At 66.4% G+C, this 56,115-nt stretch carries 55 protein-coding genes and 1 tRNA gene (1 of these 56 only partly in view); 31 read left to right on the top strand and 25 right to left on the bottom strand.

The window, feature by feature from the left end; translation table 11 throughout:
- From MBTS_RS10465 to MBTS_RS10445, 5 genes are all read left to right on the top strand, one after another.
- On the top strand, positions 1–991 hold the 3' portion of the coding sequence (locus MBTS_RS10465) for an SDR family oxidoreductase (protein ID WP_192215602.1). It extends 68 nt beyond the left edge of the window; only the last 991 of its 1,059 coding nucleotides appear in the window; its start codon lies beyond the left edge, outside the window; the stop codon is at positions 989–991.
- A 29-nt stretch (positions 992–1,020) separates the two neighbouring features.
- A complete protein-coding gene (locus MBTS_RS10460) occupies positions 1,021–1,581 on the top strand; it encodes an ankyrin repeat domain-containing protein (protein WP_192215603.1) in 561 nt (186 codons plus the stop codon).
- A gap of 35 nt (positions 1,582–1,616) precedes the next feature.
- On the top strand, positions 1,617–3,395 hold the full coding sequence (locus MBTS_RS10455; protein WP_238253857.1) for a pyrroloquinoline quinone-dependent dehydrogenase: 1,779 nt from the start codon (positions 1,617–1,619) through the stop codon (positions 3,393–3,395).
- A 236-nt stretch (positions 3,396–3,631) separates the two neighbouring features.
- A complete protein-coding gene (locus tag MBTS_RS10450) occupies positions 3,632–4,156 on the top strand; it encodes a hypothetical protein (protein WP_147829007.1) in 525 nt (174 codons plus the stop codon).
- A 130-nt stretch (positions 4,157–4,286) separates the two neighbouring features.
- A complete protein-coding gene (locus MBTS_RS10445; RefSeq protein WP_192215572.1) occupies positions 4,287–4,712 on the top strand; it encodes an acyl-CoA thioesterase in 426 nt (141 codons plus the stop codon).
- A gap of 33 nt (positions 4,713–4,745) precedes the next feature.
- On the opposite strand, the gene MBTS_RS10440 is transcribed toward MBTS_RS10445, so the two are convergent.
- Together MBTS_RS10440 and MBTS_RS10435 are read right to left on the bottom strand one after the other, a co-directional pair.
- Positions 4,746–5,966 (bottom strand): phosphopentomutase, encoded by a 1,221-nt coding sequence (locus MBTS_RS10440; RefSeq protein ID WP_192215571.1) that lies wholly within the window; start codon positions 5,964–5,966, stop codon positions 4,746–4,748.
- A 14-nt stretch (positions 5,967–5,980) separates the two neighbouring features.
- Positions 5,981–7,609 (bottom strand): ABC transporter ATP-binding protein, encoded by a 1,629-nt coding sequence (locus MBTS_RS10435; RefSeq protein WP_056144263.1) that lies wholly within the window; start codon positions 7,607–7,609, stop codon positions 5,981–5,983.
- A gap of 113 nt (positions 7,610–7,722) precedes the next feature.
- Here MBTS_RS10435 and MBTS_RS10430 point away from each other — a divergent pair, with 113 nt between their 5' ends.
- The 3 genes from MBTS_RS10430 to MBTS_RS10420 all read left to right on the top strand — a co-directional run bounded on the left by MBTS_RS10430 (position 7,723) and on the right by MBTS_RS10420 (position 9,822).
- Positions 7,723–8,604 carry a lytic transglycosylase domain-containing protein gene (locus MBTS_RS10430; RefSeq protein ID WP_156629525.1) on the top strand — a complete coding sequence of 294 codons (882 nt, stop codon included), beginning with the start codon at positions 7,723–7,725 and terminating at the stop codon, positions 8,602–8,604.
- An 82-nt stretch (positions 8,605–8,686) separates the two neighbouring features.
- A complete protein-coding gene (locus MBTS_RS10425) occupies positions 8,687–9,601 on the top strand; it encodes an alpha/beta hydrolase (protein WP_192215570.1) in 915 nt (304 codons plus the stop codon).
- An 11-nt stretch (positions 9,602–9,612) separates the two neighbouring features.
- Positions 9,613–9,822: a DUF1192 domain-containing protein gene (locus MBTS_RS10420; RefSeq protein WP_373321268.1), complete on the top strand. Its 210-nt coding sequence runs from the start codon at positions 9,613–9,615 to the stop codon at positions 9,820–9,822.
- Here the strand turns inward: MBTS_RS10420 and MBTS_RS10415 are convergent.
- Both MBTS_RS10415 and zigA read right to left on the bottom strand, forming a co-directional pair.
- Positions 9,812–10,141, bottom strand: a complete 330-nt coding sequence (locus MBTS_RS10415) for a hypothetical protein (protein WP_056144273.1) — start codon at positions 10,139–10,141, stop codon at positions 9,812–9,814. The genes MBTS_RS10420 and MBTS_RS10415 overlap by 11 nt on opposite strands.
- Entirely contained in the window at positions 10,141–11,361 is a 1,221-nt protein-coding gene (zigA, locus tag MBTS_RS10410) for a zinc metallochaperone GTPase ZigA (protein ID WP_192215569.1), read from the bottom strand. The genes MBTS_RS10415 and zigA overlap by 1 nt, the downstream gene beginning before the upstream one ends.
- 195 nt (positions 11,362–11,556) lie before the next feature.
- Here zigA and MBTS_RS10405 point away from each other — a divergent pair, with 195 nt between their 5' ends.
- Together MBTS_RS10405 and MBTS_RS10400 are read left to right on the top strand one after the other, a co-directional pair.
- Positions 11,557–12,201: a TetR/AcrR family transcriptional regulator gene (locus MBTS_RS10405; protein ID WP_192215568.1), complete on the top strand. Its 645-nt coding sequence runs from the start codon at positions 11,557–11,559 to the stop codon at positions 12,199–12,201.
- Positions 12,202–12,283: 82 nt separating this feature from the next.
- Entirely contained in the window at positions 12,284–12,739 is a 456-nt protein-coding gene (locus MBTS_RS10400; protein WP_056144279.1) for a DUF2852 domain-containing protein, read from the top strand.
- A 77-nt stretch (positions 12,740–12,816) separates the two neighbouring features.
- Here the strand turns inward: MBTS_RS10400 and MBTS_RS10395 are convergent, their stop codons facing one another.
- Positions 12,817–13,083 (bottom strand): hypothetical protein, encoded by a 267-nt coding sequence (locus MBTS_RS10395; protein ID WP_018042657.1) that lies wholly within the window; start codon positions 13,081–13,083, stop codon positions 12,817–12,819.
- Between the two features lie 214 nt (positions 13,084–13,297).
- Between MBTS_RS10395 and upp the strand changes: the two genes are divergently transcribed.
- From upp to MBTS_RS10380, 3 genes are all read left to right on the top strand, one after another.
- Complete coding sequence (gene upp, locus MBTS_RS10390) at positions 13,298–13,960, top strand: uracil phosphoribosyltransferase (protein ID WP_018042658.1); 663 nt, start codon at positions 13,298–13,300, stop codon at positions 13,958–13,960.
- Between the two features lie 85 nt (positions 13,961–14,045).
- Positions 14,046–15,062, top strand: a complete 1,017-nt coding sequence (locus MBTS_RS10385; protein ID WP_147828995.1) for an NAD(P)H-quinone oxidoreductase — start codon at positions 14,046–14,048, stop codon at positions 15,060–15,062.
- A gap of 169 nt (positions 15,063–15,231) precedes the next feature.
- A complete protein-coding gene (locus MBTS_RS10380; protein WP_056144286.1) occupies positions 15,232–15,534 on the top strand; it encodes a flagellar basal body-associated FliL family protein in 303 nt (100 codons plus the stop codon).
- 195 nt (positions 15,535–15,729) lie between these two features.
- Here the strand turns inward: MBTS_RS10380 and MBTS_RS10375 are convergent, their stop codons facing one another.
- The 12 genes from MBTS_RS10375 to MBTS_RS10320 all read right to left on the bottom strand — a co-directional run bounded on the left by MBTS_RS10375 (position 15,730) and on the right by MBTS_RS10320 (position 26,975).
- Positions 15,730–16,611 carry a 3-hydroxybutyryl-CoA dehydrogenase gene (locus tag MBTS_RS10375; protein WP_018042661.1) on the bottom strand — a complete coding sequence of 294 codons (882 nt, stop codon included), beginning with the start codon at positions 16,609–16,611 and terminating at the stop codon, positions 15,730–15,732.
- A gap of 210 nt (positions 16,612–16,821) precedes the next feature.
- A complete protein-coding gene (locus MBTS_RS10370; protein WP_147828993.1) occupies positions 16,822–17,772 on the bottom strand; it encodes an electron transfer flavoprotein subunit alpha/FixB family protein in 951 nt (316 codons plus the stop codon).
- 133 nt (positions 17,773–17,905) lie between these two features.
- Complete coding sequence (locus tag MBTS_RS10365) at positions 17,906–18,655, bottom strand: electron transfer flavoprotein subunit beta/FixA family protein (RefSeq protein WP_147828991.1); 750 nt, start codon at positions 18,653–18,655, stop codon at positions 17,906–17,908.
- 220 nt (positions 18,656–18,875) lie between these two features.
- The gene (locus tag MBTS_RS10360) at positions 18,876–19,448 is read right to left on the bottom strand and encodes a cob(I)yrinic acid a,c-diamide adenosyltransferase (protein WP_018042664.1); all 573 of its coding nucleotides are present in this window, start codon (positions 19,446–19,448) and stop codon (positions 18,876–18,878) included.
- Between the two features lie 32 nt (positions 19,449–19,480).
- Complete coding sequence (locus tag MBTS_RS10355; RefSeq protein ID WP_018042665.1) at positions 19,481–20,098, bottom strand: acyloxyacyl hydrolase; 618 nt, start codon at positions 20,096–20,098, stop codon at positions 19,481–19,483.
- A gap of 145 nt (positions 20,099–20,243) precedes the next feature.
- Positions 20,244–20,429 (bottom strand): twin transmembrane helix small protein, encoded by a 186-nt coding sequence (locus MBTS_RS10350; protein ID WP_018042666.1) that lies wholly within the window; start codon positions 20,427–20,429, stop codon positions 20,244–20,246.
- Between the two features lie 99 nt (positions 20,430–20,528).
- Positions 20,529–23,159, bottom strand: a complete 2,631-nt coding sequence (locus MBTS_RS10345; protein WP_187273286.1) for a TIGR02302 family protein — start codon at positions 23,157–23,159, stop codon at positions 20,529–20,531.
- A gap of 114 nt (positions 23,160–23,273) precedes the next feature.
- Positions 23,274–24,548 (bottom strand): diaminopimelate decarboxylase, encoded by a 1,275-nt coding sequence (gene lysA / locus MBTS_RS10340; protein WP_056144296.1) that lies wholly within the window; start codon positions 24,546–24,548, stop codon positions 23,274–23,276.
- Between the two features lie 76 nt (positions 24,549–24,624).
- A complete protein-coding gene (locus MBTS_RS10335; RefSeq protein WP_018042669.1) occupies positions 24,625–24,933 on the bottom strand; it encodes a hypothetical protein in 309 nt (102 codons plus the stop codon).
- A 113-nt stretch (positions 24,934–25,046) separates the two neighbouring features.
- Complete coding sequence (locus MBTS_RS10330) at positions 25,047–25,319, bottom strand: hypothetical protein (protein WP_018042670.1); 273 nt, start codon at positions 25,317–25,319, stop codon at positions 25,047–25,049.
- 158 nt (positions 25,320–25,477) lie between these two features.
- Entirely contained in the window at positions 25,478–26,200 is a 723-nt protein-coding gene (locus MBTS_RS10325; protein WP_147828989.1) for a hypothetical protein, read from the bottom strand.
- A gap of 142 nt (positions 26,201–26,342) precedes the next feature.
- On the bottom strand, positions 26,343–26,975 hold the full coding sequence (locus tag MBTS_RS10320; RefSeq protein ID WP_187273285.1) for a DUF1134 domain-containing protein: 633 nt from the start codon (positions 26,973–26,975) through the stop codon (positions 26,343–26,345).
- A 135-nt stretch (positions 26,976–27,110) separates the two neighbouring features.
- On the opposite strand from MBTS_RS10320, the gene MBTS_RS10315 reads away from it, so the two are divergent.
- Positions 27,111–27,587, top strand: a complete 477-nt coding sequence (locus MBTS_RS10315) for a YHS domain-containing (seleno)protein (protein ID WP_244973542.1) — start codon at positions 27,111–27,113, stop codon at positions 27,585–27,587.
- A gap of 10 nt (positions 27,588–27,597) precedes the next feature.
- On the opposite strand, the gene MBTS_RS10310 is transcribed toward MBTS_RS10315, so the two are convergent.
- On the bottom strand, positions 27,598–28,467 hold the full coding sequence (locus MBTS_RS10310) for a 3'(2'),5'-bisphosphate nucleotidase CysQ family protein (RefSeq protein WP_147828983.1): 870 nt from the start codon (positions 28,465–28,467) through the stop codon (positions 27,598–27,600).
- Positions 28,468–28,659: 192 nt separating this feature from the next.
- On the opposite strand from MBTS_RS10310, the gene chpT reads away from it, so the two are divergent.
- From chpT to MBTS_RS10280, 6 genes are all read left to right on the top strand, one after another.
- Complete coding sequence (gene chpT / locus MBTS_RS10305) at positions 28,660–29,394, top strand: histidine phosphotransferase ChpT (RefSeq protein ID WP_147828981.1); 735 nt, start codon at positions 28,660–28,662, stop codon at positions 29,392–29,394.
- A 144-nt stretch (positions 29,395–29,538) separates the two neighbouring features.
- On the top strand, positions 29,539–32,253 hold the full coding sequence (locus MBTS_RS10300; RefSeq protein ID WP_147828979.1) for a hybrid sensor histidine kinase/response regulator: 2,715 nt from the start codon (positions 29,539–29,541) through the stop codon (positions 32,251–32,253).
- Between the two features lie 38 nt (positions 32,254–32,291).
- Entirely contained in the window at positions 32,292–32,780 is a 489-nt protein-coding gene (locus tag MBTS_RS10295; RefSeq protein ID WP_026175731.1) for a chemotaxis protein CheW, read from the top strand.
- Positions 32,781–32,803: 23 nt separating this feature from the next.
- Positions 32,804–33,187 (top strand): response regulator, encoded by a 384-nt coding sequence (locus MBTS_RS10290; protein WP_018042678.1) that lies wholly within the window; start codon positions 32,804–32,806, stop codon positions 33,185–33,187.
- Positions 33,188–33,267: 80 nt separating this feature from the next.
- On the top strand, positions 33,268–34,437 hold the full coding sequence (cheB, locus tag MBTS_RS10285; RefSeq protein ID WP_018042679.1) for a chemotaxis-specific protein-glutamate methyltransferase CheB: 1,170 nt from the start codon (positions 33,268–33,270) through the stop codon (positions 34,435–34,437).
- Positions 34,434–35,309 carry a CheR family methyltransferase gene (locus tag MBTS_RS10280; protein WP_147828977.1) on the top strand — a complete coding sequence of 292 codons (876 nt, stop codon included), beginning with the start codon at positions 34,434–34,436 and terminating at the stop codon, positions 35,307–35,309. Before cheB ends, MBTS_RS10280 begins: the two co-directional genes overlap by 4 nt.
- Positions 35,310–35,713: 404 nt before the next feature.
- Here MBTS_RS10280 and ctrA read toward each other — a convergent pair whose 3' ends face one another.
- A complete protein-coding gene (gene ctrA, locus MBTS_RS10275; protein WP_018042682.1) occupies positions 35,714–36,415 on the bottom strand; it encodes a response regulator transcription factor CtrA in 702 nt (233 codons plus the stop codon).
- Between the two features lie 419 nt (positions 36,416–36,834).
- Here ctrA and fliI point away from each other — a divergent pair, with 419 nt between their 5' ends.
- From fliI to MBTS_RS10260, 3 genes are all read left to right on the top strand, one after another.
- Complete coding sequence (gene fliI / locus MBTS_RS10270) at positions 36,835–38,190, top strand: flagellar protein export ATPase FliI (protein WP_147828975.1); 1,356 nt, start codon at positions 36,835–36,837, stop codon at positions 38,188–38,190.
- 83 nt (positions 38,191–38,273) lie between these two features.
- Positions 38,274–38,681, top strand: coding sequence for a flagellar export protein FliJ (gene fliJ, locus MBTS_RS10265; RefSeq protein ID WP_018042684.1), 408 nt, complete (start codon positions 38,274–38,276; stop codon positions 38,679–38,681).
- 141 nt (positions 38,682–38,822) lie between these two features.
- On the top strand, positions 38,823–39,878 hold the full coding sequence (locus MBTS_RS10260) for a lysylphosphatidylglycerol synthase domain-containing protein (protein ID WP_056144318.1): 1,056 nt from the start codon (positions 38,823–38,825) through the stop codon (positions 39,876–39,878).
- A gap of 464 nt (positions 39,879–40,342) precedes the next feature.
- On the opposite strand, the gene flhA is transcribed toward MBTS_RS10260, so the two are convergent.
- Entirely contained in the window at positions 40,343–42,460 is a 2,118-nt protein-coding gene (flhA, locus tag MBTS_RS10255; RefSeq protein ID WP_238253871.1) for a flagellar biosynthesis protein FlhA, read from the bottom strand.
- Between the two features lie 458 nt (positions 42,461–42,918).
- Between flhA and MBTS_RS10250 the strand changes: the two genes are divergently transcribed.
- A tRNA-Ser gene (locus tag MBTS_RS10250) sits at positions 42,919–43,008 on the top strand.
- A gap of 95 nt (positions 43,009–43,103) precedes the next feature.
- On the opposite strand, the gene MBTS_RS10245 is transcribed toward MBTS_RS10250, so the two are convergent.
- Complete coding sequence (locus tag MBTS_RS10245) at positions 43,104–44,147, bottom strand: zinc-dependent alcohol dehydrogenase family protein (RefSeq protein ID WP_147833271.1); 1,044 nt, start codon at positions 44,145–44,147, stop codon at positions 43,104–43,106.
- Positions 44,148–44,246: 99 nt separating this feature from the next.
- Between MBTS_RS10245 and MBTS_RS10240 the strand changes: the two genes are divergently transcribed.
- The 7 genes from MBTS_RS10240 to MBTS_RS10210 all read left to right on the top strand — a co-directional run bounded on the left by MBTS_RS10240 (position 44,247) and on the right by MBTS_RS10210 (position 52,234).
- On the top strand, positions 44,247–45,170 hold the full coding sequence (locus MBTS_RS10240) for a LysR family transcriptional regulator (RefSeq protein ID WP_192215567.1): 924 nt from the start codon (positions 44,247–44,249) through the stop codon (positions 45,168–45,170).
- Between the two features lie 330 nt (positions 45,171–45,500).
- Positions 45,501–46,088, top strand: coding sequence for a metallophosphoesterase (locus tag MBTS_RS10235; RefSeq protein ID WP_192215566.1), 588 nt, complete (start codon positions 45,501–45,503; stop codon positions 46,086–46,088).
- 158 nt (positions 46,089–46,246) lie between these two features.
- Positions 46,247–46,693, top strand: a complete 447-nt coding sequence (locus MBTS_RS10230) for a hypothetical protein (RefSeq protein ID WP_192215565.1) — start codon at positions 46,247–46,249, stop codon at positions 46,691–46,693.
- 337 nt (positions 46,694–47,030) lie between these two features.
- Positions 47,031–47,300, top strand: a complete 270-nt coding sequence (locus MBTS_RS10225; protein WP_056144755.1) for a hypothetical protein — start codon at positions 47,031–47,033, stop codon at positions 47,298–47,300.
- 90 nt (positions 47,301–47,390) lie between these two features.
- Positions 47,391–47,654 carry a hypothetical protein gene (locus MBTS_RS10220; protein ID WP_192215564.1) on the top strand — a complete coding sequence of 88 codons (264 nt, stop codon included), beginning with the start codon at positions 47,391–47,393 and terminating at the stop codon, positions 47,652–47,654.
- 390 nt (positions 47,655–48,044) lie between these two features.
- Positions 48,045–49,130: an efflux RND transporter periplasmic adaptor subunit gene (locus MBTS_RS10215; protein ID WP_192215563.1), complete on the top strand. Its 1,086-nt coding sequence runs from the start codon at positions 48,045–48,047 to the stop codon at positions 49,128–49,130.
- Positions 49,127–52,234, top strand: a complete 3,108-nt coding sequence (locus tag MBTS_RS10210; protein WP_192215562.1) for an efflux RND transporter permease subunit — start codon at positions 49,127–49,129, stop codon at positions 52,232–52,234. Before MBTS_RS10215 ends, MBTS_RS10210 begins: the two co-directional genes overlap by 4 nt.
- A 135-nt stretch (positions 52,235–52,369) precedes the next feature.
- On the opposite strand, the gene MBTS_RS10205 is transcribed toward MBTS_RS10210, so the two are convergent.
- The 4 genes from MBTS_RS10205 to MBTS_RS10190 all read right to left on the bottom strand — a co-directional run.
- The gene (locus tag MBTS_RS10205) at positions 52,370–52,672 is read right to left on the bottom strand and encodes a hypothetical protein (protein WP_192215561.1); all 303 of its coding nucleotides are present in this window, start codon (positions 52,670–52,672) and stop codon (positions 52,370–52,372) included.
- Positions 52,673–53,295: 623 nt separating this feature from the next.
- Positions 53,296–53,493 carry a hypothetical protein gene (locus MBTS_RS10200; RefSeq protein WP_018042694.1) on the bottom strand — a complete coding sequence of 66 codons (198 nt, stop codon included), beginning with the start codon at positions 53,491–53,493 and terminating at the stop codon, positions 53,296–53,298.
- Between the two features lie 121 nt (positions 53,494–53,614).
- A complete protein-coding gene (locus tag MBTS_RS10195) occupies positions 53,615–54,529 on the bottom strand; it encodes a polysaccharide deacetylase family protein (RefSeq protein ID WP_192215560.1) in 915 nt (304 codons plus the stop codon).
- Between the two features lie 21 nt (positions 54,530–54,550).
- Positions 54,551–56,115, bottom strand: a 1,565-nt coding sequence (locus tag MBTS_RS10190) for an ATP-binding cassette domain-containing protein (protein ID WP_192215559.1), incomplete at its 5' end; no start/stop codon positions are given.

Below are 56,115 nucleotides of genomic sequence, written 5' to 3'. Positions count from 1 at the left end.
CGCCGAGGGCTGGAACGTCCTGGGTCTGGCACGCCGGCCCGTGGATATCGAGGGTGTGACCCCGGTGACGGCGGACCTCACCGATCCTGCTTCCCTGCGGGCGGCCTTGTCGGACCTCGCGCCGACGCATGTGTTCATCACCACCTGGATGCGGCAGGCGACCGAGGCCGAGAATTGCCGCGTCAATGGCGCCATGGTGCGCAACCTCCTCGACGCCCTGCAAGCGGCTCCACTGCGCCACGTCGCGCTAGTGACCGGCCTCAAGCATTATCTCGGGCCCTTCGAAGCCTACGGGAAGGGGACGCTGCCACAGACTCCGTTCCGCGAGGACCAGGACCGCCTGCCGGTGGAGAACTTCTACTACGTGCAGGAGGATGAGGTCTTCGCCGGTGCCGAGCGCCAGGGATTCGGCTGGAGCGTGCACCGTCCGCACACCATCGTCGGCTATGCCCTCGGCAACGCCATGAACATGGGTGTGACGCTGGCCGTCTACGCGTCCCTCTGCCGAGAGACCGGACGGCCGTTCCTGTTCCCGGGCTCGTCGCAGCAATGGAACGGCCTGACCGACGTCACCGATGCGCGGCTGCTGGCCCGTCATCTCGCCTGGGCTTCCACCGATCCCGCCGCGGCGAACACCGCGTTCAACGTGGTCAACGGCGACGTCTTCCGCTGGTCGTGGATGTGGGGCCGCATCGCGGAATGGTTCGGCCTCGAACCGGCTCCCTATCCCGGCTCGCCGACCCCACTCGAGGAGCAGATGGCGCAGGACGGGCCGGTCTGGGCCGAGCTGGCGAAACGCCATGGCTTGGTCGAGTCCGATCTCGACCGTCTCGCCTCCGCATGGCACACCGATGCGGATCTCGGCCGTCCGATCGAGGTTGTCACCGACATGGCGCGCAGCCGCCGGCTCGGCTTCCTCGATTATCAGCCCAGCGACGACAGCTTCCTCGACCTGTTCGGCCGGCTGCGGGCCGAAAAAGTCATTCCCTGAGACAGCATTCACTGAGACAGAAAGTGACGATGCAATCTGAAATGCCGGCCTCGCCCACCCCAGCGCTTCCCGAACTCGACTCGGAGACCCTGGCCTTCGCGGGCCGGGTCTTTCAATACGCGCGGGCGGGGCATGTGGACGAGTTGGCAAAACTGTTCGCACAGGGGCTCCCGGCGAACCTCCTCAACGATAAGGGCGACAGCCTGCTGATGCTGGCCGCCTATAACGGGCAGGTCGAGACCACGCGCCTCATCCTCGACAACGGTGGCGACCCCGAACTCTCCAACGACCGCGGACAGACGCCGCTGGCCGGCGCCGCCTTCAAGGGCGACATGGCCTTGGTAGAGTTGCTGCTGGAGAAGGGCGCCACGATCGACGGCACCGGAACCGGTACGCGTACGGCGCTGATGACGGCGGCCATGTTCAACCGCACCGAGATGGTGGAACTGCTCCTGTCGAAAGGCGCCGACCCAACCAAGCGCGACGGAAACGGGCAGAGCGCCGCCGATCTCGCCCGCTCCATGAATGCTGCGGATACCCCGTTTCAGCTCGAGGCCGCCGAACGACTCGCCCGACTCGTGATCGATTGAGCCGGGTTTTCATGATTCACCAGGGGCGAAGCGGCATGACAATTCGGCTTTCGATCGCGCGCGCGTCCTCCCTGTCCCTGCTGGCCGGCACGCTGACGCTCACTCCAAGTGCGCATGCCGAGGAATGGCCGATGTTCGGCCGCGACCATACCAACCGGCATTTCTCGCCGCTCACAGTCATAGACCGAGGCAACGTCGCCAAGCTGCGCCCGGCCTGGATCTTCCAGACAGGGATCACCGGCTACTTCCAGGCCGAGCCGGTGGTGGTGGACGGCGTGATGTATCTCTCCACCACGCAGAACCACGTGGCTGCCCTGGAGGCGAAGACCGGCCGGGTGATGTGGACCTACACCCACAAGGCCCGGACGGAGAAGATCTTCGGCCCGCCCTCGAATCGCGGTGTCGCGGTCTCGGGCGGCAAGGTCTTCGAGGCGACCATGGACGGGCGGGTCCTCGCTCTCGACGCCAAGACAGGCAAGGTCTTGTGGGACCATGAGGCCGTCCGCCCGGAGGAGGGCGAGTCCGAAACCGCCTCCGATCTCGCCGGAACGCTCGGCGCGGGTGCGATCCAGGGTTCGAGCCGGCTCGGGTTCAAGATGCCGCCCCTCGTGGCCGACGGGCTCGTCATCGTCGGCGTGGCCGGGGCCGGTTACGGCCTCCACGTGGAGGACGAGAAGGGCGGGCTCGACGGCGGCGCCGTGGTCGGGATCGAAGGCGGCTACGGACGCCGCGGCTGGCTCGCCGCTTACGATGCGGCCACCGGCGAGGAGCGCTGGCGCTGGTACGTCACCAAGGAGGATGGCTGGGAAGGCGGCTTCGTCGAGAAGACCGCCGATGGGGTGCCGCTCAACCGCGACATCGCCGCCGAGAAGGCGGCCGCCCCCCGGCAGAGGGAGGCCTGGAAGGTCGGCGGCGGCTCGCTCTGGATGACCCCGGCCTACGATGCCGATCTCGGCCTGATCTATGTCGGCACCGGCAACCCCGCACCGCAGAATTTCGGCCTCTCGCGGCCCGGCGACAACCTCTACACGATGAGCCTCGTTGCGCTCGACGTGAAGACCGGCACGCTGCGCTGGTACTATCAGCAGGTCCCGCACGACGAATGGGGCTATGACGTCGCGAGCCCGCCCTTCCTGCTCGATTACGCGACGCCGCAGGGTCCGGTGAAGGCGGTGGCCGAGGCGAGCAAGACCGGCTGGCTCTACGTTCACGACCGGGCGACCGGCACGCTCCTCGGCAAGTCCGCGCCGCTCACGACTCAAAAGAACCTCTACGCACCGCCCACAGAAACCGGAACCGTGGTCAGCCCCGGTCCCCTCGGGGCGATCTCCTGGCATCCGGTCGCCTTCGATCCGACGACGAGCATGGCCTACGCCCAGGTCCGGCACGGCGCGACCACCTATACGGTGAGGACCGTCCCGGCCTCGAATAGCAGGCCGCAGATCCGCTTCACCGAGACGAGCGAAGCGAAGGGAGAGCCCTCCTTCAGCACGCTCACGGCCGTCGATCTCGCCAAGGGCGGCGCGATCAAGTGGTCGGTCAAGGCGGGAAGCCGCCTTTCGGGCGGCACCCTCGCTACCGCTGGCGGCTTGGTCTTCTCCGGCGAGGAGGACGGCCATCTCGACGCCCATGACTCTGCCAATGGCGAGATGCTGTGGCGGTTCCAGTGCGGCGCCGGGATCGGCGGGCCACCGATCACCTATTCGCTGGAGGGCCGGCAATACGTGGCGGTGGCGGCCGGTGGAGCCTCCTTCACCAAGGGCTCGGGCTTCGGCACGGGCGACGCGCTCGTCGTGTTCGCCCTGCCGGACTGACGGGCTCTCGTCATTTTGCATGCCTGCCTCGACGGACTTCACATCGCCTTTAAGCGTGGCGCATTCGGCCGCGGCGACTCCGTGCCGGACCTCCCTCCTGCAAGCTTGGCCTGCAAGGCTACGAACCACCGTGGTAGGGGTTCGAGAATCGGCATGATCGAGGGGTCGGCGTACGACGGACGCCAGCTTGCGATGACCGGGCGAAGCGCATTTGCCCAATGGCGGGAAGCGATCACATGAACCCCAACACCCGGCGCTGGCTCATCAGTAGCGTCTTCGGCCTGTTCGTGGGCTGGGCGATCGGCGGGGTGATCTTCCCCGCCCTGACCGCCCTCATCGGTATGATGGTCCGACCCAACCCCGGAATGCGGGATGCCGCCATACCCTGGCCGGGACCGGCTTTAGACATGCTGCCTTTCCTCGCCATCGGTCTTCAGGCCGCCGTGGTGATCGCCGTGACGCTCCTCCTTGCCCGCGTGGGCGATGAGCGTCGACGCATCGGCTGGGGCTGCCTCGCCGTCGGGGGTGCCATCCTGCTGAACGGTATCGTCCTCCTGGCGGTCACGGGCGTCCTGGGCTGGCTTCTCGATCAGAACCCTGGCGGCGCCAGCGGTGATGAAGCGAGCGTCGGCTTCTTCCTGTTGCTGTTGAGCCTGCCCTACGCCCTGCTCTGCATCGCGCTGCTGGCGGGCGGGGCGGTGATTCTGCGCAAGCGCCCGCCTTCGCCGGCGCAGGGAGGAACAGGACGGTCCGGACTGTGATCAGGGCGTGACGACCTCCGCCACCCCTCAAGCGGCTCACCTGTTCGCCGCCGGTCGGATGTGACAGGAGGACACAGGCGGCGTGCCGCTTGCATTGGCCGGCCGAGATCACGGGAGCCCGCACCACCCCATGTCGACCGATGTTTCCGAGACGCGACAGCCCACCGACCGCGGCTCTCCCGTAGTTCGCACGATCGCGATGCCCGCGGACACCAATCCGGCCGGGGATATTTTCGGCGGATGGCTGATGGGACAGATGGATCTGGCGGCGGGCAACGTCGCTGCGCGCCGCGCGCGGGGCCGCTGCGCCACGATCTCCGTGGATGCCATGGCCTTCCATCGCCCTGTCATCGTCGGCGACGAGGTCAGCATCTATGCCTGGATCGTGAAGGTCGGCCGCACCTCGCTTCGCATCCAGGTCGAGGTCTGGCGCCGCGAGCGCGAAGGCGAGACCACCATGAAGGTGACGGAAGGCCTGTTCACCTTCGTCGCCATCGGCAGCGACCGCCGTCCGAGGCCGATCCCGCCGGAAGTGGAAGAGACCTGGGAGGTCTGAGTTTCGATTCCACCCGGCTCGGGAGGGACCGACTCACCACCACGACGTGCCGCGTCCCAATTCGCCGACGTCGAGATGGCGGGCGATGGAGGCGCCGATATCCGCGAAGGTTTCCCTACGCCCGAGTGACCGGGCGGAAAGACCGGGACCGAAGGCCAGGACCGGCACCTGTTCGCGGGTGTGCTCCGTCCCCGGCCATGTCGGGTCGTTGCCATGGTCGGCGGTGACGATGCAGACATCGCCCTCCGCGAGCACCGCATGGATCTCGGGCACGCGCGCATCGAAGCGCTCCAGCTCGGCGGCGTAGCCGGGCGCATCGCGGCGGTGGCCGTATTCCGTGTCGAAATCGACCAGGTTCAGAAAGACCAGCCCGCCCTCGGGAAGGGTGCGGAACGCGGCCAGCGCCGCATCGAGGCAGGCAATATTGCCGGCGGCCTTGATCTCGCGGCCCGTGGCGCGGTGGGCGAAGATGTCACCGATCTTGCCGACGCTGACCACGACGCGTCCCCGCTCGCTCAGGCGGTCGAGCAGCGTCTCGCCCGGCGGCTGGGTGGCAAAATCCTTGCGGTTCGCGGTGCGCCGGAAACCACTTTCCTCCGAGCCGAGGAAGGGGCGGGCGATGACCCGGCCGATCCGGTAGGGGTCGCAGATCTCGCGGGCGATCCGACAGAGCTCGTAGAGCCGGTCCAGCCCGAACGTCTCCTCGTGAGCGGCGATCTGGAAAACGCTGTCGGCCGAGGTGTAGCAGATCGGCTTGCCCGTCCGGACATGCTCTGCCCCGAGACACTCGACGATGGGGATGCCCGCGGCGTGGCAATCGCCGAGGATACCGGGGAGTTCGCCCCGTTCGATCAGCGTTTGGGTGAGGGCAGTGGGGAAGGCCGGCACCCTGTCGGGAAAATAGCCCCATTCCTCGGTGACGGGGGCGCCCGCGATCTCCCAATGACCGGAGGGCGTGTCCTTGCCGGGCGCGGTCTCAATACCATGGCCGTATGCCCCAACGACCGGACCGGATGGCTCGAGCCCGGGCGGGATGCGGCCACTCGCCCCCTCGGCGGCGAGACCGAGGCCGAGACGCGTCAAATTCGGCAGAGCGAGGGGGCCGCCTCGCAGGCCCTCGCGATCGCCCACACCGGCGGTGCAGGCTTCCGCGATATGGCCAAGCGTGTCCGAGCCCTCGTCGCCGTAGCGGGCAGCGTCCGGCCCTCCGCCGATGCCGACCGAATCGAGGACGATGAGAAAGACGCGCGCCATGGGTCCCGTCGTGTTCAGGCCGGGACCACGTCTTCGGTGGTGGCGCTGTTGAGATCGAAGGCGGCAGCGAACAGGGCCTTCGTGTATTCGGTCTGCGGCCGGGCGAAGATGGCCTCCGCCGGGCCTTCCTCCACGACCTTGCCGTTCTGCATCACCAGCACGTAGTTCGCCAACGCGCGCACGACCTTGAGGTCGTGACTGATGAAGAGGTAGGCGAGCTTGCGCTCTTTCTGAAGGTCGCGGAGCAGGGTGACGATCTGCGCCTGAACCGACCGGTCGAGGGCCGAGGTCGGCTCGTCGAGGACGACGAAGCGGGGTTTCAGCACCATGGCGCGGGCGATGGCGATGCGCTGGCGCTGGCCGCCGGAGAACTCGTGCGGATAACGATCCATCGTCGCCGGATCGAGACCGACATCGGTGAGCGCCTTGGCGACCACGGCGCGACGCTCTGCCCGCGACTTCACCGCCCCCTGTACCACGAGGCCCTCGGCGACGATGTCGGCCACCGTCATGCGCGGCGAGAGCGAGCCGTAGGGATCCTGGAAAACCACCTGCATGTCGCGGCGGAACGGTCGCATCGGTCCGGGGCCGAGCCCGGCGATGGACTGGCCGAGGAAGACGATAGGGCCCTCGCTGCCGGTGAGGCGCAGCAGGGCGAGCCCCAGAGTGGTCTTGCCCGATCCGGATTCCCCGACGATCCCGATCGTCTCCCCCTCGCGCACGGCGAGGGACACACCATCCACCGCTTTCACGTGGAAAGTGGTGCGCCGGAGAAGCCCCTCGCGGACCGGGAACCACACCTTGAGCGGACCGGCTTCGAGTAGGCGCGGAGCGTCGTCCGCAACCGGGTTCGCACGCCCCTTCGGCTCCGAGGCGAGCAGGCGCTGGGTATATTCGTGTTTGGGCTTGGCAAAGATCTCGTCGACCGGCCCCGCTTCGACGATGCGGCCGGCGAGCATCACGCAGACCCGCGAGGCGATGCGCTGCACGATGCCGAGATCGTGGGTGATGAACAGCATCGACATGCCGAGACGCTTCTGTAGGTCGGCGAGCAATGTCAGGATCTGCGCCTGCACGGTGACGTCGAGGGCGGTGGTCGGCTCGTCCGCCACCAGCAGGTCCGGCTCGCAGGCGAGCGCCATGGCGATCATGACGCGCTGGCGCTGCCCCCCAGACAGTTCGTGCGGATAGGCGCCCATGCGCCGCTCGGCGTCGCGGACGCCGACGAGTTCGAGCAATTCGAGGATACGGGCACGGGCCTTGCGGCCGGACAGGCCGCGATGAATCTCCAGAACCTCGCCGATCTGCCGCTGGATCGTGTGCAGCGGATTGAGCGAGGTCATCGGCTCCTGGAACACCATGGTGATGTCGGCACCGCGGATCTTGCGCAGCTCCGGCTCCGGCAAGGCCAGAATGTCCCGTCCCTTGAACAGGATGCGACCGCCGGGATGGACGGCGCTGCCATCGAGGAGACGCAGGATCGACAGGGCCGTCACCGACTTGCCCGACCCGGACTCGCCGACCAGGGCCACGGTCTCACCCTTGTGAATCGTGAAGCTCACGCGATCCACCGCCAGCGTCTCACGCTCACGCGAGCGAAAGGCGACCGACAGGTCTTGGACGTCGAGCAGCGTGTCAGTCATCGAGGGAAGGGCACCGGGTCCGCGGATTGGGGAAGCCGAGGTTCTTATAGCGCGGCGCGATGAGATCGGCGAACGGCGATTGATCCGGCGCCAGACCGCATTACAAACGCCCCGTGACATCCCTCCGCAGCCTGATCCTCGCCTGTTGTCTCCTCGCCGCCGCGCCGGCCTCGGCCGAGGTGGCGACGGAGACCGTGGAGCAGGCGCTCTGCCGCCTGATCGAGGATTCGGCCAGGGTGCGCGGCTTGCCCGTGCCGTTCCTGACACGGCTGATCTGGCGGGAAAGCAGTTTTCGCGTCACGGCCGTGAGTCCGGTGGGCGCGCAGGGTGTTGCGCAGTTCATGCCGGGAACGGCACGCGAGCGCGGGCTGACCGACCCGTTCGATCCCGAACAGGCGATCCCGCACGCCGCCCATCTCCTCGCCGATCTCAATCGCCAGTTCGGAAATCTCGGCCTCGCGGCCGCGGCCTATAACGGCGGCGCGGGCCGGGTCTCGGGCTGGCTCGCCGGAACGGGCGGCCTGCCCGCCGAGACGCGCGCCTATGTCATGGCGATCACCGGTGCACCGGCCGAGGATTGGCGCGGGGGCGCGGCCGTCAACGGTGCCGAGGGGGAGGCAGAAGCCCCCAAGAAGGAATCATCGAAGGCGGAAGCGCCGAAGACCTGCCTGCAGGTCACCGCCGCGTTGCGGATACCCTCACGCGGCGATCGCTTCGCCCTCGGCGGCAACGAGGGGCCGGCCGCCCCTTGGGGCATTCAGCTCGCCGGAAATTTCTCGAAATCCCTCGCCCTACAGAGCTTCTCCCGCACCCGGAAACTCTATGCCGGCGTGATCGGCGAGGTGCGGCCGATGATCATCGGGACGCGCCTGCGCAGTCGCGGCACGCGCGCCTTCTACCGGGTCCGCATCCCGGCCGAGAGCCGGGCGGCGGGCGATATCTTGTGCGGCCGCATCCGCAAGGTCGGCGGCGCCTGCATCGTGCTGCGCACCTGAATCCGAAAAACCCTTCTTCCCGTCATGAATCCGCCGTGCGGCACGTGTCATTCGGGTCTTCGTTTCCCCGTTTGAGAGATGCATGACCCGCGCCTTCGCCGCCTTCGCCACTCTCGCCTGCCTCGCACTGGCCGCCCTCGGGGTCACGGCCTGTTCGCCCCTCGCCCTCTTCGATGCCATCGGCCCGCGCGACCAAGGCGGCCGGCTCGCCCAGAAGAGCGCCGCCTTCGGCACCCATCCGCGGCAGCGCCTCGATGTCTTCACGCCCGTCGGCGGCGCGGCGGATGCGACGGTCTTGGTCTTCTTCTATGGCGGCTCGTGGAAATCGGGCGCAAAGGACGATTACGAATTCGTCGGTCAGGCCTTGGCGGCCCAGGGTTTCATCACCGTCATCCCCGATTACCGGGTCTACCCGGAAGTGCGGTTCCCCGACTTCCTCGATGACGGTGCCGCCGCAATCGCCTGGGTCCGCGACAACATCGCCGAATATGGCGGCGACCCGCGCCGCATCGTTCTCGCGGGCCATTCGGCCGGGGCCTACAATGCCCTGATGCTCGGGCTCGATCCGCGCTACCTGCGCAAGGTGGGGGTCGACCCGAAGGTGATCCGGGCCGTGGCCGGTCTATCCGGCCCCTATGACTTCCATCCTTTCGACCAGGACACCTCGCGGGACGTATTCGGACAGGCCCCCGATCCGGCGGCGACGCAGCCGATCACCTTCGCCGGACCTCATTCGCCCCCAGCCTTCCTCGCCAGCGGAGACAACGACACCATCGTGCGCCCGCAGAATACCCAGAGCCTCGCGGCGCGGCTGCGCGCGGTGCGCGTGCCGGTGCAGGAGCGGATCTATCCCGGTCTCGACCATGCCGACACGCTTCTAGCCCTCTCGGTCACCTTCCGTTCGAAGGCGCCGGAACTGTCGGAAATGACGACATTCCTCAAGCAATATGCCGGCACTCAACAGCACGTTCGCTCGGTCTCGCGGTGGGACCGTTAGGAGAGCGCCGGATGACAGGGGGACGAGCCATGCGCGACGACGACACGGACCGGCCGAAGCGCACGGTCTCCCATACGATGGGCGAGAGCCTCGACACCCTCTCCCTCGACGAGATCGCCGAGCGGATCGCCCTGCTGCGCGCCGAGATCGAGCGGCTGGAATCGGCCCGAACGGGCAAGAAGACTGCCCTGGACCGGGCATCCTCGATTTTCAAACTATAGGCGCGGAAGCTCCGGGCGGGGCCGCGCCCTCCCGCCTCATGGCATCCTCTTCCGCCCCCAGCCGGGCGATGTCATCGGCCACGACCGCCTCGAGTCCACGCGCGATCTTTAGCACCCGCGTCGGCTCGCCGACCCGCATCACCAGGACGATGGTCTCGCGATCGGCGCAGCCGGGCTCGCCACAGGCGATTTCGTTGACGGCAAGGACGTCATCCTCGCCGAGCCCGAGACCCAGGCGAAGCTCGCCTTTAAGCCTCGCCGCATCGGCAGAGCGTGCGGCCGAGCGAGCGCGGGCATCCTTCAAAGAAAGAAACGCCATCAGGCGGCGGCACGCTGCCAGGCGGGAAACGGATCGGGCAGGGCGCGGTACGGCGCCGGATCGAACCGCGTCACATCCTCGGAACCGACCAGGCAGGCATCGAGTGCGGCGGTGATCGCTTCCTCGTCGAGACCCGTCCCGATGAAGACGAGTTCCTGGCGGCGGTCGCCCCAGGGCTCGCTCCAGTTCCGGGACAGGTGACTGCGCCACTCCGCATCCTCCGGCCAGCGCGCCTTCGGCACGCAGGCCCACCATGCCCCCATCGGCGAAACCCGCGCGATGGAACCCGCGAGGGAGAATTCGCCGACCCAGTCCGGGCGCGTCGCCAGCCAGAAATGCCCCTTCGCGCGGATGAGGCCCGGCCATGTCGCTTTGGTGAAAGCGTCGAACGCCTCGGGGGCGAAGGGACGGCGGGCGCGGTAGACGAAGGAGCCGATTCCGTATTCCTCGGTTTCGGGCACATGTTCGGCGGCACCGTAGAGCTCCTTGAACCAGAGCGGGTGCTCCTGCGCCTTCTCTTCGCTGAACAGGCCGGTATCCAGAACCCGATCGAGCGCGACGCGGCCATGGGAAGCCTCGACGATGTGGGCATCGGCATTGAGCCCGCGTATCACCGAGCGGACCAGAGCGAGCTGATCCGCCCCGACATCACCCGCCTTGTTGACGACGACCACATCGGCGAACTCGATCTGTTCTACGAGAAGGTCGACGAGGGTCCTGGCATCTTCCTCTCCCGCGGTCTGGCCCCGGTCGCGCAGGAACGCCGTCGAACCGTAATCGCGCAGGAGACTCACCGCGTCGACCACGGTGACCATGGTGTCGAGGCGGGCGATATCGCTCAGCGCAGCCCCGTCTTCATCGCGGAAGGAGAAGGTGCTCGCCACCGGCAGCGGCTCGGCGATGCCCGTGCCTTCGATCAGGAGGTAATCGAACCGCCCTTCCTCCGCCAGCGTCCGGACTTCGGCCAGGAGGTCGTCCCGCAGGGTGCAGCAGATGCAGCCATTGGTCATCTCCACCAGGCGTTCGTCGGTGCGAGAGAGGTTGGCGCTGCCCTCGCGGATCAAGGCGGCGTCGATATTCACCTCACTCATGTCGTTGACGATCACGGCGACGCGTCGCCCCTCGCGGTTGTTGAGAATGTGGTTCAACAGCGTCGTCTTGCCGGCACCGAGAAAGCCGGAAAGGACGGTGACGGGGAGACGGTGATCGCACTGGCTCATCGGATATCCAAAATGCAATGTAATACCATTACATTTCGTAGGATCGTGCTTGTCAATCGCCGTTCGAAAATCTCTGTCCACGGGTAGACAGAGGAGGGTCGAAAAGCGCGCTCCGCGTGTTAGGGGAGGGCCATCCCGGCAGAGTCGCGGCAAAGGTGCAGCCGCTGGCCGGCGATCGCCCGAGGATGGAATCCAGTGCGACCCTGGCGAGAAGGACCGGGAGACCGGCGAAGCTACCATCACGGCAACCTCAAAGAGGCGCTGATCGAAGCGGCGCGCCGGTTCATCGCCGAACGTGGGGTGGGCGGTTTCACCCTGGTAGATGCGGCACGCCTCGTCGGCGTGACACCGGCCGCGCTCTATCGCCATTTCCGGGGTCGCGAAGCTCTGCTGGAGGAGGTGGCCGGCCGTGGCTTCACCGACCTCGCCGAGCGTCTGGCACGCTCACTCACCTCACGCGGAACACCACTGGAGCGCTTCACCCGAATGGGGGAGGCCTATCTCGCCTTCGCGGAGGAAGAGCCCGGCTATTATGCCGCCATCTTCGAGACGCGAGGCGCCCCGATGACGGCGGAGCAAGCAGCCTCCGACGTCCCGCCGAGGCCCAGCCCCTTCGACCTTCTGCTCGAAGCGCTGAAATCGACGTTTCCGGATGGCTTCGGCGGAGTCGAGCCTCGTTTCGTCGCCCTGGAAGTCTGGGCTCTCTCTCACGGGCTCGCCACGCTCTCGGCCTCCGGCCATCTGCCGAAAGGGCCGGGCATGCCGGACAAATACGAGATGCTACGTGCCGGCGTGCTGGCCCTCGTCCATGGCGCGGGACGCCCCCGACACTCGGCCTGACACTCTCTGAAAGCGACCCTTGAAACCACCACGTCGCGTTCGCAAGTAAATGTGGTTCACATTAACATCGGAGCTGTGAGCCGTGAGCTTTTCCTCGACCTCTCCCTGGGCCACCGGCAAAGCCTGCCGCAGCGGTCCGTTTCCCCGCCGCTCTTTCGAGATCGGCGCCGTCGTCGTCGCGTTCTTCTACTGGTGGCCGCTGGCGGCGGCCTACATCGCCTGGAAGGTGGCGGGTTACCCGGCATTGTCCGAACTGCGCGGCATGATCGGCCGTGGGTCCGATTGGCAGGCGGGCATGCGCAAATCGCGCTTTGCCCAGGCGTTCGAGGCCGCGGATCTGCGCGGCACCGGTAACCTCGCCTTCGACGATTACCGCCGCGCCGAACTCGACCGGCTCAACGCCCAGCGCAAGGCGCTGCAGGAGGAGAGCCGTGCCTTCGCCGAGTTCGTAGAGGAACTGAAGCGCGCCAAGGACCGCGAGCAGTTCGACGCCTTCATGGCCAAGCGCAATACGAGCGGCCCGACGCAGAACGTCTGATCGATCCCACATAGGAGTTACGGAGGGCTTCCGGCAGAGATGCCGGGAGCCCCTTTTTTGTTCGTCCAGTGGCCCGATCAATCCTGCAGTTTCTTCAGGTGATGCAGGGCAATGAAATGCAGGCAGAAGCCGAGGATCAGCGCCGTCACGCTCACCGCACCCGGCTCGGTCTGGAAGAACCGCAGCGAGACGCTCCACGCCTCGGCGCGGGACAGGCGGTGGTCATACCCCTCGTAGAGCCGCATCCCCGGCAGGAAGAAGCCGACCATCACCAGGGACGCCCCGAGCGTGTTGAGAAACGTCGCGCGATAGCGGACCCTGTCGTTCCGGGCGGACTTGCTCATGGGCGTGCTGTTTCGGATAAGTTTCATCGACGATCCGGACCACCCTGTTTGCCTCGCTCCGACGACCGGGACGCGCCCCCACCGCGTCATGGCCGCGCTTCTTTATCGGATTTTCATGCCCCGGGGGGCCATAAGGGCGGGAGTTCAAAAGAGCGTGGGGTCGGTCCGGTGCCGCTCGTGGCACGGTGGGCCGCTTCTCGGGGGAGTGAAGGCGATGGCGAATACGGACGTTACCGGCGCGGAGATCCGCGCGACGGTCACGGTGGTCGACCATCCCCTGGTCCAGCACAAGTTGACCCTGCTCCGACAGAAGGAGCGCTCGACCAAGGGCTTCCGCCAGATCCTCAACGAGATCGGGATGCTCCTCGCCTATGAGGTCACCCGCGACCTTCCCCTGGAGCGGGTGACCATCGAAACGCCGATCCAGGCGATGGAAGCGCCGCAGATCGCGGGCAAGAAGCTGGTTCTCGCCCCGATCCTGCGCGCGGGCGTCGGCTTTCTCGACGGCATGCTCTCGCTGGTGCCCTCCGCGCGCGTCGCCCATGTCGGGCTCTATCGCGACCCCGAGACGCTTGAGGCGGTGGAATACTATTTCAAGGCACCGTCCGACCTCGCCGACCGCACCGTCCTCGTCCTCGACCCTATGCTCGCCACGGCCAATTCGGCCATCGCCGCCATCGACCTCCTGAAGCAGCGCGGCGCGCGCGACCTGCGCTTCGTCTGCCTTCTCGCCGCGCCGGAAGGCGTCGCCAAGCTCCAGGCGAGGCATCCCGACGTGCCGGTCTGGACCGCCTCCATCGACAGCCACCTCAACGACCACGGCTATATCGTGCCCGGCCTCGGGGATGCCGGCGACCGGATGTACGGCACCCGTTGAGACAGTCCTCGCTTACCAACTGCGCCCTTGCCAACCCGCCCTCCGGCCGCACATGACGGGTCAAGCCAACCGGAGATGTGATGCGATGACGTCAAGCCCAGACCTGCCCGAGACCATGCGCCAGATCCGGTTCGCGGGAGCAGGTGGGCCGGACGTCCTGACGCTCGAGACGGTGCCGCTGCCCCAGCCCGGTCCCGGCCAAGTGCTCATCGAAGTGGTCGCGGCCGGCGTGAACCGGCCCGACATCCAGCAACGCGAAGGCAAATATCCGCCGCCGAAGGGCGCCACCGAAATCCCGGGCCTCGAAGTCGCCGGCCGGATCGCGGCCCTCGGCGAGGGGGCTGAGGGCTTCGCCATCGGCGACGAGGTCTGCGCCCTCACCATCAGCGGCGGATATGCCGAATTCGCCGTGGCCGAGACCGGACAATGCCTGCCGCGCCCGGCTCCGCTCTCGCTGATCGAGGCCGCCGGACTGCCGGAGACCTATTTCACCGTCTACAGCAACGTTATCGAGCGCGGACGCCTGAAGCCGGGCGAAAGCTTCCTCGTCCATGGCGGATCGAGCGGCATCGGTTCTACGGCGATCCAGATGGCGAAGCTGCACGGCGCGCGGGTCTTCGCCACCGCCGGCTCGACCGAGAAATGCACGTTCTGCAAGGAGCTCGGCGCCGACGAGGCGATCAATTACCGCGAGACGGATTTTGCCGAGGAGATCAAGCGCCTCACCGAGGGCAAGGGCGTCGACGTCATCCTCGACATGGTGGGCGCGCCCTACCTCGCCCGCAACCTCGCCTCCCTGGCGATCGAGGGACGCCTCGTGCAGATCGCCTTCATGCAAGGCTACAAGGTCGAGAGTTTCAGCATGACGCCGATCATGATGAAGCGGCTCACATTCACCGGTGCGACCCTGCGGGCGCGTCCCAAAGCGGAGAAGGCGGCCATCGCCGAGGGCCTGCGTCGGGACATCTGGCCACTCCTCGCCGACGGCCGGATGAAGCCGATCATCCACGCCACCTTCCCTTTGGAGAAGGCGTCCGAGGCCCATGCGCTCATGGAGTCGAGCGCGCATCTCGGCAAGATCATGCTGACGACCGGGCGCTGAAGCAGGACTTCACCTCGATAGCGGTGCGGCTTTTCCGTCAGATGCCACCGCCAGGGCCGATCGCGTCGGAACAGGGAGCTCGGCCGTCGCGTTCAACTCACCAGATGGGACATCAATGTCTCAGGTTGAACATGACGGCCGCACTCGGCCGAGCTCCGAAAGATTTTCCATGGCAGAACGACTCGACGGTCAGAACGCACGTCAAGGCAAGAAGGGCAAGCCGGTCCTCTACGTCCTGATCGGCAGCCTCGTCCTCCTCGCCATCGCGATCACCGGTCTGATGACCTGGCAGGGTGCGAATTCCCCGAAGGACTACGCGTCGCAGAGCCAGGACGCTTCCCGCGCTCAAGTCACCGGTTCCGTGAATGGGGCCGGAAACGGAGCGTCGTCCGCGAACACCGGCAACGTTCCCGCTGGCAACCCGGCCTACCCGGCGCCGGCCCAGCCGTCGGCTAACGGTGGCCAGAAATAAGCCAGACGTCATGTCGGTTCTAACGACCGGCAACGACGACAGCGCGCTACGGCATTGCAGCGGACTTAACCGCTTCGAAGCCGTAGCGTTTTTTTTGAGAAGCGTCGTTGATCTGGAGAGATCCATCGCAAGATGTCTTCGCCCGATGAGCCACGACCCTCACTCGGGGCCTGAGCTTTCACGGACTGCCGTCTCTCAGCGGGTCGGAACCGGGACTTCGCCGCGATAATCGTAGAAGCCGCGCTTCGTCTTCCGGCCGAGCCAGCCGGCTTCGACATATTTCACCAGAAGCGGGCAGGGGCGGTACTTCGAATCCGCCAGCCCTTCGTAGAGCACCTGCATCACCGAGAGGCAGGTATCGAGACCGATGAAATCGGCCAGCTGCAGCGGGCCCATCGGATGGTTGGCGCCGAGCTTCATCGCGGTGTCGATGGCCTCCACGGAGCCGACGCCCTCGTAGAGCGTATAGATCGCCTCGTTGATCATCGGCAGCAGGATGCGGTTGACGATGAAGGCCGGGAAATCCTCCGACATGGTGGAGGTCTTGCCGAGCTTGGCGATGAAGGCCTTGGCGGAGACGTAAGTCGGGTCCGCCGTGGCGATGCCCCGGATCAGCTCCACGAGCTGCATGACCGGAACCGGATTCATGAAATGGATGCCGATGAACCGCTCCGGCCGGTCGGTCGCGGCTGCGAGGCGCGTGATCGAGATCGACGACGTGTTGGTCGCCACGATGGCATCAGGGTTCAGCGACGGGCACAGGGCGGTGAAGATCTGGCGCTTGGTCGCCTCGTCTTCCGTCGCCGCCTCGATGACGAGATCGCAGGGGGCGAGGTCGTCGTAGCTTTCGGCGGCGAGGATACGCGCGACGCCACTGCGCCTCTGCTCATCGGTGATCGTGCCTTTGGAGACCTGACGTGCCAGATTGCCGTCGATCGTCGCGAGCCCGCTATGGATGCGGGCGGTGTCACGGTCGTTCAGCCGCACGTCCAACCCGGCCATGGCGCAGACATGGGCGATGCCGCTTCCCATCTGGCCGGCGCCGATGATTCCGACGGTCTTGATCTCGATGGCCATCGCTTGAACTCGCACCCCTGAGGCGCGGCCGGTTCGGCCGCAGAACGCCCGCCTAGCGATCGAGGCGTTGGCACCGCAATTGAAATGCGGCGCACAAAATTCCTAGATCATTTTCTCGCTGAGGTGCAGCCCGGGCAAGCGCTTAAATGGGAAAAGAACTCCGCCGCGGATGCCCGCGGCGAAGTCCTGTCGTGGTTCAGGGACCCGGGATCAGCCCTTGGCTTTGGCGATCTCGGCCTGAAGCTCGGGGACGATCTGGAACAGGTCGCCGACCAGGCCGTAATCCGCCACCTGGAAGATCGGCGCGTCCTCGTCCTTGTTGATGGCGACGATGACCTTCGAATCCTTCATTCCGGCCAGATGCTGGATCGCGCCGGAGATGCCCACTGCCACGTAGAGGTCCGGTGCCACGACCTTGCCGGTCTGGCCGACCTGCCAGTCGTTCGGGGCGTAGCCGGCATCGACAGCGGCGCGCGAGGCGCCCACCGCCGCGCCGAGGGCATCGGCCAGTGGCTCGATGAGCTCCTTGAACTTGTCCGAGGAGCCGAGCGAGCGGCCGCCCGAGACGATGATCTTGGCAGCGGCCAGTTCGGGCCGGTCGGACTGGGCGATCTCCTCGCCCTTGAAGGTCGACTTGGAGGAAGCCGGCGCGCTCGCCGAGACCGGCTCCACCGGGGCCGTCGATCCCCCGGCGGCAGCGGCCTTGAACGCCGCCATGCGGACCGTGATGACCTTCTTGCCCTCGGCGGCCTGGACGGTCTGGATCGCGTTGCCGGCATAGATCGGCCGGTCGAACGTGTCGGGCGAGATCACGCTCATGATGTCCGAGATTTGCGCCACGTCGAGGAGGGCGGCCACGCGCGGCAGCACGTTCTTGCCTGTGGTGGAGGCGGCGGCGATGATCACGTCGTAATCGCCCGCGAGCGAGACGATCAGCGCGGCCGTCGGCTCGGCCAGGGCGTGGTCGTAGGCGGCGTCTTCGGCCAGCAGCACCTTGTCGACACCGTCGAGAGCGCCGGCGGCGTCCGCTGCGGGACGGCTTCCGGCACCGGCCACCAGGGCGTGGATCGGTCCGCCGATTTCCTTGGCGGCGGAGAGTGCCTTCAGGCTGGCGTCGCGCACGGCGCCGTTATCGTGCTCGATGAGGAGGAGAATGGCCATGCTATGCGTCGAACCTCATTGCGGTGCGGCCTGGCATCCGTCGCGGCGTCGCGCCGGTCTGCGGCCGAAGGGAGGGATTGTGGGCCGGCACCGGCCATCCTGCGACGGCCGATGCGCGAGCGGGGCGTAAAGCTCAGATGACCGAGGCTTCGCCCTTCAGCTTCTGGACGAGTTCGGCCGCGGAGCCGACCTTGATGCCCGCCTTGCGTCCGGCCGGCTCGACGGTCTTCAGCACCTTGACACGCGGCGTCACATCGACGCCGAGGGCATCGGGGCTGAGCTCCTCGAGAGGCTTCTTCTTCGCCTTCATGATGTTGGGCAGCGACGCGTAACGCGGCTCGTTCAGACGCAGATCCGTAGTCACGATCGCCGGCAGGGCGAGGGTGACGGTCTGCAGGCCGCCATCGACCTCACGGGTGACGTCGATCAAACCCTCGCCGAATTCGAGCTTGAAGGCGAAGGTGCCCTGTGGCCAGTCGAGCAGGGCGGCCAGCATCTGTCCGGTCTGGTTGGAATCGTCGTCGATGGCCTGCTTGCCGAGGATGACGAGGCCGGGGGCCTCCTTCTCGACGATTGCCTTCAGGATCTTGGCCACCGCCAGCGGCTCCACGAGCCCGTCGGTCTTCACCAGGATCGCCCGGTCGGCACCCATGGCCAGAGCCGTGCGCAACGTCTCCTGCGCCTGTTGCGGTCCAATGGACACGGCGACGATCTCGGTCGCCTTGCCCTTTTCCTTGAGACGGATCGCCTCTTCGACGGCGATCTCGTCGAAGGGGTTCATCGACATCTTGACGTTGGCGAGTTCGACACCCGAACCATCGGCCTTGACGCGGATCTTGACGTTGTAGTCGACGACCCGCTTGACGGGCACCAGAACCTTCATGGCGGTCACAATCCTCCAATGATTTTCTTGGCAAGGGCCGGCGCAGCGCGCGAGGGGCCTTCGACGTGGTCGAAGGTCCGGGCACCCTCTTGGAATGAAGCGGCGGACCGTAACGGGGGGATTTCAGACTTGTCAACGCGTGCGACAGTCTAGCCCCGCGTCGAACACATGCGAATCGTAATCCACGTTCGCTTGTATGCGGTCTACCAGATATCCCGCTTCAGCGGTTCTTGCCCGGAACCCAGAGCACGTCGTCGGCTCCATTGGCATTTGCCGTGCGGCTCGCCACGAAGAGGAAGTCCGACAGGCGGTTCAGGTATTGCAGCGCCTCCGGCGAGACGCGCTCGCCTTCCACGGCAGCGAGGGCCACCGTCAGGCGCTCGGCCCGGCGGCAGATCGTGCGGGCGAGATGGAGCGCGGCGGAGGCTGCCGAACCGCCGGGGAGCACGAAGGATTTCAGCGGCGACAGCTCGGCGTTGAGCAGGTCGATATCCGCCTCGATGCGCTTCACCTGGCTCGCGACGATACGCAGGGGCTCGTAAGCCGGCGGCTCGTCGCTTTCCGGGGTGGCGAGATCGGCACCGAGATCGAACAGGTCGTTCTGGATGCGGCCGAGCATGGCGTCGAGGACGATATCGGCATGGAGCCGGACGAGGCCGATGCAGGCATTGGTCTCGTCGACCGTCCCGTAGGCCTCGACCCGCAGATCCGCCTTGGAGCGACGTTCGCCATTGGCGAGCGCCGTGGAGCCCTTGTCGCCGGTTCGCGTGTAGATGCGGTTCAGGGTGACCAAGGGTTATCCGATCTCAGATCCAGGCGTCGGGCTTAGAACGTGTAACCGATCTTGCCGCCGAAATTCGTCAGGCCGCGATTCTCGTGGCACAGGCCGGCATTCGACATGTGCTCGACGGTGGCCATGATGCTCCAATGCTCGGTCAGACGATAGCCGAGCGCCGCGGCTTCGCGGAACAGCGGATTACAACCGAGGGAGTTGAAGCCGGCCGGTGCGTTGGCTTTCAGGCCGGTATAGCCGTTATGCGCGCCCGCGCCGAAGAATCCTTCGAGGAAGACCCGGTTGTTCAGGGTCTGCGGGAAGAGGTCCACCGTCCAGGTCAGGCCGATATAGGCGTAGCTGGTGCGGCCATCGAAGTTGTAGCTGCCACCCACGGTCGGGCGCGCCACGAAGGCCTGCCAGAACGGGTCGAGGCTCACGATTGGCTTGTAGAACAGGATCTCGCCGTTGATGGCGTTGGTGTTCTTCTCGGCGCTGCCGGGATCCTGGACGGCCCCGCCGATACGCACCTCGGAGACGATGCTCAGCGGCTGGACAGGCGTGACGTAGGCCGCGGCGGGAGGCGGCGATCCGAGATCGGCGGCCTGGGCGGAACACACGACAGGCAGGGCGAGAATGCCGGCGACCAGGCGAGAGCAGATGGCTTGCATCGATGACGGATCCAAAGTGAACGGAACCTTCCTACCACGCGGAAATACGCTGGCGGCAGTCCGACGGCTCAGTAATCCCGCCTCGTCATCGTGTTAGATCGCGTGTGAGGCCCGTCCGCCACACTCACCGAGATGTGATCGTGGCTCAGGCGGAGCGCCACCACACCACGCCCATGATGAAGACGATCGCCACAAACTGCAGCAATACGCGCAGACGCATGAGGCGTTGGGACGTGTTGGCGCTGCCGCCGCGCATCATGTTGACGAGGCCGAGCAACAGCACGACGGCCACGGCGAGACAGGCGACGAGGACGAGGGAGTTGGAGGACATGACGGCTCGGGCTCGGAACGCGGGGACGAAGCCCATATGGCTCCGATGCTACCCTAGCCCATAGGGCAGGGCATCGCACCCGATGAACGGATGCGCTCCTCAGTTTCGCCGGAGCAGTCGCTCGAAATAGTCGAGCTCTTCTCTCGGCCGGCTCGGATCGCCGAGCTTGCGGCGCAACTCCTCCATGATCCGGCGCGTGCGCTGGACCGCGGATTCGTCGGCGGTCGGAACCTTGCCACGTCCGTCGGAGAGGTCGCGGCCCTTCGTGGGACGGCCGAGCGGATCGTCGTCGCGATTGCCGGCCTGCCCCTGCTGACTGGGGTTCTCGCCGCCCTCCTGCTCGCCCTCGCCTTCACCCTCGCCCTGGGCCATCTCCTCCATCTGCTTCTGCATCCCGTCGGCCCCGCGCTTGAGGCCATCGAGGGCGCGGCCCTGAGCGTCGACGGCATCGCCTTCCTTGCCCTCGCCGAGGGCGCCTTCGGCGTCGCGCATCGCCTCCTCGGCGTCGGCGAGGCCTTCCTCGCCCTGCATCCCGAGCTCCTTCATCCGCTTCTGCAGATCCTCGAGCCGCTGGCGCAGGGCCTGCTGGCGTTCGCCGGCGCCGCCCTGGCCCTGCTCGCCTTTCTGGCCCTTCTGACCCTTTTGGCCTTGCTGCCCTTGCTCTCCGCCCTGCTGGCCCTGATCGCCATTCTGCTGCTGCCCCTGCTGGCCGCGCTGGGGCTTCTGGCCCTGCTTCTGCCCGGGCTGCTGGCCGCGCTTGTTCTGGCCGTCCTTGAAAGTCTCGTCGCGGAGCGCCTGCTGCTCGCGGGACATCTTGTCGAGTTCCTCGGCCTGCTTGCTCATCTCACGGCCATTCGGGTCGGATTTAGCTCCCGGCTCGGCTGTCTGAAGATTTTCGAGGATGCTGCGAAGCTCTTCGAGCAGGCGTTGCGCCTCGGCGGTGTCGCCGCGCTTCATCGCCTCTTCCATGTCCTTCAGCATCTTGTTCAGATCGTCCGGAGTGACGGTCTTGGCGTTCTGCTGCGACTTGCCCTTCTCGCCCTGCTGCTGAGGCTGCTTCTGCTGGCGCTCGGCCATCTGCTTCATGAACTTGTCGAGGGCCTGTTTCAGGTCCTCCGTCAGCTTCTTGATCTCCTCGTCCGGCGCGTTGCGCTCGATGGCGTCCTTCAGCTTGTCCTGTGCGGCGCGCAGGCTCTTCTCCGCGTCGGACAGATCGCCGTCCTCGATCTTGAGCGCCATCTCCCACAACAGGTCGGCGACCTCGACGAGGGCTTCGTCGGTCCGCGCAGCTTTGAGCCGGCGGGATGCGGTGCGCAGCCCGAGGAAGATCGACGGCTGCGGTGTGAACTGGTCCGGCGCGATCATCAGCGCGTCGAGGGCGGTCTGCACCCGGCGCCGACTTTCGTCGGGAGCGGTGACGAGGCGTCGGCGCTCTTCTGCCAAGGCGCGCGCCAGAGGCTCGCGGAACGGCCGCGCCGGCAACGTGATCTCCGCCGTCTCGGTCCGCCCCTCCTGGCCGGCCTCGTCCTTGACCACGAGGGTGAGGCGGACACGCGCGCCGGACCATGGGTTGTCGGTCAGATCCACCAGCGTCTTCGTGTCGGTGTCCCCGCTCACATCGGAAGGCAGGGCGAGTGGCATCTTCGGCACCGGAACCAGGGAGCGCGCGCCGGCCAGGGGCTCGATGATCCCGTCGGCCGAGCCAATGCCGTAATCGTCCTTGGCTCGGTAGGTCAGGTTGAAGGTACCGCGTGCATTCACCTCCAGGCCGCCGATACGCCTGACTTCCGGGGCGAGATCGGGGATGGTCTCGACGATGAGATGCTGCGTGGGCGCCGAGCCCGCGGCGATGACGAGATCGGCGGTGCCACCGACGAGCTGGAAGCGGTCCTCACGGAGGTCCGGACGCGCTTCCTTGCCAGGCATTGGCTTGAAACCGGCATTCGGGGTCAGCACGACATCGCCCTGGCCGGCGATCCGGACGATCAGCGTCGCGTTCACCGGTGCGCGCAGGCGCTGCTCGGTGCCGTTCATGGTGACGACGAGGGGCGGAAGCCGGGTGTAGAGCGGCGGATCGATCCAGGCATCCACCCGAAAGCTCGGTGCAGGGCCGGCGGCCTCGTGCCAGTCGAAGGCGCTGCCGATGCGCTGGCGCCATTCCGGGCCGGCGACGAACAGGCTGGCGACCGCCGCCACGACGAGCCCCGCACGCAGGGCGAAGGGGTCTCGGCGCGGCATACCCGGACGCGGTAGGCCGACGTTCAATCGTGCCACCGCCTCGGCCGCACGGCGCTGGTGCAGGGCCCAGAGAGCCTGTGTCGCCGGATCTGTCGTCCCGACGGCGAGCGTATCCTCGATGGCGGAAGCGGGATTGTGGGACAGGCTGGAATTGCCCGCAGCGGCATCGCGGTCGAGCCGCGCGAGGGCATCCCGGCGGCTCGGGCGGGAAAGCCGGATCAAGGGAACCAGCGCGGCGAGGAGTGCGACGGCGAAAGCGGAAAGCCCCGAGATCCGCCAGATCGGTGGCAGATCGAGCCAGAGCCCCAGCCATGAGACCGCCAGGAAGGCGAGGATCACGGCGAGCCCCCGCCAGAGCAGGGGCCATGCCCGCTCCCACAGCCCGGCGGCCTGCGATCGCGACACGAGCCGATCGAGCCGGCTTCGCGCGGCCGGCGGCTTCGGGGTCGTCATCTGGCTCGCACCGGAGGTCGTCGCGTCGGCCTCGTCCATTCTGCTGGGCTCCCGAGGCGGTGAGTGCTCGCCGCATCCCGCGCTGTCAGCCTAGCATGGTGGCGGCGCACGGCGATCGGGTCAAATCGGCCCACCCGCATCGCGGGCGCGCGGCTATTCCGACCGCAGCCAGTCGGGCACGCGGTCGAGGCCGATGAGGTCGTCGTAGGTCTGGCGCGGCCGGACGATGGCCGCACGGTCGCCGCTCACCAGAACCTCGGCCACGAGGCGGCGCGTATTGTAGGTTCCGGCCTGGACAGCCCCGTAGGCGCCCGCCGTCATCACGGCGACGAGGTCGCCCGGTGCGACATCGGGAATGTCGCGGCCCAGCGCGATGTAATCGCCGCTCTCGCAGACCGGTCCGACCACATCGGCGACGAGGCGTGGGGCGTCGGCACCGGGCTCGATGACCGGACGGAGGGCGTGGTAGGCCTCGTAGAGCGTCGGGCGGATGAGGTCGTTCATCGCCGCGTCGACGATGACGAAGGTCCGGCCCTCCGTGCGCTTCACGTAGAGGACGCGGGTGACCAGGATGCCGGCATTGCCGGCGATCATGCGGCCGATCTCGAAGACAGGGCGCAGGCCGAGGGACCGATAGTGAGGGCGCAGGATCTCCGCCAGGGCGGCGGGCTCCGGGGGAGGGGCGTTGTCCTCGCGATAGGGAATGCCGAGGCCACCGCCGAAGTCGATGTGATGCAGGGGGTGACCCTGCGCCATCAGGCTGCGCGCCAGTTCCGCCAACAGCCCGGCCGCATGGGCGAAGGGCGCGAGATCGGTGATCTGACTGCCGATATGCATGTCGACGCCGGACACCGCGATCCCCGGCAGCGACGCCGCGCGGGCATAGACATCGGCCGCGCGCCCGATGGGGATGCCGAACTTGTTCTCGGATTTTCCGGTGGAGATCTTGGCGTGGGTTCCGGCATCCACGTCCGGGTTGACCCGGACGGAGACCGGAGCGGTCGCGCCAAGAGAAGAGGCCACCTCGGACAGGGTTTCGAGCTCGGGCTCGCTCTCCACGTTGAAGCAGTAGATGCCGGCATGCAGCGCCGCCGCCATCTCCTCGCGGGTCTTGCCCACGCCGGAGAACACGATCCGCTGCGGATCGACGCCGGCGGCAAGGGCGCGGCGCAACTCGCCCTCGGAGACGATGTCCATCCCCGCGCCGAGACGCGCCAGCGTGGTGAGCACCGCCTGGTTCGAATTCGCCTTCATCGCGTAGCAGACGAGGGCGTCGTCCCCGGCGAAGGCCTCGGCGAAGACGCGGTAATGCCGCTCGAGCGTCGCGGTGGAGTAGCAGTAGAACGGGGTACCGACCTCCGCGGCCAGGCCGGTCAGATCGACATCCTCGGCCGCCAGCAGGCCGTCGCGATAATGGAAATGGTGCATCGACGGGCCTTGGGACGCGGATCCTGAAACGCGGATTTGAAAAGGAGAGCGCGGCGGTCGGCCCGCCGGCGATCCTCTACAGCAGCGGATCGAGGATGAAGGGCTGTTTGGGAATGGTGTAGCCGCGCTTGACGCCCTTCGATGTCTGCACGGGCGCTTCCTTGATCGCCTGAGGCGTGCCGGAAATCGCCGAGGGGTCGAGATCGTCGCCGTCGGCCACGGCGGTGGAATCCGCCACCGGGGACGATCCGAGCCCGACTCCGGAGGATTGCACCGGTGCCCGCGTATCGGGGGCCTGCAGGGCACCGCGTCGGCCGCAGCCGGAGCCGGCCAGGGACACGCAGCCCAGAACGAGGAGCAACGTCAGTCGGGAACGAAACAACATCAACGTGGGTCCGGAGCCTCGGGCGTCGGCATCATAGCCGTTGCGTCCCGCTGATGCGAGCGCAACGGCCACGCTTTGTGCTGCCTGAGGCACCGGGGCCTCAATGAAGGGGATCAGCCCTTCTTGCCGCCCGTCTTCTCGTAGGCGTCGATAGCGCGGCGGCAATTCTCGGACAGCTTGGTCCAGTTGGTCTGGAAGCACTTGTCCACCGCCGGATCGTCGGGAGAGAGGTTGCCGCAATAGGTGAGGTAATCGCCGGTGCAATACTTCTTGAGCGTCTCGTTGCCCCGCTTCGTCTGGGGAGCGGCTTGGGCGAAGGCCGCCGCCGACGAGAACACGGACACTGTCACGAGTGCGAGGGCAAGCGAAGTCATCTTGGAAGTCATAGGGAACGCGATCCGTCTCAGACAGTGAGGATGTAACGAACCCGATGATGCCTTTGCATGGTCGAAACAAGGCACGCCGGTGGTCATCCCATGAAGACGCGGCTTCTACGCCACTCCTCCGGCCGCCTGCAACGGCCCTCTCTCCACCCGCGGGTAAATCAGACGGGTTCGGTCTGTTTCACCGGAATCGAACCGGCCTGCGAGCCCGGCATGGCGAAAACATCGACGGACGGAAGCCGGTTCTGTCGCAGCAGCGAATCCGCCACCTCGACGATGCGCTGGCGAAGGGCGGCGATCTCAGCGTCGGGAGACGCCTTTGCCGTGCGCAGGGCCTCACATTCGGCGAGGAGCGCCGAGTAGCGCTCCTGTAGGTCCTGCCCCGCCTCGTCGTCGGCTGGCGCGTCAGCCTGCGCCGCTCGCGCCTCGCGCAGGGCGTGGAGATCGTCGAGGAGATCGCGATGGGCGTTCTCGAGAACTTCGAGCGTGGCGAGGCTGAGGGTTCCCTCCGCGCGGGCGGTGGCGAGGTCGCGCTCGACTCCGTCCAGGTTCGCCCGCGTCGATGCCAGGGCGGCATCCCGCTCCTCCACGTTCCGCGACAGGGCGGCGATCTCAAGGGTCCGCGCGCCGATGGCCGCCATATCCGCATGGCGGCTGGCGCGCGCCGCTTCCACCTTCCGCTCGAGGCGGCGCTGGGTGACGGCGAACCGCGCGCGCAGATAATCCTTCTCGGCGGCGATTTCGGAGGCAGAAAGGGGAACGAGGCCTTCGAGCCGGCGCTTGGCCAGGCGGGTCGCCCGGGCGTTGACGGCCGGCAGGACCATGAGGGCGCACAGGCTCGCCGCGAGGAAGCCGAGCGCGAAGATCATCACGGTTTCGATCACGCGGGAATGCTCTTCCTAGCCCCTGGCGCGGTCGGAAAAACCGCGACGCGCATGTCTTTAGACCATTTCCCCCAGGCGAGACCAATCCTTTGACGGGTTAGAGACGAACCGCCGCCGGCCGAGGCCCACGAGTCGGGTCGGATCAGAAGGGGTTCCAGGTCGGCTTCGACGTGAATTTCAGATAGCCGACATTGATCCCCAGGCGCGCACCGACGCCGGTCCTGATCGGCACCACCACCATTCCGTCATTCGTCACGGCGGTCATCCCGAACCCGCCGATGAAATAGGCGGAGCCGTCGACCCCGGCAAAACGCCGGTAGAGGCCGGAGACCGAGGGCATGTTGTAGAGAAGCATCATCGTGCGATCGCCGTCGCCGCCGAGGTCGAACCCGATGGACGGACCCTGCCAGTAGATCCGGCGCTGCCCGGCATTGCGTGTATAGAGTGTGCCTTCGCCGTAGCGGACGCCGCCGACGATGGCGCCGGACGCTTCCTGCCCGAGGATGTAGCCGTTGGGCTCGCCCCAGCGCCGGGTCGCCTCTTCCACGGTGAGGGCGAGACCCCGCGACATCGAGCCGAAGAACTTATGCCCGTTATCCACGATCTCGGCGGGCCGGAACCGTCCGGGGGGCGGCTCGTCGAAGGCCAGGGCCGGAGCTACGGGCGCCGCGATGAGCAGGGCGACCGCGGCTGCACCGAGGATGAGAGCGCGGCGCCGGGCTGTCAGCGGCGAGGGCTCGCCCGATGCGGCGAGGGGGTTCGAAGGATCTGTCATCCGGAGCACCATGTTCGCCCATCACAAGGTTCGACATCCGTCCCGTTCGCCGACATTCTCCTGGCCGGATTTGTCCGAGCCGGGACAAGCGGAGGCACGAGCCCGCGTAGCGCCGATTAGAGCATGAAGTACCGCATGATAGGGTTAACGCGCCGTAACCTTGCAGGAATCGCACTGGCATCGTGCCTCGTCGCACCTCGTGCCTCCTTCGCGCGGCCAGGACTCATCGCCCTCGATGGGTTCGACGCGGTCAGCTATTTCCTCGATCCCGAGGGACAGCCGGTACCGGGCAAACCGGCCTTCGAATGGGATTGGAAAGGTCGGACCTGGCGTTTCTCGCGCCCGGGAAACCTGGCGGCCTTCCGCGATGCGCCCTCCGCCTATGCGCCGCGTCTGTCCGGCTACGATCCGATCGGGGTGCTCGATGGCCGGATCGTGGACACGGACCCGCAGATCTTCGCGATCCTGGCCGGTCCGGCGGGGGAGGGTCTCTACCTGTTCCGAAATCGGGAACACCGTTCGAGGGTCGTCGCGTCACCGGCCATCGTCGCGGCGGCGGAAGAGAAATGGCCGGCCCTGCGCAAGCTCACCGAGGATGGCGCGCCACCCTGAGAAGGCTTTCTCACACCCGAGGCGTTGTCTGCGCGGCAGATCCCTGGCGGACCGTGTTCAGGCTCGGCCCGCGATCGGGCAGGCCGAGGCGGCCCGTATAGCTCGGATCTCCGAGGGCCGCGAAAGGGCCGTTACGGTAGAAAATGCCGTAATGGCCATAGGTGATCTCACGCCCCGACGACACGATGACGCAGCCGCCGGCGGTGGTCAGCACATGGTCTCCGGCGGCGGTGTCCCATTCCATGGTCGGGCCGCAGCGCACATAGATGTCGGCCTCGCCGGACGCGATGAGGCAGAATTTCAGGGCCGATGCGACGCCGCGCCTCTGGCCGATGGGAAGTCCCGCGAGGCAGGCCTCCGTCTCGGTATCGCCGTGGCGCCGGCTGACCAGGGCGACGAGTCCGTCCTCCGGCACCTTCCTGACCCGGATCGCATTCCGCGTCGTCGGTCGCCCGCGATGGATCACCGCCTCGAAGGCCGTGGCGCCGGCCCCCCAAACGCGGCCGATGCCCGGACCCGCCACGGCCGATGCGACCGGCCTGTTCCCTTCGATCAGGCAGATATTGACGCTGTAATCCGGGTTTCCGGCCAGAAAATCGCGCGTGCCGTCCAGAGGGTCGACCAGAAAGAACAAGTCGGCCGGCGGCAGGTCGTGAGTGGATTCCTCGGAGACGATGGGGATCGTCGGGTAGCGCTGCCTCAGGGCATCGAAGATCAGCTTTTCGGATGCGATGTCGGCGACGCTCGACGGAGTCCCGTCCGGCTTGATCACGTGCGCGCAGTCGCCACCATGATGTCGTCGGAGGATGTCGCCGGCTTCGCAGGCGATGTCGGTCAATGTCGTCGCGATGCTGTCGCGCATCCGCGGATCGAGGGGCATAGGAAAGTCTTGCCTTGCGAGCCGCGCCTTGTCGACTCTAGAGTCGGCTCCGAAGCGGACTACGCACTCCTCGCGTCGCTTTTCAAAGCATCCTGTGCCGTCTATCGGTGCCGCCCTCGGTTGGTTTCATCTCTCGAAGCCGACGGACCGGCCGCATCCGCGGCCCCTTCATTGCCCTGTGCGGAGAGCACGATGACCCCCGTCGATCTCGATTCCCTCGATCTCTCCGCGCTGCTTTGCTCGCGCGTCTGCCACGACGTCATCAGCCCGGTCGGCGCCATCGTGAACGGGCTCGAAGTCCTAGAAGACGAGAGCGACACCTCGATGCGGGAATTCGCCCTCGAACTGATCGGCAAGAGCGCGAAGCAGGCCTCGGCACGGCTGCAATTCGCCCGCATCGCGTTCGGCGCCGCCGGATCCGCGGGCGCGTCGATCGACCTGGCCGATGCCGAGAAAGTCTCGCGCGGGATGTTCGGCGACGAGAAGACCCAACTGGCCTGGAGCGCACCGCAGGCGCTCTATCCGAAGAACAAGGTCAAGCTCCTCCTTAACCTCGTGATGATCGCCACCACCACCATTCCCCGTGGCGGCCGGATCGACGTGGTCGTCAGCGGCGACGGAGAGGCCCCCTCCATCGTCATCACATCGAAGGGGTCGCACGCCCGAATCCCCGCCCATGTGGAGGATCTGATCGCGGGAACGCCGGAGAACGGCGCGGTGGACGCCCACAGCATCCTGCCGTTCTATGCTGGGCTCGTGGCCCGCGCGGCCGCGATGAACGTCCGCTTCGGAATCGAGGGCGACGAAGTGACGATCCGCGCCGAGCCGGTGGCCGCCACCGTCGCACCGGCTGCGGCACCCGCCGGGCGCCCCCTGGAGGATACGCGCCCCTCCGACAGCGAGCCGCCCGAGACGTCGCTCGCCTGATCGCCGGAACGACCGTCGCGGCAGGCTGGATCAAATCCTGCCGCGACCTGTGAATTTGTCTCTCTCTCGAAACTCTTCACTAACCTGTCGGCCTCAAGGTGGAACTCGCACAAACCTAGTGCGCGTCTGGACCGAGTGCCTCTAATGGATGACTTGCTGCGTGAGTTTCTGACCGAGAGCGCAGAGCATCTCGATACCGTGGACGCCGAGCTCGTCCGCTTCGAGCAGGATCCCAACAACCAGACGATCCTCCGAAACATTTTCCGCCTCGTCCACACGATCAAGGGGACGTGCGGCTTCCTCGGCCTGCCGCGCCTCGAAGCGCTGGCGCATGCGGCCGAGACGCTGATGGGCCAGTTCCGCGACGGCATGCCGGTGAGCAGCCCCGCCGTCAGTCTCATCCTCGTGACGCTGGACAGGCTCAAGCAGATCCTCGGCGATCTCGAAATCACCGGCACCGAGCCGACCGGCAACGACGACGACCTGATCAACGCCCTCGATGCGATGTCGGCCGCCCCGTTCGTAGCGCCGGCCCCGGTGGTCGAAACGAAACTCCCCGACCCCGTCGTTCGTGAGCTGAAGCCCGGCGAAGTCTCCCTCGACGATCTTGAGCGCGCCTTCCTCGAAGCCGAAGGTCCCGACCTGTCGGAGCCGCTCCCCCTGGAGCCGGCACCCGTCGCCATGGCCGAACCGAAGCAGCCGGAATTCACAGCTCCCGAGTTCGAACCTGCGTCGCTCGCCGAGGATTCGTCCTCCAAGGGCGCCAACCGGAAGAACGGGTCGGACGCTCCCTCCGGAGAATCCGAGGGCGGAGCCTCGAAGGTTCAGAGCATCCGCGTCAACGTCGACACGCTCGAACACCTCATGACGATGGTGTCCGAGCTGGTGCTGACCCGCAACCAGCTCCTCGAGATCGCCCGCCGCCACGACGACTCGACCTACAAGGTCCCCCTGCAGCGCCTCAGCCACGTGACGGCCGAGCTGCAGGAAGGCGTCATGAAGACGCGCATGCAGCCGATCGGCAACGCCTGGCAGAAGCTGCCCCGCGTGGTTCGCGACCTCTCGTCGGAACTCGGCAAGCAGATCGAGCTCATCATGAGCGGCGCCGAGACCGAGCTCGACCGTCAGGTGCTCGAGGTCATCAAGGACCCGCTCACCCACATGGTGCGCAATTCGGCCGATCACGGCATCGAATCCACCGCCGACCGGAAGGCGGCGGGCAAGCCTGCCCGCGGCACGATCCGTCTGGCCGCCTATCACGAGGGTGGCACGATCACGATCGAGATCGCCGATGACGGCAAGGGCCTCGATCTCGCCGCCATCCGCCGCAAGGCCGTGGAGCGCAACGTCGCGAGCCAGAGCGACATCGACAAGATGACCGACGCCCAGGTGGCGAAGTTCATCTTCCATCCCGGCTTCTCCACCGCGAAGGCGGTCACTTCCGTCTCCGGCCGCGGCGTCGGCATGGATGTGGTGAAGACCAATATCGAGCTGATCGGCGGTGTCATCGACATCAACACGCAGCTCGGCCGCGGCACCACCTTCACCATCAAGATCCCGCTGACCCTGGCGATCATCGCCGCCCTCATCGTCAAGGCCGGCGACCTTCGCTACGCCGTGCCGCAGGTGGCCGTGCTGGAACTCGTGCGCGTCGACAAGGCCACCGCCCAGAAGGTGGAGCGCATCAACGGCTCGCCGGTGCTGCGCCTGCGCGAGCGCCTTCTGCCGATCGTGACCCTCACCGGGGTGCTGGGTCAGAAGGAGAATGCCGAGAGCATCGATTCCGGTTTCGTGGTGGTCGCACAGGTCGGTCGCCAGCGCTTCGGCATCCTGGTGGACGAAGTCTTCCACACGGAAGAGATCGTCGTGAAGCCGATGTCGTCCAAGCTGCGCCACCTGCCGCTCTTCGCCGGCAACACCATTCTCGGCGATGGCGCGGTGGTCCTGATCGTCGATCCCAACGGTATCGCCCGTCAGGTCAGCCAGGGCACGCAGACGGGCGCCATCCCGGTTGATGCCGAGCCGGAGGAGACCGATGCCGCCGACGCCAAGGCGACGCTGCTGGTGTTCAAGGGCGGCGGAGGCAGCTTCAAGGCGGTGCCGCTCTCGCTCGTGACACGGCTCGAGGAAATCGAGGCGAGCAAGATCGAGTGGGTCGGCGGACGCCCGCTGATCCAGTACCGTGGCCGGCTCATGCCGCTGGTCCCGGCCGATCAGTCGATCGAGATCAGGAGCGAGGGGACACAGGCCCTGGTGGTATTCTCGGACGGCGAACGGGCCATGGGCCTCGTGGTCGACGAGATCATCGACATCGTCGAGGAGCGTCTCGACGTGGAGATCGCAGCCGAGCGTTCGGACCTCATCGGTTCGGCGGTCCTGCGCGGCCGCGCCACCGAGATCATCAACATCGCCCACTTCCTTCCGCTGGCCTATGACGACTGGGCCCGGGGCGCGCACAAGCCCGAGAAGCGCAATGCGACGCTGCTTCTCGTGGACGATTCGGCCTTCTTCCGCGACATGCTCAGCCCGGTCCTGAAGGCCGCCGGCTACAACGTGATCACCGCCGGAAGCGCGGAAGCCGCCCTCACCACGCTGATGGCCAACGGTCGTATCGACGTGGTGGTGTGCGACCTGGAAATGCCGGGCCGAAACGGCTTCGACCTCGTCGCCGCCATGCGGAAGGGTGACGAGCGTCTCTCCCAGCTACCGGTCATCGGCCTCTCCGGCACTGTCGGCGTCGACGCCATCGAACGGGCTCGCTCCCTCTCGATCCTCGATCTGGTGGCGAAGTTCGACCGCAGCGGGCTGATTTCGGCCCTCGGCGAAGTCGACATCGTCAGCCTTCCCAAAGCCGCCTGAACTTGGCCCTCGAACGAGATCGGACAATCTGAGCCATGATGCAGGCCGCCAACAGCAACAAGGGCGTCGAGAACGGCGCCATCACCGACTTCATCACGGTCTTCGTCGCCGACACCATGTTCGGCCTCGCCATCGACCGGGTTCACGACGTCTTCATCCCCGCCGGGGTGACGCCCGTACCGCTGGCTCCGCCGGAGATCGTCGGTCTTCTCAACCTGCGCGGACGCGTGGTCACGGCCCTTTGCCTGCGCCGCCGTCTCGGTCTCCCGGATCGTGCCGACGATAGCCAGAAGATGGCGATCGGGCTCGAGCAGGGCGGAGAAACCTTCGCCCTCGTGGTCGACGGTGTCGGCGAGGTGCTGAAGCTGGGAGGCGACACGCACGAGCCGGTGCCGATCAACCTCGATTCCCGCTGGCGGAATCTCTCCCTCGGTGTGCACCGCCTCGATGGCCGGCTCCTCGTCATCCTCGATGTCGATGCGCTTCTCGCCTTCGGAACGCAGCGCGACATCGCTGGCGCCGCCTGACCTTCGAGATCGAGGACAGCCCCATGAAAAACTGTCTCGTCGTCGACGATTCCGCCGTCATCCGGAAGGTCGCGCGGCGCATCCTCGAGACCATGAATTTCAAGGTCGGTGAAGCCGAGGACGGCGCCAAGGCCCTCACGGCCTGCATCGAAGCGATGCCCGACGTGATCCTGCTCGACTGGAACATGCCGACCATGGACGGCTACGAGTTCCTCCGTGCCCTGCGCCAGACCCCCGGCGGGATGGTGCCGAAGGTTTTGTTCTGCACCACGGAGAACGACGTCGGCGCCATCGCCAGGGCCCTGCATGCCGGCGCCGACGAGTACATCATGAAGCCCTTCGACCGCGACATCGTCACGGCCAAGCTCGAACAGGTGGGTTTCGGCCAGGAGGCCGACGCCGCCTGACACGGAAGGCGGCGTGGGTCTCTGGTCTCGCAGGATCGTCGCTGAATCATCCCCGTCATCACGACGAAGCGTAGAGTTCCATGGCCGCTGCCGCCTCCGTTCCAGTCTTCGCTCCCTCCGCGGGAGGCACCGCGAACAACGCCGCTCGTGTGCGCGTCATGATCGCCGACGATTCGGCTGTCGTTCGCGGCCTCGTCGCCCGATGGATCGGCGAGGCGGGATTCGAGGTGGTGGCGACCGCCTCCAACGGCCGGATCGCACTGGACTCCATGGCGCGCACCGATCCCGACGTGGTGCTCCTCGACATCGACATGCCGGAACTCGACGGGACGCAGGCCCTGCCTCTGATTCTCGCCAAGAGCCCGGGCGTCCAGGTCGTCATGATGTCGACGCTGACGACGCGCAACGCCGACATCTCCCTGCGATGTCTCGCCCTCGGCGCCGTCGACTACCTCGCGAAGCCGGAGAGCAATCGCGGCGTCACCACCTCGGACACGTTCCGCGTCGAACTGATCGAGCGAGTCCGCGTGTTCGGAGCCGCCCGTGCCCGGCGACGACCGCATGCGGCTCCGGCTGCGGTGGGAGCGGTCCACATCGCCCCGGCGCCGGCTCAACGACCGGCGACGCCGTTCGTCCTACGCCCGAAGGCCCGCACCGGGATCCCGCCGCGCTGCCTCCTCATCGGTTCCTCCACGGGCGGCCCGCGCGCGGTCGGCGAAGTACTGGAGAAGATCGGCAGCGCCACCCTGCGCCAGTTCCCGGTGCTGATCGTCCAGCACATGCCCCCGGTCTTCACGGCAGTCTTCGCCGAACATCTCGGTGCCAGAGTCGGCCTGCCGGCCGCGGAAGGGAAGCCCGACGAGCGTATCCAGCCGGGCCGCATCTACGTGGCGCCGGGGGGCCGCCATATGGGCCTGCAGGGAAGCCGGAACGACCTCTCGATCCGGCTCGACGACGGACCGGTCGTGAATTTCTGCCGGCCCGCGGTGGACGTGCTGTTCCACGATGCTGCCGCCCTCTACGGCGCGGCGGCCCTCGCCGTGATCCTCACCGGAATGGGATCGGACGGGACCAACGGCGCGCGCTCCCTCACGGATGCCGGTGCGCCCGTGCTCGCCCAGGACGAGGCGACCAGCACCGTCTGGGGCATGCCCGGCAGCGTCGCAAAGGCGGGCCTCGCCCAGGCCGTCCTGCCGCTCGGTGAGCTCGGATCGGCACTCCGCAACCTCCTGACGGGGCATGGCGCATGACCGACCTCGAGTTCGACTTCCTGCGCGGCTACCTCAAGATGCGCTCGGGCCTCGCCCTCAGCGCCGAGAAGCGCTACCTCATCGAAAGCCGGCTCACGCCGGTTTGCCGCCGCTTCAATCTCGCGACCCTCCACGATCTCGTCACCATGCTGAAGGCATCACGCGACCAGAGCCTGGAACGCGCGGTGGTCGAGGCGATGACCACGAACGAGACCTTCTTCTTCCGCGACCGCGTCCCCTTCGACCTGTTCCGGGACGTGCTGCTGCCGGAAGCCCTGGTCCGCCGTGCGGCCCAGCGCCGCCTGCGGATCTGGTGCGCGGCGTCCTCCACGGGCCAGGAGCCGTATTCCCTGGCCATGCTGATCCAGGACGCGGCGCCGCGCCTCGCCGGATGGCAGGTGGACATCGTTGCCACCGACCTGTCCACCGAGGTGCTGGAGAAGGCCAAGGCCGGCCTCTACAGCCATTTCGAGGTCCAGCGTGGCCTGCCGGTGCAATCCCTGCTGAAGCATTTCGAGCAGGTGGGCGAGCAATGGCGGATCTCCGCGAGCCTGCGCCAGATGGTGGATTTCCGCCCCCTGAACCTGCTGCATCCATTCGATTCGCTCGGGACGTTCGACATCATCTATTGCCGCAACGTGCTGATCTATTTCGACGCGCCGACGAAGGGCGACGTCTTGGGACGTCTCAGTTCCAGCCTGACCCCGGACGGCGTCGTCCTTCTGGGCGCCGCCGAGACGGTCATCGGTCTCACCGACCGGCTCGTACCGCACCCGCAGCATCGCGGGCTCTACGGCCAGGCGCCAAGCGCCGCACGGCCGGGCCTGACCACGCAGCCGCCGCTTCCGCTGCGGAAAGTGGTCGGGCTGTAATCGCCGGCCGGCCGTTGCCGGCCGGTCCGGGACGCAGGAGAGAGCGTCCGAGCAAATTCGTATCGGCGCGACAACGCTCGCCTCTCGTCTGGCCCTTTCAAGAGGGGCCGGACCTCTGGCTCCAAACCAGTGCCCGCTTGCGCGAATCCCGCTCATACCATTTGTCGACGAGCCTGAGTCGTCGAGGTCCGTCCACGGGACTGCGAAGCCGCATACGTCCGCCGAACCTCACCACCTCTGACACCTCACTCGCCCCTGACATATGGGTTGGGGTCACTACGCCACTGGGCGTCCTCGCGCCGCGTGTCGTCGCACAGAGATCGATGTCCCGCTTCGTTTGGCCATCGCCCAACAAAAAAGCCCCGCTCCCGCGAGGCCTTTTTCGAGTTCCGAAGCGAGGAGGATCAGACGGCGATGCGCTCTTCGCCTTCGTTGGGCTCGCGCAGCACGTAGCCGCGTCCCCAGACGGTCTCGATGTAGTTCTTGCCGGAGGAGGCGTTGGCGAGCTTCTTGCGCAGCTTGCAGATGAAGACGTCGATGATCTTCAGCTCAGGCTCGTCCATGCCGCCATAGAGGTGGTTGAGGAACATCTCCTTCGTCAGGGTCGTGCCCTTCCGCAGCGAGAGAAGCTCCAGCATCTGATATTCTTTGCCGGTGAGATGGACCCGGCTGCCGGTCACCTCGACGGTCTTCTGATCGAGATTCACGATCAGATCACCGGTGGTGATGACCGACTGGGCGTGGCCCTTCGAGCGGCGGACGATCGCGTGAATGCGAGCGACCAGCTCATCCTTATGGAAAGGTTTGGTGAGGTAGTCATCGGCTCCGAAGCCGAGGCCCTTCACCTTGTCCTCGATGCCGGCCATGCCGGAGAGGATCAGGATCGGCGTCTTGACCTTCGCCACGCGCAGGTTGCGCAGCACCTCGTAGCCCGACATGTCGGGAAGGTTCAGGTCGAGAAGGATGATATCGTAGTCGTAGAGCTTGCCGAGGTCGATTCCTTCCTCGCCGAGATCCGTCGTGTAGGTGTTGAAGCTCTCCGACTTGAGCATCAGTTCGATGCTCTGCGCGGTCGCGCTGTCGTCTTCGATCAGAAGTACCCGCATCGTCGGTCCCCAGCCCAGCCGGCCGTATTCAGCGTTCGGGCAAGCCCCCGCCGTTCGTCCACCACCGGCCCGTGGCGGACGCTCCCTCGTCATAGACGTGAAACGCTAATGGTTAATCGTTAACAAAACCTGATTCTCGGTGGCAAGCACAGATTTGAATGTCTTGAGAAATGATGCTGCCGCCGATCGGTCATTTGGCCCCGCGAGGTGAGGAGCCGGCAGATGCATTACATCAAAACATTCCGCTAAGCACTTGATCGATTTGCCTTTGTCGTCACATGTAACTCAAGAGACACTCCCAAGCGGCACATCGTGACCGGTACCGAAAGGCATCCGCCACCCAATGACGACGGACCGCTTCGTGCCCGATATACGCAGTGTTAAGGAGGGAGGTAAACGAAACGTTGCGAGAAGCGCAGATGACCGTGCGACCCCGGGTTTCCTCCACACTCAATCTGGCCTCGGCCCAGGCCGCCCTGGCCGGAATCGAGACGCTGGAGACCTATGGTCGCGTGGTCGCCATCAAGGGGCTGCTGGTCGAGGTCGCAGGGCCGGTGGGCGCCATGCGCCTCGGAGGGCGCCTCGACATCATGGTTGAGAACGCCACGGGCGCCGTTCCCTGCGAGATCATCGGTTTTCAAGGCGACCGGGCACTGGCGATGCCGTTCGGATCCCTCGAGGGCGTCCGTCGCGGATGTCCGGCGATGGTGCGCGACGAGGCCGCCGGCGCGATTCGCCCGTCCGCCGGCTGGCTCGGGCGAACCATCGACGCCCTCGGTCGACCCGTGGACGGTCTCGGCCCGCTGCCACCCGGGCCGGCCATCTACCCCCTGCGCGCGGACCCGCCACCGGCCCATGCCCGGCGCAGGGTCGGCCCGCCCCTGGATCTGGGCATCCGCTGCATCAACACCTTCATCACCATGTGCGCCGGCCAGCGCATGGGCATCTTCGCCGGCTCCGGCGTCGGCAAATCCGTCCTCCTGTCCATGCTGGCGCGCTACACGGCGGCGGACGTGGCGGTGATCGGCCTCGTGGGCGAGCGCGGGCGCGAGGTGCAGGAGTTCCTGCAGGACGATCTCGGCCCCGCCGGCCTCGCCCGGTCCGTGGTGGTGGTGGCGACGTCGGACGAGCCGGCGCTCATGCGGCGGAACGCCGCCTACGTCACCCTGGCCATAGCCGAGTATTTTCGCGATCAGGGCGCGCAGGTTCTGTGCATGATCGATTCGATCACCCGATTCGCCATGGCCCAACGCGATATCGGCCTCGCCGCGGGCGAGCCGCCGACCGCCAAGGGCTACACGCCGACGGTCTTCAGCGAGTTGCCGCGCCTGCTCGAGCGCGCCGGCCCCGGAACGGGGCAGGGCGCGATCTCGGGACTCTTCACGGTGCTGGTTGAGGGCGACGACCACAACGAACCGGTGGCCGACGCGGTGCGCGGCATCCTCGACGGCCATATCGTCATGGAGCGCGGCATCGCCGAGCGGGGACGCTACCCCGCCATCAACGTGCTGCGCTCGGTCTCCCGGACGATGCCTCGGTCCTGCGATCCCGTCCATCTGCCCACCGTGAGACGCGCGAGGCGCATCCTGTCCACCTATGCCGACATGGAAGAGCTGATCCGGCTCGGTGCCTACAGGGCCGGCGCGTCGGCGGAAGTCGACGAGGCGGTGGCGTTGATGCCAAGTATCGAGGCTTTTCTGGGTCAGAGTAAGGAAGAAGCAACCTCGATAGGCGAGGGTTATCAACGGTTGGCAGCGATCGTCGGTAGCGCCTGAGTGACGTTCGGAACGTCATCTCATTCGCTTCAGGCGCCGACAGCACCGGCCTTTCGTGCGTGGCGTGGAATGGGACCCTCAATATGAAATCGCGTGACACGTTGATCCGGCTGCGCCGCTTCCAGGTCGACGAGAAGCGTCGGCGGGTGACGCAAATCGAGATGATGATGGCCGATTTCAACCGGATGGCATCCGAACTCGACCGCGAGGTCGCCTACGAGGAAGGCCGCGCCGGCATCACCGATACCGGCCATTTCGCCTATCCCACCTACGCCCGCGCCGCCGCGACGCGCCGGGACAACATGCGCCAATCCGCGCTCGCCCTCGAGAGCCAGCTCACCGATGCCAAGGCCGAACTCGGCGAGGCGTTCGAGGAGCTCAAGAAGATCGAGATCCTCGAGGATCGCGAGCGCACGGCCGAACGCGTCGCAGAAGCGGCCCGCGACCAGGCCGCCATGGACGGCATCGGCCTCTCCCGCATTCGCGCTTGAGCGATCCGTCGGCGCGGGCGGCACGAAGTCGTCATGTTCACATGACATCTGTCCGGGGAATGCCTTAGCCGGCCGTCTCGCTTGCGATGCTCAGCGCGGTCGTGCAGGTAGTCTGGGCTGTGGGGGCATGACCGGTTCGCAATGAAGACAATCAAGGATTTCGCCTGGCCGCTCATCGGCATCCTGGCGATCGCGATCTCCGGCTACTTTCTCTACCAAGAGCTGAAGACCACATCGATGGCGGCGGTATGGGGGGCCATCGTCGCCATCCCGCCCCATCGCATGGCCCTGGCGGGGCTCTCGACCCTCGTCGCCTATGCGGCCCTCGCCTGGTACGACCGGATCGCGCTGCTGCATCTCGGCGTGCGCGGAATCTCGTGGTTCTTCGTAGCGGTGTGCTCGTTCACGACCTACGCGCTCTCCCACAATATCGGCGCCTCGGTCTTCTCGGGCGCCCTGGTGAGGTACCGAGCCTACACGGCCAAGGGCCTCTCGGCCGCCCAGGTGGCGGTGCTGGTGGCTTTGTGCTCGTTCACCTTCTTCCTCGGGACGATCCTGCTCGGTGGCGTCGTCCTGGTGATCGAACCGCAGCTGCTCTCGCGGCTCAAGGGGATCCTGCCCGGTTTTCTCACCGACCCGAAGACCGCGCTCATCGTCGGCATCGGCCTTCTCGCCTTCGTCGCGCTCTACGTCGCCGGGTCGATCCTGCGCCTCCCGCCGCTCCACATCCGCAAGTTCAAGCTCGAATATCCGCGCCCGGCGATCATGGGGCGCCAGCTTCTAGCGGCACCGCTCGAACTGCTCGGCGCGGCCGGCATCCTATATTTCGCCCTGCCGGAAGCAGTGAATCCCGGCCCCATCGCCGTCATCGCGATCTTCCTCGCCTCGTTCTCCGTCGCTTTGGTCTCGAACGCACCGGGCGGGCTCGGCGTCTTCGAATTGGTCTTCATCACGGCGATGCAGATCACCGATCCCGGACAGAAGGATGCGATCATCGCGGCCGTCATCGTGTTCCGGGTGTTCTATTTCTGGATCCCGGCGCTGATTTCGGTGGTGGTCGTCCTGCTCTACGAGCGCTCACGCCTCGCCGACCTCGCCAGAGCGCCGCAGGCCTCGGCCGTGCCAGCACCGCCGGTCGTCGCGCCCGGTCTCGATCCGACCAGGATCAAGAAGAAGCTGGAGAAGAAGCCGCTCTGAGCCTCCGCTCGATCGGATGTCTCAGCGGGTACTCTCACGAAGGTCCATCATCCAATCAGACCACCTCATCCTGAGGTGCCGAAGCGCAGGGAAGGCCTCCAAGGAGACCTGCGGTGGTCGTCGTAGCGCGATCTCCGGAAGTCTCCTTCGAGGCCGCAAGGCGGCGCTTCAGGATGAGGTGGAGCGCTGCGAGAACGAAAGAAACAGTCCCTCAAACGGCTCCACACCACGTCACGTGAAAGCCGAGCGCCGAGGCCAAGCGGCTCGAGGCCCGTCCGCCGCGATACGGTCGGGCGGACAGGTCCCCGCTCACAGACACATCTCACTTCGGGTCCGGCGGCAGTTCCGCCAGGAACCGAGCAAGGGTTCGGCCAGTTCGACGCTATAGCCTCAGGGCCGGTCCGGAGGGTCTGTCTCCGGACTCGGCGGCAGGCAGACGCTCACGGTAAATCCGGATCTCGGCCTCAGACCGAACCCACCGTCCGCAGCCGGGCGCGCGGGTGGATTTCCGCCTGGCTCATCACCGCCGTCTCACGGCGGAAGCGCTCGATGATGGAACGCACGAAAGGCCGGGCCTGAGCCGAGGTGACGAGGACCGGCATCTCGCCCATGCGTGCTGCCTGTTCGAAGCGGTCGCGCACCGTGTTGACGAATTCCGAGAGTTTGGACGGCTGCATGGCGAGGTAGCGCTCGTCGCGCTCGCCCGCGATGGATTCGAGGAAGGCCTGCTCCCAGGCCGGTGACAGGGTGATGATCGGCAGCATGCCGTCATGGCCCTGGTACTGCGCGCAGATCTGACGGCCGAGGCGGGCACGGACATGCTCGACGATGTCGCGCGGATTCTTCACATGGCCCGCCACTTCGGCGATGCCCTCGACGATGGAGCCGAGGTCGCGGATCGAGACCCGCTCGGCCAGCAGGAACTGCAGCACGCGCTGGATACCCGTGGTGCCGATCTGCGAGGGCACCACCTCCTTGAGAAGGTCGGCATGGTCCTTCGAGAGTTCCTTCAGGAGCTTCTGGACCTCCACGTGATTCAGCAGTTCCGAGACATGCGCCTTGATGATCTCGGTGAGATGGGTCGAGACCACCGTCGCCGCATCCACCACGGTGTAGCCCTTGAGCTGCGCCTGATCGCGCAGGGAGGCGTCGATCCACGTGGCGGGCAGGCCGAAGGTCGGCTCGAGCATGTGCTGGCCGGGCAGCTGCACCTGTCCGCCCATCGGGTCCATGGCCATGAACTGGCCGGGGAAGATCTGCCCCGTGCCGGCTTCGATCTCCTTCACCCGCACCACGTAGGCGTTGGAATCGAGCTGGACGTTGTCGAGGATGCGGACCGAGGGCATGACGAAGCCGAGTTCCGCCGCGAGCTGGCGGCGCAGGGCCTTGATCTGGTCCGTCAGGCGGTCCTGGCCCTCCTGTCCGTTGACGAGGGCGAGGAGCGCGTAGCCCATTTCGAGCTTGAGGTCGTCGAGCTTGAGGAGATCGGTCACCGTCTCCTCCTTGGCGGCCTGGGCGGCGGCCACCGCGGTGGCGTCCATCGGCGCACCATCGGAATCGAGGGGAGGGGCCTCGCGGGCGATCTTGGCGAAGTGCCATGCGGCGTAGCCCGAGGCCCCCGCGAGGGCGAGGAAGGGCAGCATCGGCATGCCCGGCAGGAACGAGAGCAGCACCATCACGCCCGACGACATGCCGAGCGCCTTCGGGTAGTTGGCGAGCTGCTTGCCCAGCGCCTTGTCGGCCGAGCCCTTCACACCCGCCTTGGAGACGAGGATGCCCGCCGCCGTCGAGACGATGAGGGCCGGCACCTGGCTCGCGAGGCCGTCGCCGATGGTGAGCAGCGTGTAGGACTTCGCGGCCGCGCCGAAGGGCATGCCCTGCTGGGCGACGCCGATGATGATGCCGCCGATCACGTTGATGAAGGTGATGAGCAGCGCGGCGATGGCATCTCCGCGCACGAATTTCGAGGCACCATCCATGGCGCCGAAGAAGGAGGATTCTTCCTCCAGCGCGGCGCGTCGGGCCTTCGCCACCTTCTCGTCGATGAGGCCGGCCGAGAGGTCGGCATCGATCGCCATCTGCTTGCCGGGCATGGCGTCGAGGGTGAAGCGGGCGGCGACTTCCGCGATACGGCCCGAACCCTTGGTGATGACGACGAAGTTCACGATGATGAGGATCGCGAACACGATGATACCGATGACGAAGTTGCCGCCCATCACGAAGTTGCCGAAGGCTTCGATGACGTGGCCCGCCGCCGCCGTCCCCTCGTGGCCATGGCCGAGGATGAGCCGCGTCGAAGCGAGGTTCAGGGCCAGCCGCAGAAGGGTCGCGACGAGGAGAAGGGTCGGGAAGACGGTGAATTCGAGCGGGTTGTCGATGAACAGCCCCGTCATCATGATCAGCACCGAGATGATGATCGAGACGGCGAGCAGCAGGTCGAGCAGGAACGCGGGCAGCGGGAAGATGAGCACCGTGAGGATGCCCATCACGGCGGTGGCGAAGAACAGGTCCGTGCGCTTCGAAAGCGCGGTCAGGTTGGTACGGTTCGGGATCGCGAAGCTCGCGAATTGCGAGACGCTCATCCCCGGACCCGACGCGGCGGAGCCCGCCTCGCTCATTCTCGACACCCTTCACGTCCCACGTGGACCCGGCAAGAATTGCCGGGCTCAGGGTTAGCGAAGAGTTAACGAGGCAGGGTGGAGGTCAATAAAACTCGGTCTCGCTCGCGCCGTTCCCGATCCGGGAGGATCCCTGGTGATACCGGGTCTGATCCCCCGAGCAGGCGGTATCGCACCTGTCCGTGGCATCCTTCGACGCATCGCGCTCGGCCAGCGTGATCCTCAAGCGGTGACGCAATCTCCGCCCTCAGTCGCGACCGCCCCGGTGCCGATGGGACACAGGCACCCGGCGGCAGCCGGAAAATCGCATGTTTCCTCACCGGATCGGTACGCTGGTCCCTTGCACGGGGGGAACTCGGCTTGTACAGCACGCCACTCGCTCATCGCCGCCGCTGCAAAAGCTGGCAACGATGTGAGAGACTGGAGGGGTGGCCGAGTGGTTGAAGGCGCACGCCTGGAAAGTGTGTATACCGGAAACGGTATCGCGGGTTCGAATCCCGCTCCCTCCGCCAGCCCCGCCGATTACGCGCTGGGGCGCGATATTTTGCGACACAGCTACGCAAACATCGACGATTACCGCACGCCAACGGCAAGGCGAAGCCGAGAATCAGCTTCCAATTTCACTCTTGAACCGAATGACCACCTTACCGAACGGCCCACGTTCTAGATGATCGAACGCCGCTCGCACATCCTCATAAGCGTAGACCCTGTCGATCACCGGCTTGATGCCGCGTTCGTCGATGGCGCGGTTCATGTCCTCGAATGCCCTCCTGTGGCCGACTGAAATGCCCTGGATGATGGCCCGCTTCAGCATCATGGGAACCGCCGACACCACGATCTCCGATCCCTTCATGAAGCCGATCTGGGCGATGCGCCCGCCGTTCGCCAGTGCAGCTGCCGACTGACCGATATTGTCGCCGCCGATCAGCTCGAGCACATGATCGGCACCGCGCCCGTCCGTCAGGTCCAGCGCAGAAACGGACCAGTCCGGGTTCGCACGCGTGTCGATCACGCCGAAAGCGCCGAGCGCCTTCGCGCGTTCAAGCTTTTCCGTGCTCCGCGAGGTGACGATCACGCGGGCTCCGAAAGCTTGGGCGAATTGAAGGCCGAATAGGGCGACGCCGCCAGTGCCCTGTACCAGCACGGTTTCGCTCGCTTTCAGATGACCTGTCTCGATCAGAGCGAACCATGCCGTCACCGCCGCAACCGGCAAGGTGGCAGCCTCCTCGTCCGTCAAGGATGCGGGTGCCTTCACAGCAATATCCTCATGAAGCGTCACATATTCGGACAGCATGCCCGGAAGCGGTCCGCCTAGCGACAGGCCGTGCCGAGTCATCTCCCGTGGCGGCTCGCCGTCGATCCATTGTGTCCAGAAGTTTCCGAGGACCCTGTCGCCGGCCTTGAAGCGTGACACATCCGCGCCGATCGCCACGACCTCGCCCGCCATGTCCGAAACGGGAACGAACGGCATGGCAGGCCTGTCGGGCAGTAACTCGCCTTCGACCACCAGCTTGTCCCGATAATTGAGCGAGACCGCCGCAACCCGGATCAGCACCTCGTTGCTCGTCGGCGTAGGGACTGGCGCCTCGCCCAGTTCCAAGTTCTTCAGTCCGAATGACGGCAACTGCCATCGCTTCATTGTCTCGCTCATGGTCGATCCCTCAGGTGATAAGCAAGGATCTTATTGACAATCATATGGACTGGGTTGCGATGTATTTTCCGGACACTTCCTCCGTTTGATCTCCAATTAATGAGCCTGAACATCCATTCCCATCTTCAAGGCATTTCCGCCTTTGTGCATGCGGTGGAAACCGGCAGCTTTACGGCCGCCGCCGCCCGCATGGGCGTGTCTAAATCCGCGACCGGCAAGAGTGTCGCCCGCCTCGAAGAGCGTCTTGGCATCCGGTTGCTGGACCGCACGACGCGCAGCCTGAACCTGACGGCCGAAGGGCAGGCTTATTACCAGAGCTGCCTCAAGGTCCTCGAGGAACTGAACACAGCGGAGGCGCTGCTGGCCTCGCGAACGCGCGTCGTATCAGGAACCTTGCGGATCAACCTGCCGATTTCGTTTGGCCGGTTGTGCGTTATGCCCGTGCTCGCGGAGGTCGCGGATGGCAACCCGGATCTCAATCTCGATATCTCATTCACTGACCGCCAGGTCGATCTCGTCGAGGAAGGGTTCGACCTTGCGGTGCGGCTTGGCGATCCCGGAGATCATGCCAGCCTGATTGGGCGGCGCATTGGTACGCAGCGCTCGATCATCTGCGCCGCGCCGGCTTATCTGGACCGGCGCGGGCGCCCGACCGTCGTCGAGGAACTCGTCAAACACGACTGCCTCGCTTTCGCCAAAGATGGCCGCCCGCTGCCATGGGCAGTTTGCGGCTCGGACGGAACGGTCAAGCTGGTCATCATCCAACCGCGCCACACCATCAGCCATGGCGAGGCCTTGCGGGACGCGACCGTGAAAGGGCTTGGCGTCGCCTATCTCTCGACCTGGCTTGCGGCGGACGATCTCCACAGCGGGCGGCTTGAAGTGGTGCCGATTTCAACCCCCGCGGAGGATGGTCCCATCACCGCGCTTTGGCCGCGCTCGCGGGACCTTGCGCCGAAGGTGCGGGTGGTGGTGGATGCGCTCGTGGAGGCGCTCAAGCCTACCCAAGTGACCGTCTCGTGAGAAAGGGCGGCTTTAAGAGTGCTATCGTGTAGCCATAGTACTCGACATCATCTCGCGCGGGCCGCCATTTGACCCAGCCAAGGCACTGCAGTCGTTCGGAAATTTGGCCCAACGGCCGGCGAGCTGCGAATTCACCCAGCAATTCGTATCGGCCCGTGTCGGCGAAAGCTGCATCCCGCTGGACTTCGCCGCGCTGCGAGGCCGAGCGATGGGAGTGCATATCAGCGTTTTCATCAACGCGACTTTTCTGCCGGAGTGCCGATCCCCCGCAAAGTGGAAGCGTTTGAATGGCAGGCGACCGCTCGAGGCACCCGGCGCCGTGGGAGTCGCATGGCCACCTTCTTCACAGCCGACACACACTTTGGAGACTCCCACATTCTGCGTCAGCGGGGAGTTGCGTTCGAGTCGCTCGATGATCATGACGCGGCTTTGATCAAAAGCTGGAACGAGGTCGTCGGCGACGACGACGAAGTCTGGCATCTCGGCGATTTCGCGGCCGGCGCCAGCCGGGCTCGCTGTGCGGAGATCTTTTTTGCCTTGAGGGGGCGAAAGCGGCTGATCCGCGGCAATCACGACACCAATCGGGTCCTCGAACTGGCATGGGTAAAGCCGCCGCAGGAGAGTGCGCGGATCACCGTCAGCGATGCCGCCGGCAAGGAATGGCGACTGTTCCTTGCTCACTACGCCCATCGGGCTTGGCCGGGTTTGTGGCGCGGGACGCGGCACCTCTATGGCCACACCCATGGATCGCTGCCCGATACCCGCTTTTCATGCGATGTCGGCGTGGATGCCTGGGCCTACCGGCCTGTCGGCGTCACCGATCTGATTGCCCGCCAGAACCTTGCGCTCGTCCTGCCGGAAGAACTCCAGCGGGACGGTAATAGCGACGCGGCGATTGATCGACACTCTCGTTCATAGCGGCGGTCGTCGACGGCGACCTCGTGATACATTCAGGAGCGACTCACTCTTGCTCGTCGTAAGCAAGCATTAACGCTGCACGGGCATTCTCTCGACATTCATCGGTCAGCCGTTCGGACCAGGGGGTCCGCCCAGTTGCGGTGGGAGACAAACGGTCCATGCCTCGCCTGCTTGAACTTCTGCGCTGGAAACTTGCGGTGCTGTTTGCTTGGACGCCGACACGTACTGTCGCGTTGAACTTGATTCTGGCGGTCTACGCTTTTGCAGGATGGGGAGCCTTCGCGAACAAGGCTTCGGCATACCGCGATCTCACCGATCAGGTCGGCCTTCTGCGGGCGGATCGCGACGGGGCGGTCAACCGCCAAAAAGAGTTGGAACAGGCAAACAACGATCTCCTGCGTGAGTGGCAAGGCAAGCTCGCCTCTGCGCGAGAGGAACTTCAACAAGCTGCTGCCGCGCGCGACGCAGCCAAGGGGCAGCTTGCCGGCTCACAGCGCGAGCTTGTCGCCTCGAAGAAGCGCCTCGATCAGGCGCGGGATCGAGTCTCCGAGACAGGCAGCATCAAACACGCAGAGCCGTCCAAGAAGGCTGCGGTCAAGCCATAGGTTTGATTGGAACAGCGAGTTGGCGTCCAAGGAGCTTCGTCCTTCGACGTGCCTCCCTGGCCCGGTGCCGCTCCGTTATCTCCAACCTGCCCTGATGGAACGCCCTAGAGCGCTCTACGCCGAAGTGGATGCCGGTTCGGCGAAAAAGAGCGCGGCAAAACAAAAGCCTAGAGATGTGCCCCGACCCAACGTGGTCGGGCGCAGCTCTAGTTGACGCTCCAGTGTGTCTCTTAGGGTCACGCTTGCGACCAATCCGTCTTTCGACCGTTGTTCGATCACGCAGGGTAGGCTCGCCCAAGTGAGCCTCCCGTTCGATCCATCAGTCGAGGAGACCCTCATGAAACATGCCATTATCGCTGCGGCCGTCCTTCTTTCGCCCCTCGCCTTGACCGCATCGGCACAGGCCCAGGGGACGGTACGGGGCGCCGAACGCGGGATCGAGGATGGCAATCGCGCGGCCGGTCCCGTCGGTGGGGTGGTCGGCGGTGCGGTCGGGGCCGCGACGGGCACCGTCGGGGGCGTGCTCGGTGTCGATCCGGATCGGCGCGAGGAGCGGATGGAGCGGCGTGAAGAGCGTGGCACCGTTCGGGAGCGTCGCGACCGCTAAGACGGCGGCGCCATACGCTCACCCGTCTTCTTCGGTACGGCGCGACGGCGGGACGGTTGCGGGGATTGCCCCGCAGTCTTACCGTTCCGAATGACCGAGAAGCTGACGACAGCCGCCCTTTGCAAACTGAACCTCATCTCCCAGGAGGAGGTGGCGGCTGCCGTTGAAACTTACCTCTCGAATTCCATGGCGCCCCCGTTCGTCTTCAGGGAGGGCTACCGGCTCGATCTCGGTAAAGCCGTGCGACGACATCCCGGCGCGAACGACTTCGTCAACCGCGGGAATACCGGTCCGCTGATGAAGCGTCCCTTCATTCTGGCGGCTATCCTCGAAGCTCGCCCCCTGCGGGAATGAGCCTTTCCCGGCGCCGCGACCGACGTCCCAGCGAATATGCGTCGCTGCCGGGCATCAGCACGTGTCCCGGTGCCTCGCTGCCGCTCCTGATCGATCGCTCGGCGCTCGGAACATGGTGATCGGAATACGATCGCAGCGGGCGTACCACGGCTGCGCCGCTTTGGCCGAAGCTTCCCGATTTGTCTGATCTTCCTCGGCCGCCGCTTTCGCTTCGAAGAGCGGGGCGGCGACGGTGATGCCGCCGGCCGCGCACCGTCACGGTCGTGCCCTCGCCATCCCGGCCGCCTGCATGGCCACAGCATCCTCTCGCCACACCCTTGACGCTGACCCACGCCCGAATATATTACGATCATCATCTTAATGATGGTGCGGTTGCCGGGGGAATGCGTGATGGATGCGAGGATTGCCCTCGGGATTGTCGGTCTTGCCCTGGCCGCCTGCTCGCCCGGTGAGACCGCCGTGTCGCCTCAACCGCCCCTGGTCCAGACCGTCGAGGTCGCGCGGGGTGGCGGAGGGATCGCGCGCTATACCGGCGTCATCCGGGCTCGGACCGAGAGCAATCTCGGCTTTCGCGTCGGCGGCAAGATCTTCGAACGGCTCGTCGACCCGGGGGATCGGGTGACGCGGGGCCAGCCGCTGATGCGCTTGGACCGGACCGACTTCAGCCTGGCGCTCAATGCAGCCCGTGCCTCGGTGGAGGCGGCTCGCGCACAGATGATCAAGGCGAAGGCCGATGAGGAGCGCAGCCGCAAGCTCGTCTCCGACGGTTGGACCTCGAAACAGACCTACGATCAGAACAAGGGTGCGGCCGATTCCGCCATCGCGCAATTCGCCAATGCCGAGGCGCAGGCGAGCCAGATCGCCAATCAGGCCGGGTACTCCGAGTTGCAGGCGGATGCCGACGGCGTCGTGATGGAGGTGCCCTCCGAACCGGGCCAGGTTGTCGCCGCCGGGCAGACCGTGGTGAAGCTGGCGCGCGACGGCGCCCGCGAGGCCGAGGTGTTCCTGCCCGAGGGGAGCCGGCACGCCGCGCAGGGCGAGGCCTCGGCCATCCTCTATGCCGAGGGCGAGGTGACCTATCCGGCGCGGCTGCGTGAGCTCTCCGCCACGGCGGATGCCGCGACCCGGACCTACAGGGCGCGCTACATTCTCTCGGGCGGCGGCGAGACCGCACCACTGGGCGCCACGGTGACGCTCCAACTCAAATCCACCGACGCCGCACGGGCGGCGGCGGTGGCGGTGCCGCTCGGCGCCCTGTTCGACCAGGGCCAGGGCGCGTCGGTCTGGCGCTACGACGCGGAGACCCAGACCGTCACGGCCCAATCCGTCGCCGTCGCCCGCATGGCCGAGGAGAACGCCGACATCGTCTCCGGCCTGCATCCCGGCGACCGAATCGTGGCCCTCGGGGCGCATCTCCTCAAGGCCGGGCAGAAAGTCCGGGTCTCTCCCCTCGCTACGACCGGAGTGGCACCGTGAGCGGCTTCAATCTCTCCGCGCTCGCCGTCCGGGAGCGGGCGGTCACGCTGTTCCTGCTGATCGCGCTCACCGGCGCCGGCTTCTTCGCCTTCGAGAAGCTCGGTCGGGCCGAGGACCCCGCCTTCACCGTGAAGGTCATGGTGGTTTCGGCCGCATGGCCCGGCGCCACCACCGACGAGATGCAGCGCCAGGTCGCCGATCCGCTGGAGAAGCGCCTGCAGGAGCTCGTCTACTACGACCGCGTCGAGACCACGGTCCGGCCCGGGCTCATGCTGATGAAGGTGCTGTTCAAGGACAACATGCCTCCGGCCAAGCTCCAGGCGGAGTTCTATCAGGCGCGCAAGAAGCTCTCCGACCAGGCCTCCAGCCTGCCGCGCGGCGTGCTGGGGCCGCTGTTCAACGACGAATTCTCCGACATCTACTTCGCTCTCTACGCACTCCAGGCCAAGGATCTGCCGCACCGGCAATTGGTGATGCGGGCGGAGGACCTTCGCCAGCGCCTGTTGCGCATACCCGGCGTCGAGAAGATCAACATCCTCGGCGAGCAGGCCCAGAAGATCTTCGTCGAGATCTCCTACCAGCGTCTCGCCACGCTCGGCATCACCGGCCAGCAATTGCTGGCGGCTCTCGCCAACCAGAACGACGTGACCCCGGCCGGATTCGTCGAGGCGGGGGGACCGCGCGTCTATCTCCGACTCGACGGCGCCATCGATGGGCTCGATGCCCTCCGCAACCTGCCCGTCGCGGCGGGCGATCGCAGCTTCAAGCTCGGCGACATCGCCGAGGTGAAGCGCGGCTACGAGGATCCGAAGACCTTCGCCATCCGCAACGACGGCGAGCCCGCGCTGATGCTCGGCCTGGTGATGAAGCCCGGCTTCAACGGGCTGAATCTCGGTGCGGCGCTCAATGCCGAGGAGATCGCGATCCATCATGAAACGCCCGTCGGCATCTCGTTCACGAAGATCACCGACCAGGCCAAGGTCATCGACGAGGCCATCCACGAGTTCATGGTCAAGTTCTTCACCGCCCTGGGGGTGGTGATCGTGGTCAGCCTCGCCGCGCTCGGCTTCCGGGTCGGTATCGTGGTGGCGCTGGCCGTGCCGCTCACCCTGTCGGCGGTGTTCGTGGTGATGATGATCACCGGTCGCGACTTCGACCGCATCACCCTGGGCGCCCTCATCATTTCGCTCGGCCTCCTCGTCGACGACGCGATCATCGCCATCGAGATGATGGTCGTGCGCATGGAGGAGGGCGCCGACCGGATCGAGGCGGCGACCTATGCCTGGAGCGCCACCGCCGCGCCGATGCTGACGGGCACCCTCGTCACCATCGCGGGCTTCCTCCCCGTGGGCTTCGCTGCGTCCACGGCCGGCGAATATGCCGGCAACATCTTCTGGGTGGTGGCCTTCTCGCTGATCATCTCCTGGATCGTGGCCGTGACCTTCACGCCCTATCTCGGGGTCAAGCTCCTGCCGAACATCAAGCGGGTGGAAGGCGGCCACGACGCGATCTACGCCACCAGGAACTACCAGCGCCTGCGCCGCCTCGTGCGGATGTCCGTCGACCACAAATGGATGGCGGCCGGCATCACCGTGGCCCTGTTCGCGGGCGCGGTGGTGGCCATGGGCAAGGTGGAGCAGCAGTTCTTCCCGAACTCGGAGCGCGCCGAACTCATCGTCGAGGTGACCCTGCCGGCGGGCTCGGCCTTCGCCACCACCGAGGCCAGCGTGACGCGGCTGGAAACCGCCCTGCGCGAGTTGCCGGAAGCCGGTGAGATCACGAGCTATGTCGGCCAGGGCATGCCGCGCTTCGTCCTGTCCTTCGATCCCGAGCTACCCGATCCTGCCTTCGCGCAGATCGTGGTGCAGACCGCCGACGCGGCGGCGCGCGACGCCCTGCGGACCAAGGTCCGCAAACTCGTCGACGAGGGGCGCTTTCCCGAGGCACGGGTGCGGGTCCTGCAGATCGTCTTCGGGCCACCGATCCGCTTCCCCGTGGCCTTCCGGGTGGTCGGGCCGAATCTCGACGTGATCCGGGGCATCGCCGCCGAGGTCAGCGACGTCATGGCGGCCAACCCGAACATGCGGATGGTCCATCTCGACTGGGGCGACAAGACCCCCAACCTGCACCTCGCTCTCGACCAGGAGCGACTGCGCCTGATCGGCCTGACACCGAAGGAAGCCGGCCAGCAATTGCAGAGCTACCTCAACGGCATGCCGGCGACCCAGGTGCGAGAGAACCTGCGCTCGGTCGATGTACTGCTACGCAGCCCCGGCCCGGAACGGCGCTCGCTCGGCGAAGTCGGGGACCTCACCCTCGCGACGAAGGACGGGCGCCAGGTACCGCTCTCCCAGGTCGCGCGGCTCGAGAGCCGCAGCGAGGATGCGGTGCTGAAGCGCTACAACCGGGAAAGCTACATCCGGGTTCAGGGCGACGTCCTCGACGGGAAACAGCCGCCGGACATCCACGCCCAGATCTTCCCCCTGCTGGAACCGATCAAGGCCAAGCTTCCACCGGGCTACCGCATCGACACGGCGGGCGCCGTGGAGGAAAGCGCGAAGGCGATGATGTCGCTCGTGGCGGTGTTCCCGATCATGTTGATCGTGACGCTCACGGTCATCATGATCCAGGTGCGCTCCTTCGCCACCATGTTCATGGTGTTCGCCACCGCGCCGCTGGGCCTCGTGGGCGCCGCGCCGACCCTGCTGATCTTCCATCAGCCGTTCGGGTTCAACGCGATCCTCGGCCTCATCGCCCTGTCGGGCATCCTGATGCGCAACACACTGATCCTGGTGGATCAGATCCACCATGACCGGGCGTCGGGGCTGTCGGATTACGAGGCCATCGTCGAATCGACCGTGCGACGCGCCCGCCCGGTCATCCTGACCGCCGCCGCCGCCATGCTCGCCTTCATCCCGCTCACCCACTCGGTGTTTTGGGGAGCGCTGGCCTACGTCCTCATCGGCGGTGTCGGAGTGGGCACCTTGCTGACCCTGCTGTTTCTCCCGGCCCTCTACGCCCTCTGGTTCCGCGTGAAGCGGGAGCCGGCGGGAGAACGGGCATCGCCCGGCGAAGCCGCGATGGCTCACCCGGCGGCGTCCTGAGCAGGACGTCGTTCGCGCCCGGCTCCACCGGGCATTCCAGGGATCGCGCGTTCAGGCCATGAATGCGCGGTACATCGACCGGCCCGCGATTGTGCCCCCCTCACGCGGGCCGGTCGGTCGTCCATCGTCTTCCGACTATCGACCGCCACCACCGCCGGTGTTCGGGATCGCGACTTCCGGCTTGTTGGCGTTGCCCGCGGCCCCCGAATTGTTCGAGCGGCTTTCCGCGCCGGTGGAGCCATAGGCTTCGGTCCCGATGGAACCCGGACCGCTGTTATCGATGCCGCCCGGCTTGACCACCGGCACATCCGACGTGCCCGGCGAGGTCATGCGCGCCGGACCCGGCTGTTTGATCTCGGCGGGACCCGCCGACTGCGCAAAGGCAGGTGACGAGGCGGTCAACAACACACTGGCGAGTAACGCGGCGTTCTTCGTCATCAAATGTTCCAAAGTTCCCGAGTGGATCTCTGGGACGTCAACCAACGCGGCCGACGAGAGGTTTCAAGCTTCGCAGCGGATCCGTCTCGTGCTGGCCTGCGACTCGTGGCTCTCACCGGGAATGACTTCGGCGCTCAACGCAGGCGCACAGGCTCGCTACCCTCTGCCGGGTCGGCGGATATGCGATCGGCTTGCGGCAGGCTCGGCGCGGGCTCGCTCGACGGAGTCTGATCTTCGGAAACCGGATCGACGTCGCCGGGCCTGTCCGGAAGTTGGGGCCAGATCGGACGATCGGGTTGTATCGGCTTTGCCATGAAACGGCCTCCCAGCAATCGAACTCAGGAATGCACCACTGGGATATAATATGCCAGAAAAGATTCCGAAGTAGCTTGCCGCCTCAAGTTGCCGAGGTTTCACCGACAGCGATGTTCCGACAGACCGCGCGATATCCTGGCTGATGACACGGACCGACCGTTCGAGGGCGTCCGTGTCACGATGGAAACGAAAGAAGCCCCCGCCGGGCATTCCCGACGGGGGCTTCTTCGAAGCGCGCGTGATTCACGGCATTGCCGCGTTGATGGGTCAACCGCCGCTCATGCAACCGTGATCGAAGGACGACGAACTTACCGCTCGCCGAAGCCGGAAAGAAGCTTCTCGATCTGGGCGAGTCCGTTCTCGCGGGCCTTGGCCTCGCTGGTCAGGCTGCGATCCGAGCGCTGGACGAGCTTGCCGCCTTTGCGAATGGCCCACTGATAGGTCGCGCCCTCGGTGCGGGGGCTGAGGATTTCCAGGGTGTAGGGGTATGTCGATGTTTCGGTCATGTCCCCTATATGGCGCAAGGTTCCGGCGCCTTCCACCCTTTTATACCGCATCTCTGACCGGCGAATTACGGACGGAGTGGCCAATCTCGTCGTCCCGGTCGATTGCCCCGTGGCGTCCGCCCTATCGCGGATCGGGTACCGCGCTCGCCATCACGTGGCCTGCGATACCTCCGGCGGTGGTGAGCCAGATCTCGTCGCGATGAGAGGCGATATGGGCGAGCGCCTCCCGGAGCGGCCGCAGCCGGTGCGGCTGGCCGACGATGTAGGGATGCAGAGCGATCCCCATGACGAGGGGCGCCTCCCGCGACTGCACCAGCATCTCGTCGAACGCGTCGACGATCATGGCGGCGAAGTCCCGGGCGGAGTCCTTCCTCGCGACGATGGCGGGGATGTCGTTGAGTTCCTGTGGATACGGCACGGAGAGGATGCGACCGCCGTCGCGGGTGGCGAACCAGACCGGCTGGTCGTCATGCGCCCAGTCGAGGAGATACCGGTAGCCCGCCTCCGCCAGGAGATCGGGCGTGACGCGTGATTGCGAGATCCAGGGGCCGAGCCATCCGGCGGGGGGCTTGCCTTCCTCCCGCGTCAGGGTGGCGGTGGCCTCGGCGATGAGTGCTCGCTCGGCTTCCTCTTCGAGGTTGCCCTGGCGCTCGGCATTGGTGCGGCCATGCCCGACGATCTCGTCGCCCCGCGCCCGGAAGGCCTCGATCAGGCCGGGACAATCCTCGTAGAGCCGGCTGTTGACCAGCACGCTGGCGGGAAGGCGTAACTCGTCGAAGAGGGCCTTCATCCGAAAGGCACCGACGCGATTGCCCCAATCGCGCCAGGTGTAGTTCAGCACGTCGGGCTGAGGGCCGCCGGGAGCCAGCTCTGCGCCGAGGCCCGATCCGAAATCGAAGGTCTCGAGATTGAGCGCCACGTAGACGGCGAGGCGCTTGCCCCCCGGCCAATCGTAGACCGGGCGGTCGGGCAGGGCGCTGTAGGCATAGCGGCCATGGTCGTTACCTGCGTCCGTCAAAGCGTCGCGCTCCTTCATCTGTCTCATAGGCTCAGATTGTCACGCAGCGCCGAGATAGGCGGCGGCGAGACCTTCATCGGCGGAGAGCTCGGCCGCCGATCCGGTGGCGACGACGCGGCCCTGCTCCAGGACGTAGCCGCGATCCGCAACGGTCAAGGCCAGTGCGGCCATCTGATCGACGATGAGGATGGTGACGCCCTGGTCGCGCAACTCCGCCACCACGGCGTAGAGGGCGTTGATCATGGACGGCGCAAGCCCGAGGGAGGGTTCGTCGAGGAGGAGAATGCGCGGATGCGCCATCATCCCGCGCGCGATGGCGAGCATCTGCTGCTCTCCGCCGGACAGCAGACCGGCCCGGCTCGTCGCCCGGTCGCGCAGGCGGGGGAACCGGTCGAGCAAGGCCTCCACCTCGCTGGGATCGATGGCGGTCTTCCGTCCATGCGCGCCGAGGCGCAGGTTCTCCACGACCGACAGCTCCGGAAAGACCTGCCGGCCCTCTGGCACGAGGGCGAGGCCGAGGCGGGCGATGGCATGGGCCGGCAGGCCGGCAACGGAGCGGTTCTCCAGGATGACGGATCCGTCCACCGGACGCAGCAGGCCACTGAGCGCGCGCATGGCGGTGGATTTGCCGGCCCCGTTCGCCCCGAGGAGCGCCACGGTCTCACCGGGCCGGACATCGAGGGAGAGGCGGTCGAGGACCGGAGCGGCACCGTAGCCTGCCGTCAGGTCGAGGGCCGAAAGGACCGCGTCGGCGGGGCCCGTCCATGGGGACGGACGCGGCCGGGCAGGGGTGTCGGCGCCTCCGAGATAGGCCCGCAGAACGGCGGGATCCGCCCGTACCGTGGCGGCATCCCCCAGCGCGATGGGTCGTCCTGCATCCATGACGAGGATATGATCCGAGATGCCCATGACGAGGGGCATGTCGTGTTCGACGAGGACCACCACGATTCCGCACTCCGCGATCCGACGCAGGAGGCTGCCCAGGCGGTCGGTATCGGCGCGGGTGAGGCCCGCCGCCGGCTCGTCGAGAAGGAGGACGCGCGGTCGGCCCGCCAGAGCGCGCGCGATCTCCACGAGGCGGCGGTCCACATGCGGCAGTTCGGCGGCGGGCCGGTGGAGGCCCCCGGTATAGCCGACGAAGGCGAGGAGCGCGGTGGCAGCATCGACGTCGCTTCCTGCGCCCGCCCTGAACAGGCGTCCGGGGGCGATGGCGAGGGTCACGTTGTCGATGACAGACAGTGAGCCGAACAGCCGCGTGGTCTGGTAGGTCCGCGCGATTCCGGCGCGGGCGATGCGGTGGGCGGACAGTCCGGCCAGATCCCGACCCGCGAGTCGGATCGCCCCGGCACCGGGCCGGTAGAAACCCGAGACCATGTTGAGCACGGTGGTCTTGCCGGCCCCGTTCGGGCCGATGATGCTGGTGACGGCTCCGGGGGCGGCCGTCACCGAGACGTCCTGCGCCGCCTTGATGCCGCCGAAGCTGATGCCGATCCCCTCCACCGCGAGCGCCTCGGGCTGTGGCTGGGCCAGATAGGACGCGACGTCGCCGCCGGTTCCGGACGCAGTTCCGGTGAGGCGGCGCGGCAGCAGCCTCGCGAGGCTGC

The organism is Methylobacterium bullatum (assembly GCF_014845095.1).
Classification (GTDB): Bacteria; Pseudomonadota; Alphaproteobacteria; order Rhizobiales; family Beijerinckiaceae; genus Methylobacterium; species Methylobacterium bullatum.
This window is presented reverse-complemented; position numbering and strand designations above follow the sequence as displayed.

Excerpts from the sequence above, each read along its gene's own strand:
- chpT (WP_147828981.1), top strand. The coding sequence starts at position 28,660 with ATGACCCCCGTCGATCTCGATTCCCTCGATCTCTCCGCGCTGCTTTGC.
- MBTS_RS10435 (WP_056144263.1), bottom strand. The coding sequence starts at position 7,609 with ATGACTGACACGCTGCTCGACGTCCAAGACCTGTCGGTCGCCTTTCGC.
- MBTS_RS10320 (WP_187273285.1), bottom strand. The coding sequence starts at position 26,975 with ATGACAGATCCTTCGAACCCCCTCGCCGCATCGGGCGAGCCCTCGCCG.
- MBTS_RS10345 (WP_187273286.1), bottom strand. The coding sequence starts at position 23,159 with ATGGACGAGGCCGACGCGACGACCTCCGGTGCGAGCCAGATGACGACC.
- MBTS_RS10290 (WP_018042678.1), top strand. The coding sequence starts at position 32,804 with ATGAAAAACTGTCTCGTCGTCGACGATTCCGCCGTCATCCGGAAGGTC.
- MBTS_RS10370 (WP_147828993.1), bottom strand. The coding sequence starts at position 17,772 with ATGGCCATTCTCCTCCTCATCGAGCACGATAACGGCGCCGTGCGCGAC.
- MBTS_RS10445 (WP_192215572.1), top strand. The coding sequence starts at position 4,287 with ATGTCGACCGATGTTTCCGAGACGCGACAGCCCACCGACCGCGGCTCT.
- MBTS_RS10295 (WP_026175731.1), top strand. The coding sequence starts at position 32,292 with ATGCAGGCCGCCAACAGCAACAAGGGCGTCGAGAACGGCGCCATCACC.
- flhA (WP_238253871.1), bottom strand. The coding sequence starts at position 42,460 with ATGAGCGTCTCGCAATTCGCGAGCTTCGCGATCCCGAACCGTACCAAC.
- fliI (WP_147828975.1), top strand. The coding sequence starts at position 36,835 with ATGACCGTGCGACCCCGGGTTTCCTCCACACTCAATCTGGCCTCGGCC.
- MBTS_RS10415 (WP_056144273.1), bottom strand. The coding sequence starts at position 10,141 with ATGGCGTTTCTTTCTTTGAAGGATGCCCGCGCTCGCTCGGCCGCACGC.
- MBTS_RS10235 (WP_192215566.1), top strand. The coding sequence starts at position 45,501 with ATGGCCACCTTCTTCACAGCCGACACACACTTTGGAGACTCCCACATT.
- MBTS_RS10330 (WP_018042670.1), bottom strand. The coding sequence starts at position 25,319 with ATGACTTCCAAGATGACTTCGCTTGCCCTCGCACTCGTGACAGTGTCC.
- MBTS_RS10215 (WP_192215563.1), top strand. The coding sequence starts at position 48,045 with ATGGATGCGAGGATTGCCCTCGGGATTGTCGGTCTTGCCCTGGCCGCC.
- MBTS_RS10335 (WP_018042669.1), bottom strand. The coding sequence starts at position 24,933 with ATGTTGTTTCGTTCCCGACTGACGTTGCTCCTCGTTCTGGGCTGCGTG.
- cheB (WP_018042679.1), top strand. The coding sequence starts at position 33,268 with ATGGCCGCTGCCGCCTCCGTTCCAGTCTTCGCTCCCTCCGCGGGAGGC.
- MBTS_RS10440 (WP_192215571.1), bottom strand. The coding sequence starts at position 5,966 with ATGGCGCGCGTCTTTCTCATCGTCCTCGATTCGGTCGGCATCGGCGGA.
- MBTS_RS10280 (WP_147828977.1), top strand. The coding sequence starts at position 34,434 with ATGACCGACCTCGAGTTCGACTTCCTGCGCGGCTACCTCAAGATGCGC.
- MBTS_RS10310 (WP_147828983.1), bottom strand. The coding sequence starts at position 28,467 with ATGCCCCTCGATCCGCGGATGCGCGACAGCATCGCGACGACATTGACC.
- MBTS_RS10245 (WP_147833271.1), bottom strand. The coding sequence starts at position 44,147 with ATGAGCGAGACAATGAAGCGATGGCAGTTGCCGTCATTCGGACTGAAG.
- MBTS_RS10385 (WP_147828995.1), top strand. The coding sequence starts at position 14,046 with ATGACGTCAAGCCCAGACCTGCCCGAGACCATGCGCCAGATCCGGTTC.
- MBTS_RS10300 (WP_147828979.1), top strand. The coding sequence starts at position 29,539 with ATGGATGACTTGCTGCGTGAGTTTCTGACCGAGAGCGCAGAGCATCTC.
- MBTS_RS10350 (WP_018042666.1), bottom strand. The coding sequence starts at position 20,429 with ATGTCCTCCAACTCCCTCGTCCTCGTCGCCTGTCTCGCCGTGGCCGTC.
- fliJ (WP_018042684.1), top strand. The coding sequence starts at position 38,274 with ATGAAATCGCGTGACACGTTGATCCGGCTGCGCCGCTTCCAGGTCGAC.
- MBTS_RS10260 (WP_056144318.1), top strand. The coding sequence starts at position 38,823 with ATGAAGACAATCAAGGATTTCGCCTGGCCGCTCATCGGCATCCTGGCG.
- MBTS_RS10225 (WP_056144755.1), top strand. The coding sequence starts at position 47,031 with ATGAAACATGCCATTATCGCTGCGGCCGTCCTTCTTTCGCCCCTCGCC.
- ctrA (WP_018042682.1), bottom strand. The coding sequence starts at position 36,415 with ATGCGGGTACTTCTGATCGAAGACGACAGCGCGACCGCGCAGAGCATC.
- MBTS_RS10450 (WP_147829007.1), top strand. The coding sequence starts at position 3,632 with ATGAACCCCAACACCCGGCGCTGGCTCATCAGTAGCGTCTTCGGCCTG.
- MBTS_RS10380 (WP_056144286.1), top strand. The coding sequence starts at position 15,232 with ATGGCAGAACGACTCGACGGTCAGAACGCACGTCAAGGCAAGAAGGGC.
- MBTS_RS10205 (WP_192215561.1), bottom strand. The coding sequence starts at position 52,672 with ATGACGAAGAACGCCGCGTTACTCGCCAGTGTGTTGTTGACCGCCTCG.
- zigA (WP_192215569.1), bottom strand. The coding sequence starts at position 11,361 with ATGAGCCAGTGCGATCACCGTCTCCCCGTCACCGTCCTTTCCGGCTTT.
- MBTS_RS10355 (WP_018042665.1), bottom strand. The coding sequence starts at position 20,098 with ATGCAAGCCATCTGCTCTCGCCTGGTCGCCGGCATTCTCGCCCTGCCT.
- MBTS_RS10200 (WP_018042694.1), bottom strand. The coding sequence starts at position 53,493 with ATGACCGAAACATCGACATACCCCTACACCCTGGAAATCCTCAGCCCC.
- MBTS_RS10230 (WP_192215565.1), top strand. The coding sequence starts at position 46,247 with ATGCCTCGCCTGCTTGAACTTCTGCGCTGGAAACTTGCGGTGCTGTTT.
- MBTS_RS10425 (WP_192215570.1), top strand. The coding sequence starts at position 8,687 with ATGACCCGCGCCTTCGCCGCCTTCGCCACTCTCGCCTGCCTCGCACTG.
- MBTS_RS10460 (WP_192215603.1), top strand. The coding sequence starts at position 1,021 with ATGCAATCTGAAATGCCGGCCTCGCCCACCCCAGCGCTTCCCGAACTC.
- MBTS_RS10420 (WP_373321268.1), top strand. The coding sequence starts at position 9,613 with ATGACAGGGGGACGAGCCATGCGCGACGACGACACGGACCGGCCGAAG.
- MBTS_RS10240 (WP_192215567.1), top strand. The coding sequence starts at position 44,247 with ATGAGCCTGAACATCCATTCCCATCTTCAAGGCATTTCCGCCTTTGTG.
- MBTS_RS10395 (WP_018042657.1), bottom strand. The coding sequence starts at position 13,083 with ATGAGCAAGTCCGCCCGGAACGACAGGGTCCGCTATCGCGCGACGTTT.
- MBTS_RS10220 (WP_192215564.1), top strand. The coding sequence starts at position 47,391 with ATGACCGAGAAGCTGACGACAGCCGCCCTTTGCAAACTGAACCTCATC.
- MBTS_RS10455 (WP_238253857.1), top strand. The coding sequence starts at position 1,617 with ATGACAATTCGGCTTTCGATCGCGCGCGCGTCCTCCCTGTCCCTGCTG.
- lysA (WP_056144296.1), bottom strand. The coding sequence starts at position 24,548 with ATGCACCATTTCCATTATCGCGACGGCCTGCTGGCGGCCGAGGATGTC.
- upp (WP_018042658.1), top strand. The coding sequence starts at position 13,298 with ATGGCGAATACGGACGTTACCGGCGCGGAGATCCGCGCGACGGTCACG.
- MBTS_RS10375 (WP_018042661.1), bottom strand. The coding sequence starts at position 16,611 with ATGGCCATCGAGATCAAGACCGTCGGAATCATCGGCGCCGGCCAGATG.
- MBTS_RS10315 (WP_244973542.1), top strand. The coding sequence starts at position 27,111 with ATGATAGGGTTAACGCGCCGTAACCTTGCAGGAATCGCACTGGCATCG.
- MBTS_RS10365 (WP_147828991.1), bottom strand. The coding sequence starts at position 18,655 with ATGAAGGTTCTGGTGCCCGTCAAGCGGGTCGTCGACTACAACGTCAAG.
- MBTS_RS10195 (WP_192215560.1), bottom strand. The coding sequence starts at position 54,529 with ATGAAGGAGCGCGACGCTTTGACGGACGCAGGTAACGACCATGGCCGC.